The organism is Williamsia muralis (genome assembly GCF_051487485.1).
Taxonomy (GTDB): domain Bacteria; phylum Actinomycetota; class Actinomycetes; order Mycobacteriales; family Mycobacteriaceae; genus Williamsia; species Williamsia muralis_B.
In genome coordinates, this window is record NZ_JAHVCV010000007.1 from 1 (window position 1) to 56,034 (window position 56,034).

Below are 56,034 nucleotides of genomic sequence, written 5' to 3' on the forward strand. Positions count from 1 at the left end.
TGTCGTATCGCGACGCATTGCACCGAGGCTGATGTGTCGATTCAGCATTTCGGGTTGGCGCGTGAGTTGGGGCTCGAGACCGTGGGGTTCTTGATGATGTCGCACAGTCAGCCTCCCGAGGTGCTTGCGAAGCAGGCGCGGATCATGGCCGATGCGGGTTGTCAGTGTGTGTACGTGGTGGATTCGGCCGGCGCACTGGTGCTCGACGACGTCAGCGATCGGGTGTCTGCACTGGTATCAGAGCTGGGGGACGACGCTCAGGTCGGTTTCCACGGACACGAGAACCTCGGGCTGGGCGTTGCGAACTCCGTCCTTGCGGTCAAGGCCGGTGCGCTCCAGATCGATGGTTCCACCCGCCGGTTCGGGGCCGGGGCGGGCAACACCCCGGTGGAGGCATTCGCCGCGGTGACCGAGAAGCTCGGCATCCGAACGGGTATCGACACCCTCAAGATGTTCGACGCCGCCGAGGACGTTGTACGGCCGATCATGGACGGCGAGTGCCTCCTGGACCGGATGTCGCTGACGATGGGATATGCAGGCGTCTACTCGAGTTTCCTCAAGCACGCAGACAAGCAGGGTGAACGCTATGGGGTCTCCGGCGCGGAGATCCTCATCGAGGCCGGTCGCCGCAAGCTCGTCGGCGGGCAAGAAGACCAGCTGATCGAGATCGCGATCGGTCTCGCGGAAACAACCTCTGCCTAGGCGTTCGCCGGGTACCTATAGAAAGCCGAGAACATCATGGGCCAGGTTCTGGACAACATTCAGCAATTCGCCGAGGAGATCCGCGCCGAGGGTGTGGAAGGTGACAAGCTCATGCGGCTGTCGGACACCTCGGCAAAACGTTTGCGGGACTCCGGGGTCATCCGCATGCTGCAGCCGAAGGAATACGGCGGATTCGAGGCACATCCTCGCGAGTTCGCCGAGACTGCAATGGGTATCGGCGCCATCGACGGTGCGGCCGGCTGGGTGAGCGGCATCGTCGGTGTGCACCCGTGGGAGCTCGCCTTCTTCGATCGCAAGGCGCAGGACGAGATCTGGGGTGAAGACCCCGACATGTGGATGGCCTCCCCGTATGCACCCATGGGTGTGGCGAAGCCTGTCGAGGGCGGCTACATCCTCAACGGGCGCTGGTCGTTCTCCTCGGGCACCGACCATTGCGGGTGGATCATGATCGGTGCTGCTGTCGGAGACAATGACGGCAATCGAATGATGCCGCCGCAGAACCTACACGTGTTGCTGCCGCGCTCGGACTACGACATCGACCCGGACAGCTGGAATGTCGTGGGGCTGCGCGGTACCGGCAGCAAGGACCTGATCGTCAAGGACGCCTTCATCCCCACCTATCGGACCCTGGCGGCCGGCAAGGTGTTCGACGGAACCGCAGCCAAGGAGTTCGGCCGTACCCAGACTCTCTACAACTTTCCGTTCTCGTGCATCTTCCCGCTCGGGATCACGTCGTCACTGATCGGCATCGCCGAGGGCGCTCTAGCCTGTCACATCAACACCCAGCGCGATCGGGTCACGGTGTCGGGGACGGCGATCAAGGAAGACCCGTACGTGCTGTTCGCAATCGGTGAAGCCGCGGCGGAGATCGCCGCCTCACGGGCGGCGATCCTCGAGACGGTCGACCGATTCTGGGACATGACGGAGAAGGGCCAGGACGTCTCGTTCGAACTGCGTGCCATCGGTAGACGCACCCAAACTGCTGCCGCATGGCGGGTGGTGCGGGCGGTCGACGGGATCTTCGCGCGGTCCGGCGGCGGTGCGCTACAGCTGAAGACCCCCATGCAGCGTTTCTGGCGCGACGCCCACGCAGGTCTGGCGCACGCAATCCACGTGCCGGGGTCGATCTTCCACGCTTCGGCGCTCACTCAGATGGGCGGCGAGCCGCAAGGCCCGCATCGCTCGATGATCTAGATCTGACACGAAAGGTTCACCTATGACCGACATACGAGCACTTGGATATCTGCGGGTCCAAACCCGCGACGTCGATCGGTGGCGCCAATTGACCGTCGACGGATTGGGCATGGCGACGGGTTCGGGTCCAGAAGCCGACGGCCTCTATCTGCGGCTCGACGAGCGACGTTCCCGCATCGTTGTCCTTCCGGGCGAGTCGGACAAGGCGCTGGCCATCGGCTGGGAGGTGCGTGATCAGTTCGCTCTCGAGCGTGTTCGAAAGGCGATCGAGAAGGCCGGCATCGCAGTTGACGTGTTGTCCGAGGAAGAGTCGCTGTACCGAGATGCCGAACAGGTCATCGCGTTCGACGACCCGTCCGGAACGAGGACGGAGATCTTCTTCGGTCCGGTACTCGACCACAGCCCGGTGGTCACTCCTCATGGCGGCCGGTTCGTCACCGGCACAGAGGGACTCGGTCATGCCGTGCTCCCGACATCGGCCTTCGACGAGACGTACGCCTTCTACACCGAGGTGCTCGGCTTCCTCCCACGAGGCGCCATCCGCCTCGGCGGTCCCGACGCGCCCGCCCCGGCCCGGCGAGTGCGGTTCCTCGGCGTCAACCAGCGCCACCACAGCCTCGCGTTGTGCCCCGCGCCGGCGAGTCAGGACCCCGGAATGGTGCACCTGATGGTGGAGGTCGACACCCTCGACGCCGTCGGACAGGCACTCGACCGCGTGAACAAGTTGGGGTTCAGCCTCTCCTCGACACTGGGCCGCCACACCAACGACAAGATGGTGTCGTTCTATGTGCGCGCACCCGGCGGATGGGACCTCGAGTTCGGCACCGAGGGCATGCTCGTCGACGAAAGCCATTACACGGCTGAGGAAATCACCGCCGACAGCTACTGGGGTCACGATTGGTCGGGCTCCGAACCCCTTGCCGCTTTCGCACCACCGGTACGCATCTGACCGCCTGCTCACTTCTGGCCAGAACAAAGCCTCCCGCTTCGTCCACTCCCTCCGGCTGCAACCGGAGGATGTGAACGAAACGGGAGGCTCTGTTGGTTGTGGTCAGCGTCGGCCGAGTAGCTTGCGCATACTCTCGGCCGCACCTTTGACGAGTTTGTCGCGAGGAAACCCGTTGCGCTTCTGTGCTGCCTCGTAGTTGCCGCCGGCAATCCACACCGGACCATCGGTCAGGTGCTCGAGCCCCTCGCGGGCAACGTCTTCCGGCTCGGCGACGTTCATCCCGGGCACATCGAAGTTCAGCCCGGCCCGAACCATCGCCGGGGTACGGGTCACCCCGAGCACCAACTCGACCACGTGGACGCCGAACGGCTCGAGCTCCAGCCACAGACTCTCGGCGAAGATACGGCCGAACGCCTTGGATGCGGCGTAGATGCTCTGGTCTTCTGAACCCATGTAGCCGGCGAGGGATCCGAGCAACATGATGCCCCCACGCCCGCGGTCTTTCATCTTCGCACCGAAGTGGTGGGACAGGGTGAGTTGCGATGTGATGTTCAGGTCGATGACACCCTGGAATCCGGCGAGGTCGCCGGTGACGAACTCGTGCCCGTAGCTGTTGGCCCCGGCGTTGAAGATCAGCAGGCCCACCTCGATGTCGTCGGTGGTTTGCCGGATCTGCTCGAACGCGTCTGGTGAGAGAAGGTCGAGTGCCAGCGTCCGGACCTCGACCCCGTTGTTGCGCGCCCTCTCTGCCGTCTCATCGAGAGGCCCGGGCTTTCGGGCGATCAGCACCAGATTGAGGCCGGCAGCACTCAGAAGATCGGCGAACGATGCGCCGACGCCCTCAGATCCGCCGGCGATCACCGCCCAGGGTCCGTAGTGGTTCTTGTCGATCAAGGGCTTACTCCTTCGGGACGAAGCTGTTTGGGACGTGGTCAATGCGACTGCGCTGGAGAACGTACGGGGGTGTTGTCCAGAACCGAGACCGAACCCGTGCGGGCAGCCTTCTCGATCACGTCGGTCAGCGTCTGGCATCGCTCCATCGGCGCCCCGGAGCGACGTGCGGTACCGCCCGCCAGTTCACGGCATGCCGACCGCGCGCTGTCGTCCCACTGGACCGAGGTGTGTTCCCAGCTGTTCTTCTGGACGAGAACCGCTGCACCGCAGTCAGTGCACCGCAATGGCTGCATCGGAACCGATGGCCTTCCGGGCGACGTTGGCTTCCACTTCCTTCTTCCACGACTCCACCGGGCGGGTGGTGTCGAGCTCGAACTCGAAGCGTTCGGTCATCTCCGGTGTCACGTCCGCGACATCGACATAGAACTGCTCGTACCAGCGCCGTAGTTGGTAGACGGGACCGTCCTCCTCGCACAGCAGCGGGTTCTCGATCCGCGTCTTGTTCTTCCAGATCTCGATGTCCTGCTCGAAGCCCTTGGCGATGAACACACCGAAGTTCTTGGCCATCTCGTCAGCGGCGGCTCCTTCGAGCCGCTTGGATTTCTTGACGATCATGCCGTACTGCAACACGAACTGGTTGGCACTCACCGGGTAATGACAATTGATCAGGATGGACTCGACGTCATGGTCCTCGTACTGGTACACGAGGTCGTCGATCATGAAGGAGGGGCCGAAGTACGTGGCGTCCGAACGACTCCCGAGCATCTTCGGTTGCCCTGACGCGTGAGGACGCATGTCCTCACGGGCCTCACCACGCATGAACTGGCTTGCCACATGTCCTTCGAACACGTTCTTGAAGTAGGTGGGGAACGAGTAGTGGACGTAGAAGAAGTGGGCCATGTCGACGATGTTGTCGACCACCTCGCGGCAGTTGGTGTCGACGGTGACCTGGTACCAGACCCAATCCGACCACTCATCGCTGAGCGCTCCCTCGATACGGGGAATGGCCACATCTGCCGGCGGTGGTTTGCCTTCGGGATCGTTCCAGACGAACAGCATGCCGTCCTGGTCGAGCACCTTCCAGCTGCGCGTCTTCGCGACCGGGGGCACACGGCGCGCGTACGGGATCTTCTTGCACCGACCGCCCGCGCCCCATCGCCAGTCGTGGAACGGGCACGCCACCTCGTCGCCCTTGATGGTGCCCTGACTCAGGTCACCACCCATGTGGCGGCAGTACCCGTCGAGGACGGCCAGTTCCCCTGAGCTGTCGGCAAATACCACGAGTTTGGTGCCAAACGCCTGGACGGAGTGGGGTCGACCGTCCTTGAAGGACTCAGAGAGGCCGAGGCAGTGCCAGCCGCGGGCGAATCGTGTGGGTGGAGCTCCCGTGTCGATCTCACGGATCTCAGCGGTCTCGGACTGCGATGTTGTCACGATGCGTCCGTCCTTTCCTCGAGGAGTTGCGGCAGAACAGTTGTGACCCGAACGTTAGGTGACCACGGCCACATCCGAGGTGAAGGTCTCACTAACCGAGACCTGGAAGTGCCGGTTACCGAACCTGTCGGCCTACCATCGCGATACCCCCTCCGGCGCAGCATTTATGGAGTTAGACGATGACAAACGAGACACTGCACTCAGTCCGTGAACTGCTGCCCGGGATCGCCGAACGGGCGCAGGAGGTGGACGAGTCCCGCCGGATTACCGACGACGTGATCGAGGACCTACAGAACGCCGGTGTTCTGAGAATGTTGCAGCCCAAACGGTATGGAGGATCGGAGAGCGATCCTGTCGAGTTCTACGACGTGGTGCGCGACATCTCACGGGCGTGCGGCTCCACGGGCTGGGTCGTGTCGGTGTTGGGGGTACATCCGTGGCATCTGGCGTTGTTCGACCAACGCGCCCAAGAAGACGTGTGGGGGGACGATCCCGGCGCACTGGTGTCGTCGGCATACGCGCCCATGGGCCAATTGCTGCCGGTGGACGGCGGATACGAGCTATCGGGCACCTGGAAGTTCTCCTCGGGATGCGAACATGCGTCGTGGGCGCTGCTCGGTGCACTACAGTTCGGCGCCGAGGGCCGACCGGTCGACTTCATGACCGTGGTCGTCCCACGCGCCGACTACACCATCCACGACGTCTGGGACGTCGTGGGCATGCGAGGTACCGCGAGCAACGAGATCACGGTGACCAAAGCCTTTGTGCCCGAACATCGGACGATCCGCAACTACGAGACGGCCCAACTCCGGGGTCCTGGCCAGAAGATCAACTCGGGTCCGCTGTACCGGCTGCCGTTTGCCACGATCTTCACCTCCGCCATCGCGGCACCGATAGTGGGTGTGGTCGCGGGGTGTCACGAGTCCTACGTGAACGTGATGCGTGAGCGGGTGCGGCTCAGTCTCGGCGGCGGACGATTCGCCGAAGACCACGTCGCACAGGTGTCGGTAGCCCGCGCTGCATCCGAGATCGACGCCGCGACACTGCAGATGGATCGCAACGTCCGCGAGCTGTGGGACCTCGCGCGCGCCGGCGAGGACCTGCCGATGTGGATGCGACTGCGGGCCCGCCGGGATCAGGTGCGCGCCACCGAGCGGGCACTCGAAGCGATCGACCTGCTGTTCAAGACCGCCGGAGGCAATTCGTTGACGCGCGGCAACCCGATCGAGCGGGCGTGGCGAGACGCGCACGCGGGCAGCGTGCACGTCGCCAACGAACCCGAGCGGGCGCTGGCACTGTACGGCCGCGGTGCATTTGGACTGCCGGTCGAGGACAACCTCGTCTGACGCGGCCGGTCAGCCGACCATGTGTTGCACGGCCCGGTATGCAAAAGCCATCGCAGTGCCCAGGGGAACGCCCGGCCCCGGGTAGAACTCGCCGCTGAGTGAAGCGCTCGTGTTGCCGGCCGCGTAAAGACCGTCGATGGCAGTGCCGTCCTCGCGCAGCGCCCGGGCATCGACGTCGGTTCGGACACCGCCCTTGGTGCCGAGATCGCTGAGAACGATTCGGGCGGCATAGAAGGGGCCGGTGGCGATCGGTCGCAGTGCGGCGTTGGGTGCCTCTGCTGATGTCTTCCGCCGGCAGAAGAAGGTGTCGTATGGGTCGTCACCGCGCCGGAAGTCCTCGTCGACACCGGCTCTGGTGTAGCCGTTGAACTGATCGACCGTACGACGCAGATTGTCTGCGGGAACGCCGATCTTGTCCGCGAGCGCCTCGATCGTGTCCGCCTGCACCCAGGTGCCGGCGTCGAGATGTTCGGCGGCCGATGCCTGTGGGATGGAGATGGCCGGCAGCACCGGGCCGCCTTCGGCGGAGTCGAAGACAAAATACGAGGGGATGGCGGAGTCGGTGCCCCGGGCGATCATCGCCCGGCCGAATTGATCGTAGGGGAGCGACTCGTTCAGGTACCGCCCGCCGGATGTGTCGACGAGTATGCCGCCACGCACACAGACCATGAAAGCTGCCGAGCCATCGGGCATTTCGACGCCGGGGCACCACCACGCCTCATCGAGCAGTGCGGTATCGGCGCCCACCTCCACCGCCGCCCGGATGAGGTCTCCCGTATTCGCCCCGTTCGGGCCCATGGTCCACGCGGCGCGACCGGGGGTGCCGTTGGCGGCGCGCAACTCCGCGTTGCTCTCTATACCTCCGGCGGCGAGCAGCACGCCGCGATCAGCCCGGATGCGAAGAACCTCACCTGCAGTGGTGACCGCCTCCACCCCGACGACCCGTCCATCGTCGACGATGAGTCTGCGGGCCGCTGTGCCGGTGCGCAGATCGACGCGCCCGGTGCCCCGGCAGGCCAGCAACAGTCGACCGATGAGCGCACGCCCCCCGACAAGGGTTTCGTCGGGATGTGTACGCCCAGCTCGGTCGATGTCGGGCTCGGGCCGGATCAGCGCACGCAGCTCGCCGATCTCGGCGCTGGGCAGGTCGAGAGGGTTGATGGCGCGACCGGCGTCCATTCGGCCTGGAGCACGGTAATAGTCGGGAAACGCCCGCCATTCGAACTCGATGTTCGGGTCGCTCTCGAGGAAGTCGACAAGGGTCGAAGCGGTGGCCAGGTAGGCCTCCTGGCGATCAACGTCGTGGTCGCCGACAACGGCGCGCAGATACGTTCGTGCCTGCTCCGGACTATCGCCGATCCCGGCTCGTTCCTGAACGGCCGTCGCAGGCAGCCAGACCGCCGCGCCCGAATAGGCGGATGTGCCACCGAACAAGCTGGTCTTCTCCAGGACGACGGTGTCGAGTCCCTGAGCCGCGGCAGCGTATGCGCCGGTCAGGGCGCCACCGCCGGAACCGACGACCAGCACGTCGCATCGGATGGTCCAGTCCTGCATAGCCATTGCCTCCATCGGGTCCGTCGTTCGATTCACGGAATCGGAAACCGTCGAGCAGTGGTCCCCAGGTCCCACTCACCGGGAAAACTGCGCAATTTCCTACGGTGATGAGAGAGTCAGTCACCACATGATGTTGGTATCGCACGACGGGAGATGGACGTTGCCGAGAATTGGCGAGGCGAGGGACGCAGCGGAACCCAGTTCCGACGATCAGCGGGCCCGCCATGTCCGGATGCTGGAGGCCGCGGCCGAACTGGCGACGGAGAAGGAGCTGGCCCGTGTCCAGATGCACGAGGTCGCCAAACGGGCGGGTGTCGCCATCGGCACGCTCTACCGGTACTTCCCGTCCAAGACGCATCTGTTCGTGGCCGTCATGGTCGAGCAGATCGACCAGATCAGGGACAACCTCGACAGACGGCCACCTGCCGGGCGCGGCCCGGACGCCATCTATGAGGTGCTTGTCCGAGCGACTCGTGCGTTGCTTCGCCGCCCCGCGCTCTCCACTGCGATGATCCAGTCGAACAGCACGGCCAATGCCGCCACCGTGCCCGACGCAGGCAAGGTGGATCGGGTGTTCCACCAGATCCTGCTCGAGGCCGCAGGCATCGAGAATCCGACCGAGGACGATTCCACGGCCGTCCGGCTGATGATGCAGCTCTGGCTGGGTGTCATCCAGTCGTGCCTCAACGGTCGCATCTCCATTCCCGATGCCGAGTCGGATATCCGTACCGCTTGTGACCTGCTGCTGACGCGGTTGTCCAGCCAGTACTGACTGGAATACATTTCGACCTGCCGAGCGGTTCGCCGGCAGACGCACGCGCTCTGCACGACCATCGGGCACATTGCTGAAATGTCAGAACTAGAATACATTCTAGAAATCTGACGCCGCTCGTTCGGCTCAGGCCAGTCGAAGGAGCCAGAATGAGCAACGTTGTCATCGTGGAAGCTGCCCGCACGCCGATCGGCCGTCGCCGTGGAGCGTTGTCGGGGGTGCACCCGGCCGTCTTGCTGGGCGCAGCTCAGCAGGCGGTCCTCGATCGGACCGGCTTGCCTGCCGGCGATGTCGGTCAGCTGGTCGGTGGGTGCGTCACCCAGGCCGGTGAACAGTCCAACAACGTCACCCGGCAGGCATGGCTCCACGCCGGACTGCCGTATACGACGGCCGCGACCACGATCGACTGCGCGTGTAGTTCATCTCAGCAGGCCGTGCACATCGTCGCGGGTCTGATCGCGTCCGGCCAGATCGAGGCGGGCATTGCCTGTGGTGTGGAGGTGATGAGCCGGGTGTTCCTCGGGCAGGCCAACACTCCGGAGACGGGCAACCCGTACCCCGACGACTGGGCGATCGACATGCGGGATCAGTTCACCTCGGCCGAGCGCATCGCCGAACGACGCGGTATCACACGCGGGGATGTCGATGCACTAGGCCTCCTCTCGCAACAGCGCGCCGCTGCCGCCTGGGCCGAGAGCCGATTCGAACGGGAGATCGTGCCGGTCCAGGCGCCCGTCGTCGACAAGCAAGGCACGCCGAGCGGCGAGATCGCCACGGTCACCCACGATGGTGGCCTACGCGAGACCACCGCCGAAGGGCTTGCGGCTCTCAAGCCGGTCATCGAGAACGGTATGCACACCGCGGGCAACTCGTCGCAGGTCAGTGACGGCGCCGCAGCCGTGATGCTGATGAGCGAGGACAAGGCCGCACGGTCGGGTCTGCGTCCACGGGCCCGGATCGTCGCGTCCACCATGGTCGGCGCCGACCCCTACTACCACCTCGACGGGCCGGTCGATTCCACCCGGGCCGTACTCGAGAAGTCGGGAATGTCGTTGGGCGACATCGACATCATCGAGATCAACGAAGCGTTCGCCTCGGTGGTGCTCTCGTGGGCGCAGGTGCACGAGGCCGACATGGCGAAGGTCAACGTGAACGGCGGAGCCATCGCGCTGGGCCATCCGGTCGGATCCACCGGATCGCGGTTGATCACCACCGCTGTGCATGAACTCGAGCGTGCCGACAAGTCCACGGCGCTGATCACGATGTGTGCCGGCGGAGCGCTCTCGACCGCCACCATCATCGAACGTATCTGACCACCCACAGGCATTGCCGGGCGACATCGGGCACGACACCAGGAATTGAAGCGACATGGGAATTGAACTGACTGACGACGACCGCGACCTCCGCGACTCCGTGCGGGGGTGGGCGCAGCGGCACGCCACGCCAGCGGTGATCCGTGATTCGGTGGAGGCCAAGTCCGAAGTCCGACCGGACTTTTGGAGATCACTGGCAGAACTCGGCATGCTCGGGTTGCACCTGCCCGAAGAGTTCGGCGGCGCAGGTGCGGGATTCGTGGAGCTGGCCGTCGTCACCGAGGAGCTCGCCCGATCGATGGTGCCGGGCCCGTTCCTACCGACCGTCATCGTGTCGGCGGTTCTCCATGAGGCCGGGCGTATCGCCGAGCTGGCACCTCTTGCCGATGGCTCCATGATGGGTGCCGTTGCGCTGCAACCAGGCTCACTGCGGCTGATCCGCGACGGTGACACGGTGACCGTGGCCGGCAGGTCTGGCCACATCCTCGGGGGCCAGATTGCAGACCTGTACTTGTTGGCCACCGACGACAACGGCGACCGTGCGTTTGTGGTGGTCCGCCGCGACCAGGTGTCGGTGACAGAACTGCCCAGTCACGATCTCGTTCGACGAAACGCGCAGATCGATGCCGAGAACGTCGAACTGGCGCCCGGGGATGTCCTCGATCTCGATCCGCAGCGAGTATTCGACCTCGCGGCGACCCTGTTCTCTGCGGAAGCCGCAGGTCTGGCTGGTTGGGCCACCGACACCGCGGCCGAATATGCCCGGGTACGACAGCAATTCGGCCGGGTCATCGGTCAGTTCCAGGGTGTCAAGCACAAGGCCGCGCGGATGCTTGCCTCCACCGAACAGGCCCGGGTGACCGCATGGGACGCCGCCCGCGCGATGGCGCCGTCGACAAACCGATCCGAGGCGTCGTTGGCCGCCGCTGTCGCAGGGGCGGTGGCCCCGGAGGCGGCGTTCACCGTCACCAAGGACTGCATCCAGATCCTCGGCGGCATCGGGTACACGTGGGAGCACGATGCCCACCTGTATCTGCGCCGTGCCCAGTCACTGCGGATCCTGCTCGGATCCACCGCCGGCTGGCGCCGACGCGTGGCGAAACTGACGATCGATGGGGTCCGTCGGGTACTCGGCATAGAGCTCCCGCCGGAGGCGGAGCAGATCCGCACCGCTGTCCGTGCGGAGCTGGCCGGTGCCTCCACGTTGGATGCGGGTCGGCGGACGCGCTACTTGGCCGACAATGGGTATACGGCACCACATTTCGCCGCGCCCTGGGGCAAGGGGGCGGATGCGGTGACGCAATTGGTCATCGCCGAGGAATTGCGCGCAGCGGCTCTGGAGCCGCACGACATGATCATCGGCAACTGGGTGGTCCCGACGCTGATCGCCCACGGCAACCAACAGCAGCTGCAGCGTTTTGTGCCGCCGTCCCTGCGTGGCGACATCGTCTGGTGTCAATTGTTCTCCGAACCAGGAGCCGGGTCGGATCTCGCCGGGCTAAGCACCAAGGCGACCAAGGTCGACGGCGGATGGAGATTGCAGGGGCAAAAGGTGTGGACGTCCGGAGCGCGCGACGCCCACTGGGGCATCTGCCTGGCCCGCACGGATGGGAATGTTCCGAAACACAAGGGACTGTCGTACTTCCTGGTCGACATCCAGAACAGCCCGGGCCTCGACATTCGGCCGCTTCGCGAGATCACCGGCGAATCACTATTCAACGAGGTCTTCCTCGACGATGTGTTCGTTCCCGACGACTGCCTGGTCGGCGAAGCCGGTGACGGCTGGAAGCTCGCGCGCACCACGCTGGCGAACGAGCGGGTCTCCCTGTCGAACGACTCGTCGTTGGGGTCGGGTGGGGAGACGCTGCTGAACCTGGCCGCCTCGGTTCCAGGCGGCCTCGACGACGAGCAGCTGACCGTCCTGGGGAAAGTTTTGTGCGACGCACAATCCGGCGGATTGCTGGGACTGCGGACCACACTTCGCTCCCTTGCCGGAGGCCAACCCGGAGCGGAGTCGTCGATCGCCAAGCTGCTGGGCGTCGAGCACATCCAGCAGATCTGGGAGGTGGCGATGGAGTGGTCGGGTCCCGATGCGCTACTCGGAGAACAGGACCGGTGGTCGCCCACCCAACAGTTCCTGAACTCGCAGTGTCTGTCCATCGCCGGTGGCACCACCAACGTGCAGTTGAACATCATCGGTGAGCGGATCCTCGGACTACCTCGAGACCCCGAGCCCGCGCGGTGACGCGGCCGGTTCTCGCCACGAAAGGCTCCTGACATGGGTATCGATCGATCTGCCGCGCTTGCGGCTGCACCGTCGGTTCGCGAGGTGTCCTGGACCGAACGCGATGTGCTGCTCTACCACCTCGGAATCGGTGCGGGCGGCGATCCCATGGACCAGACCGAACTGACCTGGGTGTACGAGAAGAACCTCCGCGTGCTGCCGACGTTCGCCATGGTTGCGGGGCAGGGTGTTTCGGCGGGAACGATCCAGCCGCCCGGGATGAACCTTCCGGGAGTCGACATCGATCTCCGGAAGATCCTGCACGGCGGTCAGTCGCTCACCATGCACGGTCCCATCCCGGCTTCGGGGTCAGCGGTACTGTCCTCCCGCGTCGCGGATGTCTGGGACAAGGGCAAGGCAGCAGTCATCGTCCTGGAACAAGCGGCGGCCGATCCTGACGGAAACCCGTTGTGGACCAGCGAGATGCAGATCTGGGCAAGAGGCGCCGGCGGATTCGGAGGCCCGTCAGGTCCCGACGCCTCGGCATGCACGCCCGACCGCGAGCCCGACGAGGTCCTGACGTCGCGTACCACCCCATCGCAAGCCCTCGTCTACCGTCTCAGCGGCGACATGAACCCTCTCCATGCAGATCCCGATTTCGCCGCACGCGCGGGCTTCGATCGACCCATCCTGCACGGGCTGGCAACCTACGGCCTGGTCTGCAAGGCCGTCGTCGACAGCATCCTCGATGGTGATACCGATGCAGTACAGACTTTTTCGGCGAGATTCGCCGGGTCGATCTATCCCGGCGAGACCATCGAGACGTCGGTGTGGCGCGAGGACAACCGGCTCGTACTGCACGCTGTCTGCCCGGACCGCGAAGGTCAAGCGTTACTCACCCACGCCCACATGGAGATCCGATGACCCATCACCCCACCGTCGGACATGCGCCTGACGGCACCGTGCTCACCTCGGCGCCTCAGGACCGGCCCGTCGACCGTGCCACGACTGCCGCGCGTCGCGTTGTGGATGCCTTACTGCGCACAGACCGCACGAATGCGAACCTGCTACGCGTCGCCGAGGAGCTGGACAACATCGCCGAGCACCTCGAAGAACACTCGCCTGAGATTGCCGAGCGGCTGGTGGACATGTGGCACGGTGAGGGCGTCACCCGCCACGACCCGGTCACCGGGCCGGAGAACGCGATCGCGCCGCCGTTGACACTGGCCGGCCGCAACGACGGTTCAGTAGAAGGTGAAGTGACACTGACTTTTCCATACCAGGGGCCACCCGGACACCTTCATGGCGGCGTGGCAGCAATGCTTCTGGACCACACCCTCGGCGTGGCGAACGCCTGGGCGGGACGCAGTGGTGCGACAGCGCAACTCAACGTCCGCTACCACCGGCCGACGCCTCTGTTCGAACCGCTGACCGTGAGCGGTCGGATGGTGGCCGAAGACGGGATCAAGATCAACACCGTCGGGGACATCCGCACCGCCGACGGCACCGTATGTGTCTCGGTCGAGGCACTGTTCATCGACAAGACGGTGCCGCGCCCTCGCTAGGGGTCACCGATAGACAAGGTCGCGTGCCTCCCTGCACACAAGTCGGGGTCGTCGGGCGGCATGTGACGCTGCGGGGCATCTTGTGTGCACCTGGTCCCGCACAATCCGGCGCCGGCGGTTGATCGCCGGCGCCGGAGAACTCACAGTGCGATCTGCCTGCGCATCATCTTCCCGGTTGCGTTGCGCGGCAACGGTTGATCGGTGATTCGCCACTGCGTCGGGACCTTGTAATACGAGAGTCGTTCGGCGGCGAAGGCCCGCAGCTGGTCCTCTGTGGTGGTGGATCCAGGACGGGTCACGACCACTGCGGCCACCTCCTGGCCGAGGTCCGGATGCGGTACGCCGACCACGGCACACTCGGCGACATCCGGGTGTTCGTCGAGACACTGCTCGATCTCGGTCGGGTAGACATTCTCGCCGCCGCGCAGGATCAGGTCCGACCGGCGGCCGGTGAGGCGCAGTCTGCCGTTGTCGATCAAGCCGAAATCGCCTGTGCGAAGCCAGCGTCCGGGAGCGATGGCGGCGGCCGTGGCCTGCTCGTCCTCCCAGTAGCCGAGCATCACAAACGGACTGCGTACGCAGACCTCTCCCTCGGTTCCTTCGGGCACGGGGATTCCCGACGCATCGCGGATCTCCATGCTGACGGTGATGATCGGCTTTCCGAGTGTGCCGGGGAAGGCTTCGATGTCGGCAGGCGTGGCGACGGCGATGGCTGTACTGCACTCGGTGAGACCGTAGCTGTCGACCAGCGCGCCGCGGGCGAAGGGGAACTTCTCCTGCAAGCGTTCTTTGAACGCCACCGATGACGGCGCCGAAGCCAGTGCAAACGACGTCAGGGATGAGAGGTCGTACTTCTCGACGTTGTCGTGCTCGAGGAGCCGGGTGGCCATGGTCGGCACGGCACCCCAATTGGTGATCCGCTCGCGTTCGATGAGCCCGAGCACGGTGTCGGCGTCGAAGGCACCTTGATTCATCACCACCGCGCCGCCGGTCGCCAGGCGCGGGACCACAAGATTGTGCAGACTCGCGATGTGGAACAGCGGCGAGGTCAGCAGGTGGCGTGCAGAACTGGGCGCAGACGGGTCAGGAGTCTGTCCGCGTAGCTCGGCCGTGAACGCTTCGGCGAACCGTTGGTAGTCCACAACCGCCAGGAGGTTGCGCTGTGAGTGCAGAGCGCCCTTCGGGCGTCCACTGGTACCGCTGGTGTAGAGGATCACCGACGGGTCGTCTTCGTCGATGTCGACGCTCGGGAGGTCGGCGTCGCTGAACTCCGCGATCAGCGCGGGGAGGTCGTCTTCCATGGTCAGGACGGTGACGGTGTCCGGCAGTTTTGGCAGGGCGGCGGCCCTTTTCGCGTCGACCACCACCACCGTGGGGCGACTGTGCTCGATCCCGTAGGTGACCTCGCGGGGCACCCACCAGCCGTTGAGGCCGACGGTGACGGCGCCGAGTGCCTGCGTGGCCCAGAACGTCATGACCCACTCCGGGGTGTTCGCGGCGAGGATCGCCACCCGGTCGCCCTTACCTACCCCGTATCTGGCACGCAACGCGGCTGCCAAAGCGGCGACTGCCGCGAGATGGTCGGCATAAGAGATCCGCCGGTCGGTCGTGACGAGGTAATCGCTTGTCCCCCAGGTCGCCGACAGGGGAAGCAGTTCGGCCACAGCGCGCCTGCGGTGCTTCATCACCGACATGGTTGCGCCGAGGACATCTTCTTCGACCAGCTCGAACGGCCCGCCCGGGCCGATCAGGCGGGTCATCACCTGATCCAGATGTTGCTGTAGATCGGTGGAGGCAGTCATGCGGAGGCCTTTCGGTAGTACTGCTGTGCGCGCAACGCTCGGGCTGCTCATCGGAACTGGGATGCTGGTCACAAAATGTCATGGCGGCGTACATCCATGGTGACCGTTACCACTCAGCGAGACTCGCCTGTTGGGCATCGATGGGCGGCGATACGGTTCGGCCCAGTCTCGCAGCTGGAGGAATATCACCATGACAACAGAACTCGGGTTTCCCCCGGTGCAGAATGATCCGCTTGCACCGGCAAAATTGGGACCGCTCTCCCTACGTAACCGGGTCATCAAGGCCGCCACCTTCGAGGGCCTGACTCCCAAGGGGCTCGTCACCGACGAGTTGATCGACTTCCATCGCCGGCCCGCCGCGGGTGGCGTGGGAATGACCACCGTCGCGTATTGCGCGGTCTCGTACGAGGGCAGGACGTCGCCCGCCCAGATCTACTGGCGCGACGAGGCCATGCCAGGTCTGCGCAGGCTCACCGATGCGATCCACGACGAGGGCGCGGCGGTGTCGGCGCAGATCGGTCACGCCGGCCCGGTGGCGGGCTCGAAATACCTTGGTACTCCAGCTCTAGGGCCTTCCCGCGCCTTCCGGATGACCACACAGAACTTCTCCAAACCGGCCACCACGGCGGACATCAAACGAATCGTGGAGGCGCACGCGGACGCCGCCCGCCGCGCCATCGACACCGGGTTCGATGCCGTCGAACTCCACTTCGGTCACAACTACCTGGTGAGCTCGTTCCTCAGCCCCCGGGTGAACAAGCGTAAAGACGACTACGGCGGGTCGCTGGAGAACCGGGCTCGGTTCGCCCGCGAGGTCGGTCGCGCAGTGCGCGATGCCGTCGGCGACAGGATCGCGATCCTGGCCAAGCTCAACATGGACGACGGTGTGCCCGGGGGATTCTGGGTGGACGAAGCCATCCAGGTGGCGCAGTGGTTGGAGCAGGATGGCTCGCTTGATGCCCTCGAACTCACCGCAGGCAGTTCACTGCTCAACCCGATGTACCTGTTCAAGGGTGACGCGCCTCTGCGCGACTTCGCCGCAGTGATGCCACAGCCGACCAAGCTGGGAATTCAGTTGGTGGGCAAACACTTCCTGAAGGAGTATCCGTACAAGGACGCCTATCTCCTCGACGACGCCCGGCAGATTCGCGAAGCGGTGAAGATGCCACTGGTCCTGCTCGGTGGGATCACCGGCCGCGAAACCATGGACCTCGCGATGAGGGAGGGCTTCCAGTTCGTGGCGGTCGCCAGGGCGCTGCTCCGTGAGCCCGACCTCGTGAACCGAATTTCCGCTGACACCCACTCGCCGGGCCTGTGTAATCACAACAACAAGTGCATGACGGCGATCTACGGCGGTACGCACTGCGTGCTGCGTCCACGATGAGGACTGATGTCTTGAATCCGACCACCACCGATGCCGGTACGACGGCAGCCTCATCGACAACCCACCACCCAGACGTCGCCCGGATGCTGATGGAGCGGGTAGGCGACCAGCACCTCGGGCTGCGTACCCGCGCCCGGGACTGGACATGGGATGAGGTGGTGCGGGAGAGCGCGGCACGCGGCTCGCTGGCGCAGTCGCTGCGACGGCCCGGTCCCTTCCATATCGGTGTCCTGCTGGAGAACACTCCCGAGTTCGTGTTCTGGCTGGGCGCAGCGGCGTTGACCGGAGCCACGATCGTCGGCATCAACCCGACCCGCCGGGGCAAAGAACTCGAGGCAGAGGTCCGCTACGTCGACTGCCAGCTCATCGTCACCGATCACAAGGGGCGACAGAAGCTGGCCGGCCTCGACCTCGGTCTCACCGACGACAGATTTGTCATGGTCGACGCCGACTCGTACGTCAACACGGTGGCCGAGCACCACACCGAACCCTCCGTGGCAGAGGACGTCGACGCCGCCACGCTGTTCTTGCTGCTGTTCACGTCGGGCACCACCGGTATGTCGAAAGCCGTGCGGTGCAGCCAGGGTCGGATCACCCGACTGGCCTACTCGAACTGTGCCAAGTACAACATCGACCGGGACGACGTCTGCTACTGCTGCATGCCGCTGTTCCACGGCAACGCGTTGATGGGTCTGTGGGCGCCGGCCTTGTCGCAGGGCGCCACCATCTGCCTGGTACCGAAGTTCACGGCCTCCGGGTTCATGGCAGACGTCCGCTATTACGGGGCAACGTATTTCACGTATGTGGGCAAGGCGCTTGGTTACCTCATGTCCACCGAGGAAGCGTCCGATGATCACGTCAACACGCTGACCCATGGGTTCGGGACAGAGGCGTCGCCCGGGGACAAGGCCGAGTTCGTCCGCCGCTTCGGGGCGAAGTTGTACGAGGCGTATGGCTCGAGCGAGGGCGCGGGCTCGGTGACACTCGATCCCGACGCGCCCGCCGGAGCCCTGGGCCGACCCGCCAACGAGAACGTTGTCATCGTCGACCCGGAGACACTCCAGGAGTGTCCGCGCGCGGTACTGGACGAGCACGGCCACGTCGTCAACCCCGATGTGGCCATCGGAGAGATGATCGACAAAGCCGGTGCCGCACGATTCGAGGGTTACTACAAGAACGAATCGGCGGTCGCCGAGCGAATCCGCCACGGCTGGTACTGGACCGGCGACCTCGGGTACGTCGATGAAGCCGGATTCCTCTATTTCGCCGGTCGCAAGGGCGACTGGATTCGGGTGGACGGGGAGAACACCTCTGCCCTGATGATCGAGCACATCCTGCGGCGCCATCCGAAAGTGATCGCCACCGGTGTGTTCGCAGTCCCGGACCCCCGGTCCGGCGACCAGGTGATGGCCGCCGTCGAAGTGGCCGACGTGTCCGACTTCGACCCCGTTGAGTTTGCCGAATATCTCTCGGCGCAAGCAGATCTCGGAACCAAGGCGGCACCCCGGTTCGTCCGGGTGTCGACCGACCTCCCGGTCACCGGATCGAACAAGGTGCTCAAGCGTGCACTGCAGTCCGAGGGCTGGCGGTGCGATGAACCGGTGTTCCACTGGGTCGGTCGAGGAACTCCCCGGTACACGCTGATGACCGACGCCGATCGCCGCGCCCTCGAGCAGGACTTTCGCGACCACGGTCGTGCTCGCTTCCTGTGACGCCGCGCCTCACCTGATCTCGAAGGAGAATCACCATGGACCTGACCGAATCACCTGACCAGCAGCAACTCCGGAAGGAGCTGCGCGCCTACTTCTCCACACTGCTTCCCGAAGACGAACGCCGCGCAGCCGGGGAACAGGGCGTGGGCGGGCCGCGATTTCGGGAGATCGTCAAGATGCTCGGCCGGGACGGCTGGCTGGGGATCGGCTGGCCGACGGAGTTCGGCGGCCAGGGACGATCGATCGAGGATCAGTTCGTGTTCTTCGACGAGGTGCAGCGCGCGGGGTTACCGTTTCCTTTTGTCACCGTCAACACCGTCGGGCCGACGCTACAGAAGTACGGGACCGAGGAGCAGAAGGCTCGGTACCTCCCCGGGATCCTATCGGGGGACATCGTTTTCGCGATCGGATACACCGAACCCGAGGCGGGCACCGACCTGGCTTCGCTCAAGACCCGGGCAGTGCGCGACGGCGACGAGTGGGTGGTGGACGGCAACAAGATCTTCACCTCCGGTGCGAACACCGCGGACTACGTATGGCTGGCCTGCCGGACCGACCCGGACGCGCCCAAGCACAAAGGCATTTCGATTCTCATCATCCCCACCGAGAACCCCGGGTTCTCGTGGTCGCCGATCTCGACCGTAGGTGGACTGATGGTGACCTCGACGTATTACAGCGGAATCCGCGTAGGTCAGGACGCGCTGGTCGGCGAGGTGAACGGCGGCTGGCGCCTGATCACGGCCCAACTCAACCACGAGCGGATCGGACTGGCAGCGCTCGGTGGACGCACCGAGGGACTGTGGACACAGGTGATCGACTGGGCGCGGGAGTCCGGCGCCATCGAGATTCCCTGGGTACAGCAGGAATTCGCCCGGACACACGCCAAGCTCGTGGCGATGCGGTTGATGAACTGGAAGATGACGGCCGCGGTCGCCACCGACACTCTCTCCGGGGCAGACGCTGGATCGGCAAAGGTGTTCGGCACGGAAACCCACGTCGACGTGTACCGCACGCTGCTGGGCATCCTCGGCGCGGCAGGAAGAATCCGCCCCGACAACCCGGGCGCCATCCTGGCCGGCCAAATCGAGCAGATCTCCCGCCAAGGTGTTGTCAACACGTTCGGCGGAGGCGTGAACGAGGTGCTCCGCGACATGGTTGCGACCATCGGCCTGGGGACCGCGAAATTCGGACGGGCGACATGATCGAATCCCGAGTGCTCGACGAGTTCGTCGGGCGCGAACTCGTGCCGACCACGTGGGCACAGGACCCGGTGAACGTACCCATGATCCGTCATTGGGTAGAGGCAATGGGAGACACCAACCCGATCTACCTCGACGACACCGCCGCCCGCGACACCGGTCGCGCCGGAATCATCGCCCCGCCCAGCATGATCCAGGCGTGGACGATGCGGGGTTACGCGGCAACGATTGCCGGAGGCGCGGCCTCGGATACTGCCACTCAACTTCTCGACGTCCTCGCCGCTGCGGGCTTCACCTCCGTGGTGGCAACAGATTCCGAACAGGAGTACTTCACCGAACTCCGCCCCGGCAGCCGGATCAATGTCACCGAGGTGATCGAATCGATCTCCCCGGAGAAGAAAACCGGGCTGGGCGTCGGACATTTTGTGACCACACTCAAGACCTACCGCGACGAGCGCGGCGAGGTTGTCGCCACGCAGCGATGGCGCACGTTGCGGTTCCGGCCCGCAGACAAGCAAGAACCGCGACCGCCACGTCCTCGACCGGCGCTCAACCAGGACAACGCTTTCTGGTTCGAAGCTGCCAGAGCGCACCGACTGGTGATCCAGCGCTGTTCGAACTGCCTCACGCTGCGTCACCCGACCGGACCGATGTGCGGGCAGTGCAGGTCTCTCGAGTGGAACACCGTCGATGCGTCCGGCAGAGGCACCGTCTACAGCTTTGTGGTCAATCACCACCCGAAGATCGGAGCCTTCGACTATCCGCTGATCGTCGCCGTGATCGAGCTGGAAGAGGGCACCCGGCTGATTGCCAACATGGTCGGAGTGGCCCCAGACGAAGTGACCATCGACATGCCGGTGGAGCTGGAGTGGATCGACGCCGATCCGGACCTGACGCTCCCCGCCTTCCGGCCGTCTGTACCCGAGGAGAACTGATGGATTTCACCTTCAACGAAGAGCAAACCGCGATCGGTGACCTGGCTGCGAACATCTTCTCGCAGAGGTCGGGCATCAACCGTGTCAAGGCTGTTGAGACCTCCGGTGAGCGGATCGACCGTGACCTCTGGCGGGAGCTGGCGCAGGCAGGACTGGTGGGAATCGCCCTGCCGGACGAGTTCGGCGGCGGTGCCATGGGTTTCAGTGAACTCTGCGTAGTGCTCGAACAGCAGGGACGATGCGTGGCACCGGTTCCGCTCTGGGAAACTGCGCTCGCCGCTGCCGCCATCGCACAGTTCGGTACTACGGAGCAGAAACGGATGTTCGTGGCCCCGGCCGCCGCCGGTGAACTCTTCCTCACCGTCGGGATCGAGGAGTTCGGACCCCACGATCCCACCGAGCCGACGATGACCGCCCACCAAGATGCAGCCGGGTCATGGACGTTGACCGGCGCCAAAGCCGTTGTGCCGTCGGCGCACATCGCCGCCGCCGTTGTGGTCTCGGCCGTGACCCCGCAGGGAACCGGGCTCTTCGTGGTCGACCCGGCCGACTCCGCCGTGTCCGTGCAGAACAACGAGACGACCACGCGCGCGATCGCGGCCAACATGACCTTCGACGCCGCGCCGGCACAGCTACTCGCAGAAGGCGATGCGGTGAACTGGCTCGTCGACCGGGTCGAGATCGCCCTGGCCGCTGTGCAGCTCGGAGTAGGCACGGGCGCGGTCGAACAGGCGGTGACCTATCTGAACGGCCGCGAACAGTTCGGCCGTCCGCTGGCGACGTTCCAGGCGGTGACCCACCAGTTGGCGGACTGCTACATCGATCTGGAGGCGATGCGCGTCACGTTGTGGCAGGCAGCCTGGATGCTCACGAACGGAGCTGCCCCCGGTACCGCCGTTCTGGTCGCCAAGTGGTGGGCAACCGACGCCGGTCAACGCGTGGTGCACCGAACCCAGCACGTCCATGGCGGGATCGGGGTCGACACCGACTACCCGGTGCATCGGCACCTGCTGTGGGGCAAACAGATTGCTGCGTCACTCGGTGGATCGAGTGCCGACCTTGCGCGGCTCGGAGCCCAACTCGCAAGGGGTGTCGCATCATGAGCGCCGGTGCACTGCTGGGTCGGGAACTGCCCGAGCTTGTTGTCCCCATCACGCGCACGATGATCGTGGCGACGGCCATCGCGAGCCGCGACTACCAAGATGTTCACCATGATCCGGCGCTGGCGGTCGAACGTGGATCTCGAGATGTGTTCATGAACATCCTCACCACCAACGGGCTGGTGGGCCGGTACATCACCGATTGGGCCGGGCCGGCCGCATCACTGCGCAAAGTGGCTATCCGGCTGGGCGCTCCGAACTATCCCGGCGACACGATGACCCTGACCGGCAACGTGATCGACGACGAGGACGGTGTGGTGTCCGTCCGCGTTCGCGGTGTCAACGGTATCGGTGTCCACGTCACCGGCACCGTGACGGTGACTTCAGTCAAGGGAGTCGAGTGATGCCGGCGGGACCACTGTCCGGATCGGCGGCCATCGTCGGAATCGGGGCGACAGACTTCTCGAAGAATTCGGGCCGGAGTGAACTGCAGCTGGCTTGTGAGGCGATCGTGGCCGCTCTGGCCGACGCGGGTATCGATGCAGCCGACGTCGACGGTCTCTCGACGTACACCGCCGAGACGAACGGCGAGGTGCTCGTGGCCCGCAACTGCGGACTGGGTGAGTTGAAGTTCTTCTCCCGCATCGGATACGGCGGCGGCGCAGCATGCGCAACCGTGCAGCAGGCCGCGATGGCGGTGGCGACAGGGGTCGCGGAGGTGGTGGTCTGTTACCGCGCTTTCAATGAGCGATCAGGAGTCCGATATGGGCTGGGCCAACACGATCGCCCGATGGACAGCACAGCAGATCGCGCTGCCTACGCGTGGATGACGCCGCAAGGACTGTCGACACCGGCACAGTGGGTCGCGATGTTCGCGCGGCGGTACATGCATGAACATGGCGCCACCAGCGAGGATTTCGGGCGGGTTGCGGTGGTTGCCCGCAAGCACGCGGCGAACAACCCCGAAGCATGGTTCTACCGGCGACCGATCACCCTCGACGACCATCAGAACTCGCGATGGATCGCCGAGCCGCTACATCTATTGGATTGCTGTCAGGAAACCGATGGGGGCCAGGCACTGGTCATCGTCTCGGCCGAGCGGGCCGCGACCCTCGACAACAAGCCGGCGCTCATCAAAGGCGCGGCACAGGGCAGCGGCAGGGACCAGCACATGATGACCAGCTACTACCGTCCCGACATCACCGGCATTCCGGAGATGGGTCTGGTGGGCCGTCAGCTCTACGCCCAGAGTGGGCTGGGACCCGAAGACATCGACGCTGCAATCCTCTACGACCACTTCACGCCTCTGGTGCTACCTCAGCTCGAAGAGCTCGGGTTCTGTGCCCGCGGCGAAGCGAAGGACTTCATCGCCGACGGCAACCTGGAGGTCGGTGGACTGTTGCCCGCCAACACCCATGGCGGACAGATCGGAGAGGCGTACCTGCACGGTGTCAACGGCATTGCCGAAGCGGTTCGGCTCATCCGGGGCACCTCGACCAATCAGCCCGACACAGCCGAGAACATCATCGTCACCGCCGGCACCGCGGTTCCGACCAGTGGTCTCGTTCTCGGGGTGGCGTAGTGCAGAGCTGGACGAACGCGGGCCAGTGGCGAGGCGTTGACCTCGGTACGCGCACCGTGTCCTACGACGAACGCGATGCGATCATCTACGCGTTGGCTGTGGGCGCGAAAGCGACCGAGTTGGACCTGGTGTTCGAGGACCGGCTGAGGGTTCTGCCGACGTTCGCCCTCACCCTCGCACAGTGGGCACCCGACGAACTGGGGTCGCGCGGCGCGTTCGACACGCGGACCGCGCTGCACGGATCGCAACACCTGACCGTCCTCGCGCCGCTTCCCCGATGCGGCGACGTGACACTGTCGGCGTCGGTCGGCAATGTGTGGGACAAGGGTGCGGCAGCGGTCTTCGAGGTCGAGGTCCGCAGTGAGTACTTCATTGCGACATGGTCGCTGTTCGCGCCAGGCGCAGGTGGATTCGGTGGCGAGCGCGGACCTGCGAGACCAGTTGATGCGCAGAAGCATCCGACGATCGAGCAGGTCGTGCACACAACCGAGAATCAGGCGGCACTGTATCGCCTCACCGGAGACCGTCACCACATCCACATCGACCCCGCCGCAGCGGCACGAATCGGTCAGCCCCGGCCGATCATGCACGGACTGTGCTCCCTTGCCGCCGCTGCACTGGAGTGTGCTCGGCGTACTGGTGCGCACCCGGCAGACCTGGTGTCGCTGGACGGCAGGTTTGCAGCGGCGATTCATCCTGGTGACTCTCCGGTGTTGCGAGCCTGGGGCGATGCCTCGGATCTCACGTTCGAACTCGTCAAGGACGGCGGGCCGGCGATCTCGGGAGGCAGGGTGTCGTTTGCCGCCGCGCCTGGTGGTGTCGAGGACTTCCCGTTGAGTGGGAGTGGTGGCGCGGCCGACTGCACCTTGATCTAGTTTCGGCGAGTCGTGTCCACGCAGCGAGAGGCTACACCGGCGATGACAACTGCTGTAACCGAACACAATTCGCGGTCGGTGATGGTGACCGTGGCGGCCGTCGTCGAGGAGACGGCCGAAGCGCGGTCGCTGGTGTTCGACGTGCCCGCCGACCGTAGCGACGACTTCAGATACAAGCCGGGGCAATTCCTCACCCTCCGAATCCCCAGCGACCGGACGGGGTCAGTCGCCCGATGCTATTCGCTGGCCAGTTCGCCGTTGACCGACGACCGGCCGAAGGTCACCGTCAAGCGCACCGAGGGCGGATATGGATCGCATTGGCTGTGCGACAACGTCGATGTAGGTGATGTCATCGAGGTGCTGCCCCCGTCCGGGGTGTTCACCCCGGCCAGTCTGGATGACGATCTCCTGCTGTTCGCCGCGGGTAGTGGGGTGACGCCGGTGATCTCCATCCTCAAGACCGCGTTGACCGGTGGCACCGGCAAGGCTGTTCTGCTATATGCCAATCGGGACGAGAGCTCGATCATCTTCCGGCAAGAACTGCACGACCTCGCGACCCGGTTCGCCGACAGGTTGCTGGTGCTGCACTGGCTGGCAAGTGTGCAGGGCCGCCCGACCGTCGACCAGCTCGTGCCCCTCTGCTCGGCATTCGGGAATCACCGGGTGTTCATGTGTGGTCCCAAACCGTTCATGGACATGGTGCACAAGGCAACCGCGCGATCGGGCATCCCCCGTGGCCGGGTGCATGCCGAGGTCTTCACGTCCCTGTCCGGCGATCCCTTTGCCGAAGTGGAGGTGCCGCAGCTGTCCGAGGGTGACCAGGCCGATGCGCCGACGGTCTCGGTGAGTCTCGACGGTGAAGCGCATGAGCTGAGCTGGCCGCGGTCCGCCACGCTGGTCGACGTTTTACTGTCCAAGGGCCTGGATGTGCCGTACTCGTGCCGCGAAGGCGAATGTGGCTCCTGCGCATGCACTCTCGTCGACGGCGAGGTCGACATGGGCGAAACGTCGATTCTCGATGATGAGGACATTGCGGACGGCTACATCCTGGCCTGTCAGGCCCGCCCAGTCAGTGAGCACCTGACCATCGAGTTCTGATACCGCTGTGCCTCAACCGGTGACGCGTGCGGCATTCCCGGCGTCGACCGGGATGACGGTACCGCTGATGTGCGCACTGGCCTTGTCGGTGAGGAACAGCACCACCCTGGTGATCTCGTCGGCATCGAGCCAGGGCACCGGCTGGGCGTGCAGTGATGCGAAGACGGGTTCGACGTCCTTGTCGGTCGGATGGTCGAGATCGGGCCGCATCATCGCGTACAGGGCATCGTTGTGAATCATCGGTGTCGAGATGTTGCCGGGGGCAATCGCATTCACGGTGATGCCATGCGATGCGAGGTCGAGGGCAGCGCTCTTCGTCAGACCGATGACACCCCACTTCGATGCGGCGTAGCCGACCATGCTGACGTTTCCAGCCCGGCCGAGCATGGACGAGATCGTCACGATACGACCGTAGCCGCGCTTGATCATCCCCGGTGAGACCGCGCCGACGGTGTTGAAGACGCCGGTGAGGTTGGACGAGATGACTTCTGACCATTGCTGCTCGGTCATCGACTGGACGGACGCGGCGACCGAGACGCCGGCGTTGGCCACCGCGATGTCGATTCGTCCCAGTTCCGCTTCGGCTCTGCCGACCAGCGCGTCCATCGCCGAGCGATCGGCGGTGTCGGCCTTGACCGCAATGCACTGCCGCCCGGTCGCTTTCACAAGACGCACGGTCTCTTCCAGATCGGCTTCGGTGGCCAGCGGGTACGCGACCGAAGGGCTGTCTTCGCATCTGTCACACACCACGATGTCGGCGCCGCGTTCGGCGAACGCGATTGCGTGGCTCCGGCCCTGGCCGCGGGCGCCTCCGGTGATCAAGGCGACCTGTCCGTCGAAACGTTCTGTCATCGTGGATAACTCCTTTGTTGTTGGCGACCTGACACAGTGTTCGACAGCTATCGCAGCTTGATGATGCCGCCGTCTGCCATCAGAGTCTGCCCGGTCATGTATTTGGAATCCTCGGAAGCGAGAAAGACGACGATGGGGGCGATGTCGGTCTCGGGGTCCCCGATGCGTCCGAGAGGTACTTTGGCGACCGACTCGGCCGCCCGATCGGGGAAGGCCTTCTGCCAGGCGACGACGCCCTCGGTGGCAGCGAACGGGCAGATCACGTTCACGCGGATGCCGTCTGCGGCCCACTCGTTCGCGGCGACGCGGCTCATACCGCGGATGGCCTCTTTGGCTGCAGCGTAGGACGTCTGGGTGGGCATCCCTTCCAGACCCGAGCCGGAGGCGAAGTTGATCACCGAACCCGATGCAGCCTTCAGTTGTTCGTGGCAGGCCTGCATGAGATGCACCGTCGGGTAGAACCCGGTGTTGAAGGACAGCTCGAACATCTCGGCGGTGTGGTCGACCAGCAACGCCTGACGAGACGCGTGTGCGTTGTTGACCAGGATGTCGACCGAACCGAAATGCGACACGGCGGTGTCGCGGAGGGTCACCGCGGACCCGGGTTCGGAGATGTCGATGTTGACAAAACGAGCGCCCGACCCGAGTTCTGCCTCCAACTCTCGGCCTCGTCGGTCGTCGATGTCGGCGAACAATACGCGTGCGCCCTGCTGCACGAACGCCCGGGTAATCGCACCGCCGATTCCGCCCGCGCCGCCGGTGACGATCGCTGTCTTTCCCTGCAGCTTCATGGTTTGTCCTCCGATGTGAAGTCGATACCGAACTCGATACCGGTCTCGTGCAATGCCTCGAGCTGGTCGCAGTAATGGGACGCGCTGGTGGCCGAGATGCTGACGCCCACGATGGTGGCTCCCATGTCCCTTCGCCGCTCCAGTGATGTGACGAGACCTGCCCGGTTGCCCAGCGGGTCAATCTGATTCGCGGCCACGACCACCGTGAAGTCGTCGGGCAATTCGACGGCCCCGAGAAGCCGCTCGAGGTCCACCAGTGGCAGGCCGAACGGAACCCACCCGTCGCCGAGCGTGATGGCACGGCGCAGCGAGCGAGGCGTGCGTCCGCCGATCCACATCGGGACACGTGGCTGCACCGCGTGGGGTTCGACGACAACATTGCCGAAGTCGTAGTGAGGGCCGTGGTAGACGGGATCCGGACGGGAGAGGGAAGCACGTAACGCGGCGAGAGCGTCGTCGGCGATACGGCCCCGGCCGGCGAAGTCGGCACCGAGTGTGTCGAACTCTTCTCGCAGGCTGCCCACGCCGAGTCCCAGTACGAGCCTGCCGCCGCTCACCAGATCGAGCGTGCCGTAGCGCTTGGCGATCTCGAGGGGATGGTGATAGCCGAGGACAAGGACCTGGGTGGCGAGTTTGATCTGATGTGTCTGCGCCGCAATGAATCCGAGGGTGGCCAGCGGATCCCAGTAGGTACCTCCGCGTTCGGTGGCAACGTCGACCGGGACGGCGACATGCTCACTGCAGGTGAGGTGGTGGTAGCCGAGTCGGTCGGCCGTCTGGGCGATACGGCTCAACTCCGCCGGTCCGGCCTCACGTTCCCACGCAGACGCGGCGGCCGGGTGCTGAACGACGATGGGTGACGTGATCCCGATACGCATGGCGGTCAGTACACACCTTCCACTGCCGCCGAGCGGGGGAGATCGCCGCTGTGGGTGGCCACATACCGAGCGGGGTACTCACCACCGCCGTGGACGGCGAGGTCGGCACCGTTGACGTAGGACGCCGATCGGCTGGCCAGGAAGAGGCAGGCATCGGCGATGTCGTCGGGGACGGCCATCCGGCCCATCGGGAGTGTGCTGATGACCGCTGCGCCGCCGTCGGCGCCGTACACGGAGGCCGCGCTGTCGGTGCGAATGAGACCCGTGGTGATGTGGTTGATGCGCACCGCCGGCGCCCACTCCAAAGCGAGGGCTTTGGTGAGGACAAGCAGGCCCGCCTTGGCGGCGCTGTACGCGGCAGTGCCCGGCTGGGGGTGGTGGGCGGAGACACTGCCGATGTTGATGATGGAGCCGCCTTCGGGGTTGTTCTGCATCACCGAGTTCGCCGCTTGGGCGAGGTTGAACGGCCCCAGCAGATTGAGTGCGACGATCTTCTCGACAAATCTGGGCGAGACGGTTGCGGCGTCGGCATCGGGGGAGCCTCCCGCGTTGTTCACCAGCACGTCCAGCCCGCCGTGTCCGGCGACGGTGTCGTCGATCAGACCTGCTGCGTCCGCGGGATCCCGGACATCGGTGGCGCGAAACGAAGCCGTACGGCCGGCGTGATGCGGCAGCGTTGCTGGGGTGTGCCGACCACAGACCATCACGTCGGCGCCGGCCCGCAGGAACGCCGTTGCCACGACGAATCCGATGCCCTTGGTGCCGCCTGTCACCACAACACTTCTGCCTGAGAAGTCCCAGTCGGTACGCGGATCCATGGTGCATCCCTTCCCAGTCGATGCGCTACGCGGCGCCTGACACGGACGCTAGATGTTGTGGTGGTCGCGGTTGAGTCGCAGTCCCGCCCACCGGGATCTGAGCAGGGTCTCGGTGAACGGGAGTGCAGCACCGCCGGCAGAGCTCCGCCACTACCGTCCTGGCCCGTGAGATCCCGCGCCCGCGCAGCACGTGAAACACATCTGACAGAACAGTGAAAGGAAGTGCAGCATGGGAACGCTCGACGGCAAGGTGGCACTGATCACCGGAGCAGGTCAAGGGATCGGACAGGGCATCGCGCTCGCTTTGGCCAAGGACGGCGCTTCGATCGCTGTGGCCGGCCGAACGGAGTCCAAGCTGCTCGACACCTGTGCGATGCTCACCGATCTGGGCGCGCGTGCTGAACCGATCGTCTGCGACGTGAGCGATCGCGAGGACATCGCACGCGCGGTCGAGGGCACGGTGGCCGCTCTGGGGTCGGTCGACATCCTGGTGAACAACGCCAACGACTGCAAGCCGGGCCCGATCCTGTCGATCGTCGACGAGGACTACGAACGGTCGTTCGCCACCGGGCCGCTCGCGACGCTGCGGATGATGCAGCTGTGCCATCCACATATGAAGGCACGCGGCGGCGGCGTTGTCATCAATCTCGTGACCTCAGCGGCAGTTCGCTGGGACGCAGGCAATTACGGCGCCTACGGGTCGATCAAAGAAGGCATGCGGTCGCTCACGCGGGCGGCAGCGTGCGAGTGGGGTCGTGACGGTATTCGGGTCTTGTCGGTCGCCCCGCACGCCGCATCACCCGCCCTTGATCGATGGATGGAGAAGAACCCCGCAGAAGCGGCAGCGTTTGTGGCAGGTATTCCGCTCGGCCGTGTAGGTGACCCCGAGAGCGACATCGGCCGGGCAATCGTCTTCCTGGTGGGGCCAGATGCCGGGTATCTCACCGGAGCGACCATTCCACTCGACGGTGGTCAATCACGTTGGGGATGAACCATATCGGCCGGCGACGATGACAGGGCTCCGCATCTGCAGCAGAGTACCGACAGTATCCGCCGACAACCGCAGCTCGGTGACCTCTGTCCAAGGGGAAGAAGTGAACCACCGTCCGGTGTCCTGACCGTCGCTGACGTAGGTGACCGCCACGGTGGACATCACCCAATCACCGACGGTCCGCGAGACGTGGGAGCTGAGCCGAGAGCGCATACCGCAATGATGCAGTGACCCAGCGCACAGGTGCTGCGAGGTCTCACTGAGCGGAAGTCGCTGCGAGTGAGGGTGATTGGAGTGCTCACGACGAGCTGTGGAACCGGGTGCCCGTCACGTCGTACAAGTGGTGAATCGGGTCGTGCATGAAGTAGAGCGCGAGTGAGTCCACGGTGAACTCGCTGCCGTCACTGCGGCGGCCGCGTCGGCTGAGTGCTTCATCGGGAACGGCGGCGAACCCGTCCGCGAGCCGGGCAGCCCGGGTGGTCAATTCGCGCGACACCGCGACCGGATCCTGGTCGTTGTAGCGTTCGGCAACTGCGGTGGCGTCCTGATCCCAATTGTCGAACGCCGGATTGTCCTGCGAGAGCATCGCCTCAAGACGCTCGTCGAACTTGATGAACACATCTCGGACGTGGGCGGCGTACTCGAGCGGCGACCAGGTGGAGTCGTCGGGTCTGCGGTGGGGATCAGACGTGGCCAGGGCCGGAGGCCATTGGGCTGCGTTGGCTCTGATCAGGTCCGGGATGTCCCGGAAAGCTATTCCGGAGGGGTCGAATCCGCAGTCGGGACAGGGCCGTTCGAGCACCCACGTCCAGTTCTTGGTGTCGGGCACGATGGCCATGGAGTCTCCCGTCGTCAGGTGGTCGCCAGCCTATCGTCCTCCAGTGGGGTGTGGTCCGATTGCTCGCGATCGTCTGGTCAGGACGGTATGTCGAACACGAGCAGTGCACTCGACGCGGTAGCGACAATCTTGCCGCTTTCATCGGTGATCGCGGCCTCGGCAAACGCCACCCGTCGCCCTGGCTTCTTCACCCAGCCGCGTGCAGTGAGTCGGCCCGAGTCGAGGGTGACTCCTCGCATGAAATTGACCTTGATCTCGATGGATGTGTAGCCGGTGCCGCGCGGCAACGTGGAGTGCACAGCGCATCCCGCGGCCGAATCGAGCAGCGTGCAGATGATGCCACCGTGAACCGCGCCGATCGGGTTGAAGTGAGACTCGTTGGGCTCGAGGGTGAATACGGCCGTGCCCGAGTCCACCGACGCCAACTGGGCGTCGATCAGACCGACGATGGGCGGTGCTGGGATCGTCCCGGCCGCCATGGCCTGCAGATAGTCCAGGCCGGACATCTTCTGCGATGCGGCAGCGGGTTTCGACGGGTCGTGCCATGTGACGGTCCGTGATCGGGGCTCACCCCACTCCGAGGATGCGAGTGCGTCACCCATGTGAGGGCCTGCTTCGGACGAACACAGCGGTCGGGATGGCCACCACGGCGAACACTGCCGCGGCCACCAGTGCGCAGACGTGGAATGCCGACTCAAAGGCTTCGTCCGCGGGGCGGGTCAGCAACCCGGAGGCAAGCTGCGAGGTGAGTATCGACCCGAGAACGCTGGTGCCGAGTACACCACCCAACTGGCGGAACATGTTGACCGTGCCGCTGGCCATCCCTGCCTGGGCAGGCGCCACACTGTTCATGGCAGCAGCGGTGGCCGGTGCGATCAGTGAACCGAAGCCGACTCCCAAGACCACCAGTGCCACGGTCAGGTTTGTCCAACCCTCGTGCGGATGAACTCGCAACAGCAGTAGTGATCCGAGCGCTGTGATGATCAACCCCGTGGTGAGCATGACCTTGAAACCGATGCGCGGCAACAACCGTGGCGCGATCGCGCTGACGACAACGTACGTGCCCATCAGAGCCAACAAACGCAGCCCGGTGCTCCAGGCGCTCAGGTTCCCTATCCGTTCGAGAAACAACACGGAGATCAGGGACAGTCCGGTGAAACCGAAGAGCACCGTCGCGCTGACCACCATGACGGTGGAGAAGGACGCTGACCGAAACAGGCGCAGATCAAGCATCGGTGCGTTCGCCGACCGCTCATAGACGATGAAAAACGCCAAGGCACAAGCGAATAGGATGATCGCGACGATCGCGTGGGTGGACGTGAAGCCACTGCGTGATCCGTCGATGACCCAGTAGGTGAGCGCGGCGATGGCTGTGGTGGCGGACAGGAGGCCGGGAACGTCGAGTCTGGCTCCCTGAACCTTGCTGCGGGGCACAACAATCGGTGCGATGACCACGACCACGAGGGCAGCGATGGCGTTGACGAGGTAGACGGCATTCCAGGAGAATGCGCCGAGCACCGCTCCTGCTGACAGGGGTCCGATCGCGAGGCCCAGACCAGAGCAAGCAGCCCAGATGCTGATCGCCTCGGTCCGCTCCTTCGGGTCGGGGAAGCCGTTGCTGATGATGGCCAGACTGTTGGGCAGTACCAGCGCGGCACCCACGCCGGTGATCGCCTGAGCGGCAAGGATCATGCCGCTGCTGTGTGAGAAGAACGATGAGAGGCTGCCGATCGACATGATCGCAGAGCCGGCGATGAACGCGGTTCGCCTGCCGATGACATCACCGACGGTGCCCGCAGAGAGCACCAGGCTGGCAACCACCAACGCGAAGATGCTCGGGATCCACACCATCGTGGCACTGTCGGCATCGAGATCGGATTGAATCGCCGGCACGGCCGAAATGGTGGCCGTGATGTTCAGGAACGTCAGCATCATGCCGAAGCACACCGCTGCCAGCGCAAACCACCGGGTGTTGTCCCTGCCGGTCGCCGGCGCGGCGGACTGACTACTAGTAAGCATAGTCAGAAGGTACGGGCCTGACTATGGTCAGCGCAAGACAGTGGGACCTACGGCGGCGAGGAGATCGAACTCGGCTACACCCATGCGCCGGCCGTTCACCTGCACGGCCAGCTCATGGCGGCCGGGGTGATACCGGCGGGTGGTGATCAGGGCAAACGAATGTGACTTGCTCAGACGGAGGTGTTCACCCGGTCTCAACGTCTTCGTGGCCAACTTGAACACCTTGTGGGCGATGGCGCCGTTGGCCTTGCGGAAACCGATGCTGTAATCGACGACCACGTTCACCGGCGACTCGCCGGAATGCGTCAGAGTTACCGCAAACGCGAGCTTGTCCCCGGTGTCAACGGTTGGGTCGACGTTCAGCTCGGAGAGGTCGAGGCCGGTCGGCGCATCGAAGCCCAACAGCGCCAGCGCGTCAGGGTCGCCCTTCTTCACCAGCGTCCGCAACGCGTGCCGCACCAGCCTGTCGGTGTTGGCGTCGGGTGCGCTCTGCCAGCGTGCCGCAGTGGCGACCACCAGGTCGGGGTGGTGCCGGCTGAGGTCGTTGACGTGATTGGCCACGGAGCGTCGAACGTACTCACTGGGGTCGCGGTAGAGCGCATCGACGATCGGGAGCGTTGCCTCTGGATGCCGAAGCAATTCGGGTATCCGGCGTGCCCACGGCAGGTAATGCCGGGTTCCTTCGCTTGCGAGCCGCCGCACGTGGTGGTCCGGTGATTCCGCCCATGTGTGCGCCGCGGCAAGCGTGCGGTCGAGATCGGCCAGAAGCATGGTGCGCAAGGCGAACTCGGAGGTGAGTCGAGGAGTGAGCTCGGCGAGCAATGCCAGGCCGACGTCGAATGCTCTGGTTGTCCGCTGTGAGGTGGCACGTAAGGCCACTGCTTCGGTGATCGGCCAGACCATCCACCCGGTGCAGCCAGGCTGGTCGATGAGTTTGTTCACCGCGCCGACGAACTCGGTGAACGGTTCGGGCAGGTCACCGATCAGCGCGTCGCGGACGAGGTCTGATCGGTTCTTGAGCGCCATGCCGTCGAACTCGGTGACGGTTGCCGACGTACGGGCCGAGCTGTAGCCGGCGAGCCTCAGGCACGTCGCCAAGCCCACGACCGCGGAGGCGCCCAGGAGTTCGTCGGCGAATGGCATGGTGCAAATTTACGGGTGGCCACCGACAGGTCTCGTGACCACGATCATTCGAGCTGGCTCTTCAGCGCCTCGAGAACCGCCGGGTCCTCGATTGTCGATGGCACCGTGAAGGATTCGTGGTCGGCGATCTGACGCATCGTCTTGCGCAGGATCTTGCCCGACCTCGTCTTGGGGAGCGCGTTGACGACGGTGACATCGCGGAAGGTCGCGACTGCACCGATCTGGTCGCGCACCATGGCAACCAATTCGGAGCGGAGACTCTCCGGATCGATGTCGACCCCTTCTTTCAGAACCACATATCCGCTGGGCCGCTGACCCTTGAGTTCGTCCTGTATGCCGATCACCGCGCATTCGGCGACCGCCGGATGCGCTGCGACCACGGCCTCGATACTCCCCGTGGAGAGCCGGTGTCCGGCGACGTTGATGACGTCATCGGAACGTCCGAGGACAAACACGTAGCCGTCGGAGTCGATGTATCCCGAGTCGCCGGTGAGGTAAAAACCGGGGAATGCCTTGAGATATGAATCGTGGTAGCGCGCTTCGTCATTCCACAGACCGGTGAGAGTTCCTGGCGGAAGCGGGAGTTCGATGACGATGTTGCCTTCACTGCCCGCCGGAACGGTTTGGCCCTCGGCGTCGACAACCTGCACCCGGAAGCCCGGCACCGGCACGGTGGGCGACCCGGCCTTGAGTGGCATGGGTTCGAGGCCGCGGAGATTGGCCGCGATCGCCCAGCCCGTCTCGGTCTGCCACCAGTGGTCGACTACCGGGACACCGAGCACCTTCGTCGACCACTCGTATGTGTCCGGATCGAGTCGTTCGCCGGCGGCGAAGAGCGTCCGAAGCGATGAGATATCGTACTGCGCAACCAGTTTCGCTTCCGGATCCTGCTTTCGAACGGCGCGGATGGCGGTGGGTGCGGTGAACAGCGCCCGTATGCCGTAGTCGTCGATGACCCGCCAAAAAGCGCCCGCGTCCGGCGTGCCCACCGGTTTGCCCTCGTACATCACGGATGTGGCGCCCGCGAGGAGCGGGCCGTACACGATGTACGAATGGCCCACCACCCAGCCGACATCGGATGCCGTCCACCACACGTCGCCTGGGGCGATGTCGTAGATGTTGCGCATCGACCACGTCAACGCCACGGCGTGCCCGCCGTTGTCGCGTACGACGCCTTTGGGTTTGCCGGTGGTCCCGGAGGTGTAGAGGATGTAGAGCGGGTCGGTGGCTGCGACCGGAACAGGTTCTGCGGCAGGCGCTTCGGCGGTCAGCTCGTCCCAGTCGAACCAGCCGTCGTGGTCTGCCGCGCTCCCGGCGATCTGCTCGCGATTCTTGACGATCACCGTGCTGGGTGGGTGATCGGACAGTTCGAGTGCTGTGGTCACCATCGGTAGGTATTCCACGGTGCGCCCCGGCTCGAGTCCACCCGAAGCGGTGATGAGCGCAACCGGGCGCGCGTCGTCGATGCGGGTCGCGAGCTCCTTTCCGGCGAACCCGCCGAACACCACCGAGTGCACGGCGCCGATCCGTGCGCAGGCCAGCATGGCGATGGCGGCCTCCGGGATCATCGGCATGTAGATGATGACGCGGTCGCCGGCGGTGACGCCGCGCTCACGCAGGGCGCCTGCGAATTTGGAGACCTCGGCCAGCAGGTCGGAGTAGGAGAAGGTGCGTGAGACGCCGGTCATCGCCGAATCCCAGATCAGGGCCGGCCGATCGCCGTGGCCGGCGTCCACATGCCGATCCAGCGCGTTGAAACTCGTGTTGAGGGTCGCTCCGGGAAACCACTGATACTGCGTCTCGCTCCGTCGGCCGAGAGCGACGGTTGGTGCGGTGTACCAATCAACAGCTTTGGCCGCGTGAAGCCAGAACTCGTCCGGGTCGTCCACACTCTGTGCAAAAGCCTCCGCGTACAGCCCCATCACTCGCCATCCTCTCGCCGATCAGGACGGCCCTGAGGGGCCGGCCCTGCGTCAGGACGCCGCGAGAGCCGTGGAGCGTCGTCGCTGCGCCCGGTTGATCGCCTTGATCAACACGCCCTGGCGAGGTGCGAACAGATAGATGACCGCAAACGCCAGTCCCTGGGCGAGTACCACCATCGCGCCGGGTGCCACGTCCAGGTAGTACGCATAGTAGATCCCCAGGACTGCACAGGAACAGGCCAAGATCGGAGCGATGATCAGCATCCGGTTGAAGCGATCGGTGAGCAGGTAAGCGGACGCACCCGGGATGATCAGCATCGCGACCACCAGGACAACGCCGACGATCTGCAGTGCCACAACACATGTGAGAGCCAGCAGTCCGAGCAACAGTGCGCCGAGGCGACGAGGTGACAAACCGATCGCGTGAGCGTGGGTGGGGTCGAAGGCGAACAGGGTGAGGTCTCGTCGTTTGAGGGTCAGGACCACCACGGCGAGCACGGCCAGTCCGAGGATCTGCCACAGGTCCGATTGCGAGACCCCGAGAACGTTGCCGAAAAGGATGTGGTTGAGGTCGGTCTGACTCGGCGTGATCGAGATGAGTACCAGGCCCAGGGCGAACAGCGTGCTGAAGACGATGCCGATCGCGGCGTCTTCCTTGACCCGGCTGGTGTCGCGGACCACGCCGATCAGCAGGACGGCGCCGAGGCCGAAGATCAACGCACCCACCGCAAACGGCGCGCCGAAGATGTACGCGAGCACCACACCGGGCAGAACCGCGTGGGACACGGCATCACCCATCAGCGACCAGCCGATCAAAACGATCCAGCAACTGATCATGGCGCACACCGCGGCCGCAACCGTGGTCGCGAGGAGCATGTTCACCATGAAGTCCTCGGCAAGAGGATCAAGCCACCAGTCGATGATCATGACCGCACCCCCCGTCCCAGCACATCCATACCGAAGGCCAGGGCAAGGCTCTCCGGCCGTAGTACGACGTCGGGCTCGTCGTGCATCAGGACCGTGCGCATCAGCAGTACCGCCTCGTCGCAGAAGGTCTCGAGCGAGCCGAGGTCGTGGGTGGAGATCAGGATCGTCTTTCCCTGTGAGGCCAGGGACGTCAGGAGAGCGATGATCGTGGCTTCCGACTTCTTGTCGACGCCTGCGAAGGGTTCGTCGAGCAGCAGGACGTCCGCCTCTTGGGCGATCCCACGGGCGACGAATGCCCGCTTGCGTTGTCCACCGGAGAGTCGCCCGATCTGGCGGCCGGCCAACTCGGTCAGCTCGACCTGGGCGAGGGCGTGGTCGACGGCTTCCTTGTCGGCGCGACGTGGTCTACGGGTGAATCCCTGGCGGCCGTACCGACCGGTCATCGCGACTTCGCGGACTGAGATGGGGAACGTCCAGTCGACGTCTTCGGACTGCGGGACGTAGGAGATGAGACCGTTGCTGCGCGCCTCGGCCGGTGTACCTCCGGCGATCTCCACCGATCCGGAGTCGGGTTTCACCAGCCCCATGATGGTCTTGAACAGTGTCGACTTGCCCGATCCGTTCATCCCGATCAGTCCGCAGATGCGCCCCGGCGCGATGTTGATGGAGACGTTGTCGAGGGCGTGCACGTCGCCGTAGAACACGCTGACCCCGTTGATCGCGATGGCGGAGGGCCCGTCATGGGGAGTACGGCCCGGTTGAGGCTGGGCAGGAAGTGTGGTCATTGGGATCCACCTCGGGTCAGTGCGTTGACGATCGTGTCGGAATCGTGGCGGATGAGGTCGAGATACGTCGGCACCGGTCCATCGGACTCGGACAGCGAGTCGACGTAGAGGATGCCCCCGAAGTCGGCGTCGGTGGCACGTTCGACCTGGCGCATCACCGAGTCACTCACGGTGGACTCGCAGAACACCGCGCGGATGTTGTTCGCGCGGACGAAGTCGATCGTGGACTGCAGTTGCTTCGATGTGCCCTGCTGTTCGGCGTTCACGGGCCATACGTATTTCTCCTGCATACCGGTATCACGGGCGAGGTAGGAGAAGGCGCCTTCGCAGCTGACCAGCGCTCTGCTCTGCGGCGGCAGCTCTGCCAATTCGGTGACCATCCGGTCGTGGACCTCCTGCAGCTGCGCCTTGTAGATGGCGGCGTTCTGGCGGTACTCGGAAGCGTGGTCGGGATCGAGTTCGGCGAGTGCCGCTGCGATGTTGTCGGCGTACTTCTGGACGTTCAACGGCGACATCCAGGCGTGGGGGTTCGCGGTACCGGCCCCGGCGTCGTCGCTGATGGGGATGGGCTCGACACCCTTGCTGGCGACCACGTGCTCCACGTCGAGCCGGTCGACGAATTGCTCGAACCAGGCTTCCAGGTGCAGGCCGTTGTCGATGATGAGGTCGGCTTCCGCAGCCCGGCGCAGATCGCCCGGTGTCGGTTCGTAGCCGTGGATCTCCGCGCCGGCCTTGGTCACCGACTCGACCCGGACATCTGGCCCCGCGATGTTGGCGACGATGTCTTGGAGCACCGTGAACGTGGTCAGCACCGTGAGTCGGCCGTCGTTGCGCTCGCGTTTGCCGACGCACGCACTGAGGGCCAAGACGCTCAGGGCGATGACGAACACCGAGGTCACCCGCAATACCCTGGACCGAGTTCGCATCCTCTCACCTTAGAGTTCGGGTGCCCGAACTTTCAACTTCAACGGAGCGGCAGACTCACCCCGCCAGGAAGTCTGCGACCCCTTGCGGCCAGTCGCGGAGCTGACCCGGGGTGTCGGCAATGCACAATTGCGCGCCCGGGATGACGGTTGCCAACCGACGTGCGGTGGACAGCGGATGGCCCGGGTCTCCTGACCACGCGAGCACCAGGGTGGGTACACGCAGTGCACGCAGCTCCACGTCCGCCGGCAGATCCGAGCGCGCGGCGCCCCGCAGGACCGATGGCAGCAGGGATTCGGGCACAGCAATCGGAGTTCGGGTGTCGGCAAGACCCGACAGCACCGCCGGCGGTGGCCCCGCGGAAGCTGCTTCGTAGGCGGCCAGCCCGCTGCGTTCGATGAGGTCGGCGCCTGCCCGGTAGGCGACAACGTGTGCGGCCCGGACCTCTCCGGCGGTCGGTGGCGTGGTCAACACGAGGTGGTGGAACCGATGGGGTTCGGCAACCGCCGCCCACAGCAGCGTGGCTGTCCCCATGGACGAGCCGATCCCGGCGGCCGGCTCGTCGGGGCTCACCGCGTCGAGCAGGCCGAGCAGGTCACGGCCGAGGTTTGGCCAGGTGTACTGCTCCGGATCGGCAACGCCCGTCGATCGGCCGTGGCCGCGGGCGTCGTACCGGATCAGCCGGTGGTCGCGGGTGACCGGCGACCAATCGAACATGCCGACGGCCTCCTGTGCGGTGGCACTCGACGTCAGCCCATGCGCCCAGATGGCGGTCCGGCCGGGCCGCGAGGCGTGACCCGACTCTGTCCAGGCGAGTTCGGCGTCCCTGATCGCGGTGGTGTGGATGGATGCAGGCAGACCGCTCATCGGCAGGCCGTCGCTATTTCGACCGCACCTTCTCGCCGAGAGCGTCAACCATCAGGCCCACACCGATGCCCAGCATCCAGACATCCTTGGCCAGCGCGGTGCCCTGCTGGGTGGGGGCCAGAGTGCCTGGTTCCCGCATGCCGGGGGTGTTCAGGTAGAGGCCGAGGAGACTCGCCGAGAAGGCGGTCAGGCCCGCGCCGGCAACGGCGGTGGGGACGATGGGTAGCAACAACGCGGCGCCGAGTGCGATCTCGCCGGTCGAGACAAACCGGATGAACGCAGGTGGGCTGAGCTTGGTTGCCAGTGGGTATGTCCCGGCGGTGAGGCCGTGGAGCTGTGTGGCGGTCTCCTCGTCGGCCTGTCGTTTGGCCAGACCCGAACTGAGGATGAACGCGCCGGTGGCGACCCGGGTGGGGATGTGGCGAACTTTGAACTTCATGATGACTCCTTTCGGCAGCATCCACTGCCTCACCCGATGGTATTGCCCGACAGCACTCCAGTCAGGGCGAAGCAGAAGACCGGGTGATCGCGAGGTCGACCAAATCCCTTGCTGGCCCGCGTAACCCACGATTTCGATCCCATACTGCGCGCAACACCCGAGGCATTGCGACGCCGGACACCTCGATGCGGACCAATTTGCCGTCCGCCAGTTCGGGCGCGACGGACAGACTGGACAGCACGGCAGGTGCGTCGGAACTGAGGACCGCGGCCTTGACGGCAGCTACTGACGTCAGCTCGAGCAGCGGATCCGCGGCCTCACCGAGTGCCGCCTCGAAGGTGACCCGAGTGCCCGAGCCGAGTTCGCGTTGAACCAGCGGCGTGCGCATCAATTCCGCAGGAGAGATGGCGCGGCCGGCTTGTGCCCAGGGATGATCCGGCCGGGTGACCACCACCAGCTCGTCGTGCGCAACAGCACGGTGATCCAGACGCGAATCGGTATGTGGCCCTTCGACAAATCCCACGTCGACGGTTCCTGCCAACACATCCCGGATGACATCGGCGGAATTCATCGGCTGCACCCGTATCCGTGTTTCGGGGTGAAGGCGCCGGAGGGCCAGCGCCCAGGACGGAATCAGATACTCGGCAACCGTCATCGAGGCCGCGACGGTGACCGTGGCGCGTTTGCTGCCCAGCAACGAGTCGATCCCGGCCGAGAACCGTTCCGCCGCGTCGAGCAAACCCGATGCCCACTCCAGCACTGCGACGCCTTCGGGCGTCAGTTCTGTGCCCGACGGCGAACGGCGAAAGAGCACCACACCCAGTTCGCGTTCCACGGCATGGACGCGTGCGCTGATGGCCTGCTGGCTGAGGTTCTGCTCGCGGGCGGCGGCGCTCATACTGCCTCGCCGTGCCACGGAGACGACAACGTCGAGGGCAGACAGGTCAGGGACTCGAGCGGGCAACACCATCTGTCGAGGCTACAAGCCTGACTTGTACCCGGACAACAACAAGCCCTCTACCTGTGTCGACGAGACGAGGCGAACATGAATCCATGACGCCGAATTGGTTCTCTGCAGTGATGGGCACGGGCATCGTGGCCACGTCGGGAGTGGCGTTGCACTCGGCTTGGCCGGCTATGGGGGTTCTCACGACCTCCTTCTGGGTGATCGCGCTGGCCGGCCTTGTGCTCGCGGCGTGTCTATTCCTCGGCAACGGGCCTGCCGATCACGCCGCGGACCCCGGCATGGCTCACTTCTACGGCGCCCCAGCCATGGCTTTGGTGACGGTCGGCGCCGGGACGCTCGAGCTCGGACCGCAGTTCTTCGGTAACTCAGCCGCAGTGTGGGTGGGCGGTGCGTTGTGGGCGGTGGGCACCGCCGCGGGTGTGTTCACAACGGTGTGGGTTCCATTCCGGATGATCACCGGTACGCAGAGTTCGGCGGACGGTGCCATGCCGAGTTGGTTGATGCCGGTGGTTCCGCCGATGGTGTCAGCAGCCACCGGGCCGTTGCTCCTCCCGCACCTGCCGCCCGGTGAGATCCGATCAGGACTTCTCGCAACGTGTTACGCGCTGTTCGGGCTGACCTTGATTGTCGGGTTCTTGACCTTGACGATGATCTACTCCCGTCTAATCCATCGCGGACTGCCTTCGGTGCAGGTGGCGCCGACGATATGGATCATGCTCGGGATGATCGGTCAATCAGTCGCGGCCGCAGTGTTGCTGGGCTCGAGCGCACACCTCGTGTTCGACGGCGAGCGGGCCTCGCTCGCCCACGGGCTGCGCGTCTTCGGTATCGGCTACGGATTGGTCATGTCGGGGTTTGCAGGGTTCGTCTTTGTCCTCGCGGCGCTGATCACCGTGCACAATGCCCGACGGGGAATGACCTTCACGCCCACCTGGTGGAGCTTCACCTTTCCGATCGGAACGTGCGTGGCCGGTTCGGCAGCACTCGCCGTTGCCGTGGGGTCAGCACCCTTGCACGTCATTGCTGCAGCGTTGTTCGCCCTACTGCTGATCACGTGGATTGTGGTGGCAGGGTGGAGTTCGGTATATCTGCGCAGAACAACCATTCAGCGACAGCACTTTTCACGTCTCGAACTCGCCAACGCCGGTGGCCCTGATCTTGCACCTGAGCCGGCCCCTGTTGGTAGGGCTGTCGCCTGACCTGTGGCAGTCGGGCAGGCGACAGCCCCAGAACGCGGCTTCACACTATGGAGTTGTCAGGGTGCGTCCGCGGTCCCGTCGTTGTGGCGGGTGCGGTGTTTCGCGGTGCGGTGCTGGTTCGCGTGAGTCAGGCAGCCTGAGTCAGGCTGCGAGGGTGAGGGTTCGGCGGTTGTAGGCTGGTAGTGGTTGTCGGGTGGGGTCGATGTCGGCGGGCGGGATCAGTCAGGGGTGTCCGTCGGTGCCCATGACGATGTCCCAGTCGGTGTGGTGCACGGCCCGATGACAGGTCCGGCACAGCAGGCACCCGTTGCCCAGGGTGGTGGGTCCTCCGTCGGCCCAGTGCACGATGTGGTGGCAGTCTGACCAGGTCGCTGGTGCTCCGCATTTGATGCAGCAGGTATCGCGGATCAGGATCGCTTTACGCACTGGTCCGGTGAACAGGCGTTTGGGTGGACTCAGGTCGATCGGCACTTGCTGCCCGTCGAGGGTGATCGAGGTGATGACTGCATCACACGCTGCTGCTGCGGCGGTTGCTTCGGTGACCGGACCCATCCACCGCAACACCGCCCGATCGGGGTGATCAGCCGGAACCGTCACCGCCACCTCCGTTCTCGGCGCCGATATCAGCGCTTGCCCACCGCCGCCACAGTCGAGGAGTTGGTGCAGGGCATCAGCGCGTCGTTGCGTCGGTGTGCGAGCATCGGCGCTCCCGTCCGGTTCGGGACGGGGTCGGGACCACACATCGAGCGCGGACATCATCTTTTCTCCGGTCACCGCATCAACATCAAATCTCCCCGACAACCGGCCATCACTGGTGACGACGTAGTCCAGGCTGTTCAACGAAGTGTCTTCGGCGGCCGGCAACCCACCGGACACCTCCGCAACCTCGTTGCCCATCGCTCGGGCGATCCGGTCGAGCTCGGCGGGTGGTGCACCAGAGATCACATGGCCGAGTAGCTTTCGTTCGACCTCATACCGAAAGTCCTCGCTCCTCACATCCCTTGAGCGGCTGCGAACATGACTGATACCTCGAATGACTGCATCGACGTGCTCGGCGGAGAGGAACCCGTCCCGAAAGTATCCGGCTGTCCGATCCAACCCCACCAAGCCGGTCCCGATCCGTAGCCATCGTGCCGCCGTCGCCGGCGCGGCCCCGTTGGCCTGCAACACCTTCGACGTTGTCGACCCCATACGCTTGGCCACACCCAGGCGGTCGATGATCGCCGCACCGGCCGCCAACCGCGCCTCAACAGCATTACGCAGCGTGATCAGATCTCTCACCACCGCCACCACCCCGGCCGAATCGTCCGGAAACCCCACACCGATGACCTCATCAACCAGATCAACAACAGCCACCACCACACCCCCTCCAAGACAACAATATTGAGCACATCAACATTGGGCAGCCGATCACAATGGTGGCGTAATCACACGTATCTCAGAGTCAGGTCTTGCGGACGATCAGCGTGGTATCAGTCTAGCTATTCGAACACGCATTCGATAGTCATCTGTTTGGACGAACCCGGCCGGGAACCCTCGGACAAGCGAGAACGTCAAAGGCGGGATGACGATCGGTATCCACGAAAACTGAAGTAGGAGGGCCTTTATGAACGGACTGGGGAGCCGAAGCGCTATACGCCCACCTGGCAATCGGCGGGTCGCGTGCGTCAACCCGCGATGGGCGCAGAGGCCTCGGGGTAGTCCACCCGATGATGGCAACCCCGCGACTCCTTCCGGGCCAGAGCGCCGGCGACCACCAGCCGTGCGGTGGCGGTCAGCGCAGCATCTTCGTGGTCGGCACCATCCAGCAGTGGCCGACGTGGCACCGCGTCGAGGTGGTCGGCGAGAGCCATCAGCCCCGAATGGTCGCGAGATAGGGCCGCGCTCGCAGACATTCGATCCTGGAGTTCTCGACGTGGGGCGACGGGTGCGACGAGCTCGGGCGCGACGTCCGGTAGCAAAGCGTCTGGGTGTCCGGCTCGGCCGGCGGCTGCCCGCGCGACCCGCAGTCCCATCACCAGTCCTTCCAGCAAACTGTTGGACGCCAACCGATTTGCACCATGCAGGCCTGTCCGGGCGACTTCGCCTGCGGCAAACAACCCGGGAACGGTGGTGGCGCCCTCGGTATCGGTGACAACACCTCCACAGAGATAGTGTGCGCCGGGGACCACCGGGATGAGGTCGGAGGTGGGGTCGATGCCGATTGCTGCGACACCGGCGGTGACCGTGGGGAAGCGGCTGCCGAAGTCCGCGATGTGGCGGGCGTCGAGGTAGACGCAGCGGTGGCCGGTGCGCGCCATGGCGGCACCGACCGCGTTGGCGACCACGTCGCGCGGAGCGAGATCGCCGAGGGGGTGTACGCCTTCGGTGACCGGATTTCCTTCGCTGTCAACGAGTCTGGCGCCTTCGCCGCGTAGTGCCTCGGTGATCAGTGTGCGCCTGCCGCGCTGACCGGGGCGGTACAGCATCGTCGGATGGAACTGGATGAACTCCATGTCCGAGACCGTCGCGCCAGCCCGGTGCGCCAGGGCGATGCCGTCACCCGTCGAACCGAGCGGGTTGGTGGTGGCCGCATAGAGATGCCCGACGCCGCCGGTCGCGAGAATCACCGTGGGCGCCAGGATGTCTCGGAATGAGCCGCCGGAGAGTCCGACGCGCACCCCGACTGCTGTGCCGTGCTGGTCCTGCAGGATTTGCTGGGCATACGATTCGTCGAGCACGGTGATGGTGGGTTGGGCGAGCGCGCGCACCGCCAGAGACCGTTGCACCTGCGCTCCGGTGGCGTCACCGCCGGCGTGAATGATCCGACGAACGCTGTGTCCACCTTCTCGTGTCCGCAGGAAGCGCCCGTCGTCCCCGATGTCGAAGCGCGCGCCCCAGCTGACCAAGGCCGAGACCGCGGCGTAGCCCTCCGAAAGGATGGACTCGGTGGCTGCAGGGTCGGTGAGACCGGCACCCGCGACCACGGTGTCGCGGGTGTGCAGCGCCACCGAGTCCTCGGTGTTGCTGGGCTCCACAACGGCGATGCCGCCTTGCGCGAAGTAGGTGGCGGTGTTGGGTGCCGGATCGTCGGGACGCCAGCCGCTGCCCTTGTTGAGAACAGTCACGGCGAGCCCGGATTCGGCGGCTCGAACCGCCGCGGTGAGGCCTGCGACACCAGCACCGACCACCACGAGATCAGCACGCAGCGCAGCGTCGGCAACCATGGCTGAGGAGTCTATCCGTCAGCGTTTGACCAGCGATATCCGCAAGTCGTCGAGGGGGACCTCGGTGCCGTCAGGCGTGGTCAGTCCCACGTGCACGGGCTCACCCGTCACGTTGGATTGCAGCTGCAGCGGCTTGCCCTTGGGCTGGAAATACTTGTCTCCCCACTGCATGAGCCCGAACAGCACGGGGACCAGGTCGGTGCCCATCTCGGTGAGCCGGTACTCGTAGCGGGTGCGTTGACCAGGTTCCTGATAGGGCGACTTCTCCAGGAGACCTGCTTCGACAAGCGCTTTGAGTCGCGCGGATGCGACCGCGTCGCTGACTCCGACCCGCCGCGCGAATCCGTCGAAACGAGTCGTGCCGTACATGGCCTCGCGCATGATCAGCAATGCAGTCCTGGTTCCGACCACCTCGAGGGCGCGGACTATCGAGCACCGGTCGCCCGGCGTCCACCGATCGAGGTCGGCCAATTTCTCGTCGAGAACTGCAACCATGGCAGCAACTATACGCGGCCTGACTTCGCCAGACAGCAGTCAGAAGGAAGCTCCGGCTACTCGAGGACAAGGCAGAACGGGTGACCCGCCGGGTCGAGGTACACCCGGAAACCGGGATGTTCCTGACCCTCGACCTTGCGCGCTCCGAGGTCGAGTATCTGTGGTTCGGCCGTCTCGAAGTCGTCGACCTGGATGTCCAGATGGAACTGCTGACTGCCGTTGGGGTCGGGGAACTTCGGGGGTACATAGCTGGTTGATGGTTGAAATGTCAGTTTCGCTTTACCCAAACCGCAATCCAGCGTGACCCATTCGGGATCGCTTGTATCCAGCTCGCCGCCGAGAACTTGCTGGTAGAACCGCGCGAGCCCGACCGGATCCGGTCCGTCGAGGGCAATGGCATTAACGAAACCGATCATCAAAACTCCCAACTCGTGTGTCGGACTCGCCACCGCATCGCGATGAGGCCAAGATGTAGCGGTGGCGACCGAATTCGACCTGTGTTGGTCCACGGTAATCGCTGCCTCCGACACGTATGAAGCGTTTGTGCACGCGCCGGAGAACGGCTGGGTTCAACGATGCCGCCTTGGGCTCGGTCACGACGGAACGCACGGTAGTGACGCGGGAGCCGAGCCGCCCGAGGCGCGGCGGACCTGGGTGCTGTGGCTCGACGGCCAGTCCGGTCAGCGTCTGGCGGAGCTCGACAGCTGTGTGGCATCCGACGGAGTTCAGGGAGGCAATTGTGTTCTGTTCGCCGACCACGGTGGACCCCACCGATTCGCCCCGCCCTCGACGATGCGTGGCTTCGGGGCGCCATATCGGCCGGAGGTAAAGGTCAGCCGGAACGGCTCTCGCAACGGCACCCTCGTCACCGTCAGTGATGAGGCGTCTCGCGAGATGACACCAGAGGCCCCACCTCGTCGACACCGCGAACCAGAACCAGAGCACGTGCCGACTGAGTCGCCCCGAGGCCCCGCGTCGAGTGCAGTGAGTCCGGCCGATGATCAAGAGAAGTCGAGCCGGGCGGCCGGCCACTCGCGTACGCCCACGGTCGACGAAGCGCTACTCGCTGTTGCGGATGCGCTGACCGATCTGGCGCGGGCGTTGCGTCATCGCCCTGCTGAACCCAAAGAGTGACAGTCGTGACCCTTACTCACCCGGGTCATCGAGCCTCGACCGCGCCATGTCTGACGCGCTTTCGCCGAGCGACAACCAGATTGCGGCGATGTCGTCGATCAACTGATCGCGCTCGACCGGAAGGTCGCCGTTGACCCACGACAAGATCGTCTGTGCGGTACCGCCGATGACAAACGCCGGCGCCGTGAAGGCCAGAGAGTCCTGTTCCAGTTCGACGTCGTGGATGCGTCGTGCATGGTCGACGAGGATGGCCGTCAAACCCCCGATGGCAGCCCGTCGCGTGTCCTCCTGACCTGCGGAGGTCGGTACGCCGCCGAGTAGGACAAGCGCCTTGCGCCGATCGGTGCCCAGTACGTCGACCAATGCGCCCACCGTGTTCTTGGCCTGCACCTCCAGAGGCGAGTCGAGTGTCGCGAGATACGCGGCAACGGCCGCACCACCGACGTCGGCGGCGACGCTGTCGATGACAGCGTCGGCGAGCCGGTCGAGGTCGTCGAAACTCTCGTAGAAGTACCGTTTGTTCAGGCGGGCCTGAACACACAGGCTGGCGACGGTGGCAGATCGCCAGCGATTCTCGGCCATCTCTGTCAGAGCCGCATCGATGAGACCGGACCGGCGTTTCTCAACACGTGCAGATGCGGAAGCGCCTCCGTAGTTCCGCGTGCTGCCGCTAGTCACGCCCACAGTTTTGCATCTTCGTCCGCCAAAGGTCTTGATTGCCCTCGCCTATCTGGTACCGTCCTGTTCCAGATAGAAACTGGAACAGAGTTGTACCAAAATTGGGAGGCCATGGATGTCGGTGCAAGAGCAAGAGGTCGGCTCGTCGACGAGGGATGGGGAGCCGGCTTCTGCCGTGTGCTCCATGGTCTCGGAGTTGCGCGAATTGGCAGCCGCGCGTCCGACTGTCGCCAGGGGAGCGGCGTGGCAATACATCAGAGAACTCGGTGAGCGGAACGACCGAGAAGCTCTGGCGGAGTTGTTCGGTGAAGCCGCGGCCCCCGACGGACCGGACGGCAAGATGGAGGGACTGATCGTCGGCAAGCTGTTCGGGATACCCGAGGCCCACCTGGCCAACCCCTTGATGCGCATCAACCCGACATGGCGGGGAAAGACCTTCGACCTGAGCGCCGGAACGGGATTCAACAGATTGGCACTGATCGCTCGGCTGGCCATGCCGGTTGTCGCATTCGGGTACCGCGGGCTAAGGCGTGGACGCGGCGAGGTGGAGGGTTTCGACTTCGACCATGCGATCGACAAAGGCCTGATCGAGCCACGAGTCATGGTGCGCGCGCTCGATTACGTTGTGCCGCAGTACAAGAACCCCAGCGTCCGCACGTTCCCCATCAAGCGGACACGCGACGAGATCGTCGAACTGGTTCCGGGCGTGTATCTGGGGCGCGCACTCCTCACCATGCCCGACGGGGAGGTCCGACTCATCGCCTACTTCGCGCTTCGTGAGCCGATCGGAAGCCCCCTGTGATCGACCTCGATGGTGCCCGCGTCTGTGTCACGGGCGGTGCACGCGGAATCGGCCGGGCCACTGCAGCAGCCTTGGCCCAGCGGGGTGCCATCGTGACGATCGGCGACATCGATCTTGATGCCGCTTCGGCCACGGCCGACGAGCTCGGAATCCGGGCGGAGGCTCTTGATGTCACGGATGAGAAGAGCTTTCGGGAGTTCTTACTGGCCGCCGCGGACGGCCACGACATCGACATGCTCGTGAACAATGCCGGCATCCAGCTGATGGGCCGCTTCGTCGATTCCGAACTCCAGGCGCTGCACCGCGAACTGGCCATCAATCTCGGCGCAGTGGTGACCGGGACGCATCTGGTGCTGCCCCACATGATCGCCCGCGGCCGCGGTCACATCGTGAATGTCTCATCGATGGCAGGCAAGGTCTCGACACCAGGCATGGCGACCTACTGCGCTTCCAAGTTCGGAGTGGTCGCGCTCTCGAGGGCCATCCGCGCCGAGATCGTCGGCACCGGGGTGAGTGTGACGACTGTGATGCCCGCTGCCACCCGGACCGACCTGACCTCAGGGGTGACTCTGCGCCTGCAACCGACACTGGAGGCAGACGACGTCGCGGCGGCGATTGTCGCCAGCGCAGGCCACGGTAGGTCCGAGGTCACGGTCCCTCGTTGGCTGGCTCCGATGGGCGTGGTCGAACAGGCTGTCCCGGAACGGCTTCTGCTCCAGGCCAAGAGACTTGTGGGTGGCAAGGAACCTGGTGAGTTCGATGCGAGCGGTCGCCGGGCATACCTCGACAGGACCCAGATCCGATGAAGCCGACGCGGGCCGCGGTCACCGACACTCTGCAGCGGGGTTCGGCCCGCTTGGCCTCGCTGTACCCATCTCCGGCGGAGCCACTTGCCGTACCTCCCGAAGGCAGTGGACTCGAACCCGTCATGGGCAGCTACGGCATACCCGGTCTGGGGCACGTCCTGGAGAGCATCGCCCATCCTCTCGACTTCGGGCGTGAGCGATACCGCCGATTCGGGCCGGTGTCGTGGACCGGCGCCGTCGGCTTCCGAGTTGTCACGGTGACGGGTCCGGAAGCGCTGCAAGAGGTCTGGCTCGACAAGAACAAAGTGTTCTCGAGCGAGAGGGGATGGCACCCGGTGATCGGCCCCTTCTTCCACCGAGGACTCATGCTGCTCGATTTCGACGAGCACATGTTCCATCGACGAATCATGCAGCAGGCGTTCACGCGTCCCCGTCTCGACGGCTACCTCACGTTGTCGCGGCCGCTCGTCTCCGGGATCCTCGATACGTGGGCACCTGGTGAGCAGCTCCTGCTGTTCGACCACACCAAGGAGTTGCTGCTCGCGATGGCAAGTCAGGTGTTCGTCGGCGAATCCCCCGACAGCTCGACCGCAACCGAACTGTCGCGCGCGTTCGACGATGCGGTCCGGGGCGCGCAAGCGGTTGTCCGGCAGCCGATTCCCGGCGGGCTGTGGGCTCGCGGCCTACGGGGGCGTCGGCATCTCGAGCGGTACTTCCGGACGGCAGTACCGAGTCGTCGTAATCGAAATGCCGACGATCTGTTCACCGTGTTGTGTCAGTCGCGCACCGACGAAGGCAACGTCTTCACCGACGAGGACGTCACCAACCACATGATCTTCCTGCTGATGGCGGCGCACGACACCAGCACCATCGCGCTGTCCATGTTGCTCTATCACCTCGGCAAAGACCCTGAACTGCAGAAGGATCTGCGAGAAGAGGTCGCAGCCCTGCCTGCCGATGCATCGATGGACGAGCTCAACTCCGCACATCTGCTGGACTGCGCTTTCAAAGAGTCACTGCGGATGTATGCGCCTGCCGGGACGCTGTTCCGTCAGGCCATGTCCGACACCAGCATCCTGGGCCATCACGTACCCGCAGGCGCCGAGATCGCCCTGAACGTGCACCTGTCGATGCGATTGGACACGTGGTGGTCGCGGCCCGACGTCTTCGATCCAGGTCGCTTCGATGACCCTGCAGTGTTGAAGGAGATGCATCGCTACGCCTGGTCGCCCTTCGGCGCCGGCGCGCACAAGTGCATCGGGATGCATTTCGCGGCGATGACGGTCAAAGCGGTGATGCATCGTCTTCTCCTCGACTTCTCCTGGACGGTGCCCCGCGACTATGTCCCTCTGATGACCTGGGGAACCGGTCCGATGCCCGCTGACGGACTGCCGGTTCGGCTCCGCCGGATTCGATGACCACGCCGTTACTCCGCGGCCCGGCTTCGCGTCCTCTCGCCTGAGGGACGGTTTGTTCGTTCGCCGGCCTGGGCCGTTCTGCCCGCTCCTCGACTTAGGTACGGTAGGGGGGTATGGTAAAACGGTACGAACAACGGGCGAAAGAGGGCACATGGCCGACGAGCACCAACACCACGGTTACATCAACCGCAAGGACGACTACCTCAAGCGGCTGCGTCGTATCGAGGGTCAAGCCCGCGGGTTGCAGCGGATGGTCGAAGACGAGAAGTACTGCATCGACATCCTCACCCAGGTGGCGGCGATGACCAAGGCTTTGCAAGCGGTGAGCCTGGGACTGCTCGAGGAGCACATGTCGCACTGCGTCGTCGACGCGGCCCGCCAGAGCGAAGAGCAGGGCCAGGAAAAAGTCAAAGAGGCCACCGAGGCGATCGCCCGGCTGGTCCGGTCGTAGGAGGAGAACAAACATGAGCGCGCAGACCTACACGGTGGTGGGAATGACATGCCAGCACTGCGTCGCATCGGTCACCGAAGAAGTGTCCGAGGTGCCCGGTGTGGACACGGTGGACGTGGACCTGGACAGCGGCGGGCTCACCGTCCACAGTGAGCAGCCGGTAGGCCGGGACAAGATCGAGGCCGCGGTGCACGAGGCCGGATACCGGCTGGGCTGAGCAATGAGTTCGACCACGCCGACGAGTTCTACCGGTGACCCGAAAGCGGCTGTCCCACAGGCGCATATCGACCTCGAGATCGCTGGGATGACGTGTGCCTCATGTGCCAACCGCATCGAACGCAAGCTCAACAAGCTCGACGGCGTGCAGGCGACGGTGAACTACGCGACCGAAAAGGCGAACGTCGCCTATTCCGATCCGGTTGCCACCGGCGACTTGATCGCTGCGGTAGAGGCGGCCGGCTATCGGGCGAAAGCGATCGAGGAGCATCCAGATGCCGCCGCCGACGACCACGATGACGACGGTCATGATCAGGAACTGAACCGCCTGCGTCATCGCACGCTGGTCAGCGCTGTTCTCTCCGTTCCCGTGATCGCCATGGCGATGATTCCGCCTCTGCAGTTCGACAACTGGCAGTGGCTCTCGTTGACACTCGCAGCGCCTGTGGTGGTGTGGGGCGGCTGGCAATTCCACCGGGCGGCTGCGATCAACCTGCGTCACGGCGCTGCGACGATGGACACGCTCGTGTCGGTGGGAACCATTGCCGCACTGGGCTGGTCGCTGTACGCGCTGTTCTTCGGAGCCGCAGGCGATCCCCAGACCGCACACGGCGGCATGGAGATGAGCTCCTCGGACGGATCGGCCAACATCTACCTGGAGGCGGCGGCAGGAGTCACCACCTTCATCTTGGCCGGCCGGTTCTTCGAGATGCGATCCAAACGTCGTGCGGGAGCGGCCTTGCGAACGCTCCTCGGTCTCGGCGCCAAAGACGTGACGGTGCTCAGGGGTGACACCGAAGTGCTGGTGCCCATCGGAGACCTCGCCGTCGGTGACCTGTTCGTGGTGCGGCCGGGCGAGCGGATCGCAACCGACGGTGTGGTGGAAAGCGGCTCGTCGGCAGTGGACGCATCGATGCTGACCGGTGAATCGGTGCCGGTCGAGGTGAACGAAGGCGATGCGGTGGTCGGCGCAACGGTCAACGCCGGAGGGCGGATCACCGTACGTGCCACAAAGATCGGGAACGACACACAGCTCGCCCAGATGGCGAGGCTTGTGGAACAGGCGCAGAACGGCAAGGCGCAGGTACAGCGTTTGGCCGACCGTATCTCCGGTGTCTTCGTGCCCGTGGTCATCGTGCTCGCGCTGGGCACCCTGGCTGTGTGGCTGCTGCTCGGATATGACGCTGCCGATGCCTTCACCGCGGCGGTCGCCGTGTTGATCATCGCGTGCCCCTGCGCACTCGGGCTGGCGACGCCGACCGCGTTGATGGTCGGGACCGGCCGTGGGGCCACGATGGGAATCCTGATCAAGGGACCCGAGGTACTCGAATCCACCAGGCAGGTCGACACCGTGGTCCTCGACAAGACCGGCACTGTGACAACCGGTCAGATGACCTTGACGGAGGTTGCCGTCGCCGACGGTGAAGAGCCCGATCATGTTGTGCGCGTGGCCGGAGCGATCGAGAACGCGTCCGAACATCCGATCGCGCGTGCCATCGCCGACGGCGCACGCGAGCGCACCGGGCCGCTGCCCGCAGTTCGTGACTTCGTCAATTCCGCGGGCCTCGGGGTCCAGGGTGTCGTCGATGACGTGGAGGTGCTTCTCGGTCGACCACAACTGCTGACCGAGCGAGGCAATGAGATACCCGGTGAGCTGGTCGCCGCGCTGGAGCGGGCGGGTTCGGAAGGCCAGACCGCTGTCGCGGTGGCCTGGGGCGGACGCGCCCGCGGCGTGCTCGTGGTCTCCGACGTGGTGAAGGCGACGTCGCGGCAGGCCGTTGCGGAGTTGGTGAACCTCGGTCTCGAGCCGGTGTTGCTCACCGGTGATCACGAGACTGTCGCCAAAACGGTTGCCGCACAGGTGGGTATCAACACAGTGATCGCTGGGGTGCTGCCGTCCGCGAAGGTCGATACCATCAAAGACCTGCAGGCACAGGGAAAGACCGTGGCGATGGTCGGCGACGGTGTCAACGACGCCGCCGCTCTGGCTCAGGCCGACCTGGGACTCGCGATGGGCACGGGTACCGACGCCGCGATCGAGGCCGGGGACATCACCCTGGTCCGGGGTGATCTGCGGGCCGCAGGTGATGCGATTCGCCTGTCTCGCGCAACACTTCGCACCATCAAGGGAAACCTGTTCTGGGCGTTCGGATACAACGTGGCCGCCCTGCCACTGGCTGCACTCGGATTGCTCAGCCCCATGATCGCCGGCGGGGCGATGGCGTTGTCATCGGTGTTTGTCGTCGGGAACAGCCTGCGCCTGAGGCGGTTCCGCTGACGGCGTGACACCGGCCTACTGGTTGTCGAGGGCGGTGATCAGGGTGCGGACGATGGTGCGCGCGCTCTCGAGTTCGTCCACCGTGATGTGTGTGCGGGTGAGGAGCCGGGACCTCTCGACGTCCGACTCCCGCACCAGTTCGGCCAGGATCGCCCTGCCGGCGCTGGTGAGCCGGAGTAGGGGTGAGGTCTGATGGTCGGGGTTGTCCTGGCTCTCCAGAAGCCCTTCACGTAAGAGGTCGCCGCAGACGCGATGCACGCTCTGTCGTGACAGGCCAAGGCGTCGTGCAGTTCCGGCCACCGTCGACGGTTCCGACAGGACGCTGAGCACGTGCCAGCGGGCAACGGTCTGTCCGGCCCGCCGAGCCACGCCCTCGCTCGTCCGGCGTGATGCGCCGGCGAGTTCGTAGACGTCGGCGATGAGCAATCGGTAAGCCTCGGCCTTGTTCACCTACCCAGCCTGGCATATTTGTCAGCAATATGACAATGTGTCAGCATGCTGACGAATTACGGAGGCTACAACGCTTTGGCCGCCCACCTGCATTCCCCGGCGCCGACTCGAGGCGTAGCTGAGCACTTGTGGGCTTTCGGCAGATTCGTGGGGTCGTGGCACATTCGCTGGATACCGGCGGCCTCGGACTCTCCCGAACTCGACGGAGAACTCCACTTCGGGTGGGTTCTGGGCGGTCGGGCGATCCAGGACGTGTGGATGGTGCCCGGAGCTGGTCTTGCGCCGCCGGAACGGGGGTTTCGAGCATTCCATGGCTCGACCATCCGGTTCTACGACCCGTCGATCGCAGCCTGGAGATCAACGTGGGTGGAGCCGATCAATGCACGTGTGCGGAAGTTCATCGGCGAGGTAGGCGACGGGGATATCACGTTGACCAGCACAGATGACACACCGGCGCTTCGGTGGCGCTTCACCGACATCACCGACAACACCTTCACATGGACCGGGGAGTTCTCGGACGACGGCGAGAGCACCTGGACTCTCGACGAGACAATGCTCGCCACCCGGATTGCGTGACGGCCGGAGCCGTCGACCAAGCAAGTTCAGGCCGTAACCGGTGGATTGGGGATCTGATCGAGTTCGGGTTCGTTGGCACCCTTGTCGAAGACAAGTGGGTAGAGAATGCCGGCCAACAGTGCGCCCACGAGCGGCGCGACCCAGAACAACCAGAGCTGACCGGGCGCACCATTGCCGTTGAAGAACGCCACCGCCGTCGATCGAGCGGGGTTCACCGAGGTGTTGGTGATCGGGATGCTGATCAGGTGAATGAGGGTGAGGGCCAGACCGATTGCGATGCCCGCGATGCCTTGTGGCGCCCGGGTGTCGGTGGCGCCCAGGATGACGATGACAAAGATGGCGGTCAGCACGATCTCGGCCACCAGTGCGGCCCACATGGTGTACCCGCCCGGCGAGTGGTCGCCGTAGCCGTTGGCGGCCATCGAACCCTCGGGCTCGAACCCTTCTTTGCCATTGGCGATGAGAAGGATGATCGCGCCGCCGATGAGGCCACCGATCACCTGCACGACGACGTAGCCCGGTACGTCTTTCCATTGAAAACGTCTGGCCAGAGCGGCGCCCACCGTGACGGCCGGGTTGAAATGTCCACCCGAGATGTGACCGAGGGCGTACACGCCGGTCAGAACGGTGAGGCCGAAAGCGATGGATACGCCGAGGAACCCGATACCGAGCTGGGTTCCGTCGTCGTCCGCGATCACCTTCGCTGCGAAAACGGCGCTGCCGCAACCCCCGAGAACGAGCCAGAACGTTCCCAGTGCTTCGGCAGCTAACTTTTGAACTGTCGTCGGAGCAGACATTTTCGGATTACCTCCACTGGTGGTCTAGCTGTGGCACACGATTTAGACTCGGTGGAACGACGCGGTCACCTGACGATCTTCAGTTGAATCGGCTGGTTGCTCATCGAAAGTATTACCACCGTCACCCAATTCGTGAGCCCAGGATTGCGGATTGAAATGTCACGAAATGAAATGCCCACCGACAAGGTGAGGAATGAGGCGCCAGTATGAGCAACGTGGTCAACGGTCCGGAAATCGATTGCTCACCGGCCCCCGGAGATCGGCATCACGTGCAGATCCTGACGTCGCGCGACGTTCCGCTGGGCGGTCCGCGTGCCATGACCGTCCACCGCACATTGCCGCAGCGTGCCAGGTCCCTGATCGGAGCCTGGTGCTTCGCCGACCACTACGGTCCGGCGGATGTCAGGACCACTGGTGGAATGGACGTGCCACCGCACCCGCATACCGGGTTGCAGACGGTGAGCTGGCTTTTCACCGGCGAGATCGAGCACCGCGACAGTCTGGGTGTGCACGCCTTCGTCCGCCCTGGCGAGGTGAATCTGATGACGGCGGGTCATGGGATCGCCCATTCGGAGGTCTCGACGCCCGACACCACCACGTTGCACGGCGTGCAACTGTGGGTGGCCCTTCCTGACGAATCGCGCGACACGGCGCGGAACTTCGAGCACTTCGTTCCCGAACCGATCGCGATCGACGGCGGCCGGGTGAGTGT

The 56,034-nt window shown here is 64.8% G+C and carries 57 protein-coding genes (1 of these 57 only partly in view); 29 read left to right on the forward strand and 28 right to left on the reverse strand.

Annotated features, from left to right (window positions below; all coding sequences use genetic code 11):
- From dmpG to bphC, 3 genes are all read left to right on the forward strand, one after another.
- On the forward strand, window positions 1-702 hold a 702-nt coding region (gene dmpG / locus KXR83_RS18890; protein ID WP_437426127.1), incomplete at its 5' end, for a 4-hydroxy-2-oxovalerate aldolase.
- Between the two features lie 36 nt (window positions 703-738).
- Window positions 739-1,917, forward strand: coding sequence for a hydroxylase (locus KXR83_RS18895; protein ID WP_437426128.1), 1,179 nt, complete (start codon window positions 739-741; stop codon window positions 1,915-1,917).
- Window positions 1,918-1,939: 22 nt separating this feature from the next.
- A complete protein-coding gene (gene bphC, locus KXR83_RS18900; protein WP_437426129.1) occupies window positions 1,940-2,866 on the forward strand; it encodes a biphenyl-2,3-diol 1,2-dioxygenase in 927 nt (308 codons plus the stop codon).
- Between the two features lie 102 nt (window positions 2,867-2,968).
- Here bphC and KXR83_RS18905 read toward each other — a convergent pair whose 3' ends face one another.
- Genes KXR83_RS18905 through KXR83_RS18915 form a run of 3 tightly spaced genes read right to left on the reverse strand, consistent with a single transcriptional unit; the run spans window position 2,969 to window position 5,194 of the window.
- Window positions 2,969-3,760: an SDR family NAD(P)-dependent oxidoreductase gene (locus tag KXR83_RS18905; protein WP_437426130.1), complete on the reverse strand. Its 792-nt coding sequence runs from the start codon at window positions 3,758-3,760 to the stop codon at window positions 2,969-2,971.
- Between the two features lie 38 nt (window positions 3,761-3,798).
- On the reverse strand, window positions 3,799-4,053 hold the full coding sequence (locus KXR83_RS18910) for a hypothetical protein (RefSeq protein ID WP_437426131.1): 255 nt from the start codon (window positions 4,051-4,053) through the stop codon (window positions 3,799-3,801).
- Window positions 4,031-5,194, reverse strand: a complete 1,164-nt coding sequence (locus KXR83_RS18915) for a Rieske 2Fe-2S domain-containing protein (RefSeq protein WP_437426132.1) — start codon at window positions 5,192-5,194, stop codon at window positions 4,031-4,033. Before KXR83_RS18915 ends, KXR83_RS18910 begins: the two co-directional genes overlap by 23 nt.
- A gap of 179 nt (window positions 5,195-5,373) precedes the next feature.
- Here KXR83_RS18915 and hsaA point away from each other — a divergent pair, with 179 nt between their 5' ends.
- Window positions 5,374-6,540, forward strand: a complete 1,167-nt coding sequence (hsaA, locus tag KXR83_RS18920) for a 3-hydroxy-9,10-secoandrosta-1,3,5(10)-triene-9,17-dione monooxygenase oxygenase subunit (protein WP_437426133.1) — start codon at window positions 5,374-5,376, stop codon at window positions 6,538-6,540.
- Between the two features lie 9 nt (window positions 6,541-6,549).
- On the opposite strand, the gene KXR83_RS18925 is transcribed toward hsaA, so the two are convergent.
- Window positions 6,550-8,094: an FAD-dependent oxidoreductase gene (locus KXR83_RS18925; protein WP_437426378.1), complete on the reverse strand. Its 1,545-nt coding sequence runs from the start codon at window positions 8,092-8,094 to the stop codon at window positions 6,550-6,552.
- 160 nt (window positions 8,095-8,254) lie between these two features.
- On the opposite strand from KXR83_RS18925, the gene KXR83_RS18930 reads away from it, so the two are divergent.
- The 5 genes from KXR83_RS18930 to KXR83_RS18950 all read left to right on the forward strand — a co-directional run bounded on the left by KXR83_RS18930 (window position 8,255) and on the right by KXR83_RS18950 (window position 13,968).
- The gene (locus KXR83_RS18930; protein ID WP_437426379.1) at window positions 8,255-8,866 is read left to right on the forward strand and encodes a TetR family transcriptional regulator; all 612 of its coding nucleotides are present in this window, start codon (window positions 8,255-8,257) and stop codon (window positions 8,864-8,866) included.
- Window positions 8,867-9,015: 149 nt separating this feature from the next.
- The gene (locus KXR83_RS18935; protein WP_437426134.1) at window positions 9,016-10,179 is read left to right on the forward strand and encodes a steroid 3-ketoacyl-CoA thiolase; all 1,164 of its coding nucleotides are present in this window, start codon (window positions 9,016-9,018) and stop codon (window positions 10,177-10,179) included.
- Between the two features lie 55 nt (window positions 10,180-10,234).
- Window positions 10,235-12,424 (forward strand): acyl-CoA dehydrogenase, encoded by a 2,190-nt coding sequence (locus tag KXR83_RS18940; RefSeq protein ID WP_437426135.1) that lies wholly within the window; start codon window positions 10,235-10,237, stop codon window positions 12,422-12,424.
- Window positions 12,425-12,457: 33 nt separating this feature from the next.
- Window positions 12,458-13,327 carry a MaoC/PaaZ C-terminal domain-containing protein gene (locus KXR83_RS18945; RefSeq protein WP_437426136.1) on the forward strand — a complete coding sequence of 290 codons (870 nt, stop codon included), beginning with the start codon at window positions 12,458-12,460 and terminating at the stop codon, window positions 13,325-13,327.
- Complete coding sequence (locus KXR83_RS18950) at window positions 13,324-13,968, forward strand: PaaI family thioesterase (protein ID WP_437426137.1); 645 nt, start codon at window positions 13,324-13,326, stop codon at window positions 13,966-13,968. The genes KXR83_RS18945 and KXR83_RS18950 overlap by 4 nt, the downstream gene beginning before the upstream one ends.
- 140 nt (window positions 13,969-14,108) lie before the next feature.
- Here the strand turns inward: KXR83_RS18950 and KXR83_RS18955 are convergent, their stop codons facing one another.
- On the reverse strand, window positions 14,109-15,770 hold the full coding sequence (locus KXR83_RS18955; protein ID WP_437426138.1) for a class I adenylate-forming enzyme family protein: 1,662 nt from the start codon (window positions 15,768-15,770) through the stop codon (window positions 14,109-14,111).
- A 190-nt stretch (window positions 15,771-15,960) separates the two neighbouring features.
- On the opposite strand from KXR83_RS18955, the gene KXR83_RS18960 reads away from it, so the two are divergent.
- The 9 genes from KXR83_RS18960 to KXR83_RS19000 all read left to right on the forward strand — a co-directional run bounded on the left by KXR83_RS18960 (window position 15,961) and on the right by KXR83_RS19000 (window position 25,655).
- On the forward strand, window positions 15,961-17,154 hold the full coding sequence (locus KXR83_RS18960) for an NADH:flavin oxidoreductase (protein WP_437426139.1): 1,194 nt from the start codon (window positions 15,961-15,963) through the stop codon (window positions 17,152-17,154).
- Between the two features lie 83 nt (window positions 17,155-17,237).
- The gene (locus KXR83_RS18965; protein WP_437426380.1) at window positions 17,238-18,866 is read left to right on the forward strand and encodes an AMP-binding protein; all 1,629 of its coding nucleotides are present in this window, start codon (window positions 17,238-17,240) and stop codon (window positions 18,864-18,866) included.
- 35 nt (window positions 18,867-18,901) lie between these two features.
- The gene (locus KXR83_RS18970; RefSeq protein WP_437426140.1) at window positions 18,902-20,068 is read left to right on the forward strand and encodes an acyl-CoA dehydrogenase family protein; all 1,167 of its coding nucleotides are present in this window, start codon (window positions 18,902-18,904) and stop codon (window positions 20,066-20,068) included.
- Complete coding sequence (locus KXR83_RS18975) at window positions 20,065-21,000, forward strand: bifunctional MaoC family dehydratase N-terminal/OB-fold nucleic acid binding domain-containing protein (RefSeq protein WP_437426141.1); 936 nt, start codon at window positions 20,065-20,067, stop codon at window positions 20,998-21,000. Before KXR83_RS18970 ends, KXR83_RS18975 begins: the two co-directional genes overlap by 4 nt.
- On the forward strand, window positions 21,000-22,103 hold the full coding sequence (locus KXR83_RS18980; protein ID WP_437426142.1) for an acyl-CoA dehydrogenase family protein: 1,104 nt from the start codon (window positions 21,000-21,002) through the stop codon (window positions 22,101-22,103). Before KXR83_RS18975 ends, KXR83_RS18980 begins: the two co-directional genes overlap by 1 nt.
- Window positions 22,100-22,504 carry a MaoC/PaaZ C-terminal domain-containing protein gene (locus tag KXR83_RS18985; protein WP_437426143.1) on the forward strand — a complete coding sequence of 135 codons (405 nt, stop codon included), beginning with the start codon at window positions 22,100-22,102 and terminating at the stop codon, window positions 22,502-22,504. Before KXR83_RS18980 ends, KXR83_RS18985 begins: the two co-directional genes overlap by 4 nt.
- On the forward strand, window positions 22,504-23,682 hold the full coding sequence (locus KXR83_RS18990) for a lipid-transfer protein (RefSeq protein WP_437426144.1): 1,179 nt from the start codon (window positions 22,504-22,506) through the stop codon (window positions 23,680-23,682). Before KXR83_RS18985 ends, KXR83_RS18990 begins: the two co-directional genes overlap by 1 nt.
- On the forward strand, window positions 23,682-24,557 hold the full coding sequence (locus tag KXR83_RS18995; RefSeq protein ID WP_437426145.1) for a MaoC/PaaZ C-terminal domain-containing protein: 876 nt from the start codon (window positions 23,682-23,684) through the stop codon (window positions 24,555-24,557). Before KXR83_RS18990 ends, KXR83_RS18995 begins: the two co-directional genes overlap by 1 nt.
- 42 nt (window positions 24,558-24,599) lie before the next feature.
- Window positions 24,600-25,655, forward strand: a complete 1,056-nt coding sequence (locus KXR83_RS19000; protein ID WP_437426146.1) for a 2Fe-2S iron-sulfur cluster-binding protein — start codon at window positions 24,600-24,602, stop codon at window positions 25,653-25,655.
- Window positions 25,656-25,667: 12 nt separating this feature from the next.
- On the opposite strand, the gene KXR83_RS19005 is transcribed toward KXR83_RS19000, so the two are convergent.
- The 4 genes from KXR83_RS19005 to KXR83_RS19020 are packed head-to-tail and all read right to left on the reverse strand — an operon-like array spanning window position 25,668 to window position 28,994.
- Window positions 25,668-26,507 (reverse strand): mycofactocin-coupled SDR family oxidoreductase, encoded by an 840-nt coding sequence (locus tag KXR83_RS19005; RefSeq protein ID WP_437426147.1) that lies wholly within the window; start codon window positions 26,505-26,507, stop codon window positions 25,668-25,670.
- 47 nt (window positions 26,508-26,554) lie between these two features.
- Window positions 26,555-27,298 carry an SDR family NAD(P)-dependent oxidoreductase gene (locus tag KXR83_RS19010; RefSeq protein ID WP_437426148.1) on the reverse strand — a complete coding sequence of 248 codons (744 nt, stop codon included), beginning with the start codon at window positions 27,296-27,298 and terminating at the stop codon, window positions 26,555-26,557.
- Window positions 27,295-28,176, reverse strand: coding sequence for a TIGR03619 family F420-dependent LLM class oxidoreductase (locus tag KXR83_RS19015; protein WP_437426149.1), 882 nt, complete (start codon window positions 28,174-28,176; stop codon window positions 27,295-27,297). Before KXR83_RS19015 ends, KXR83_RS19010 begins: the two co-directional genes overlap by 4 nt.
- 5 nt (window positions 28,177-28,181) lie before the next feature.
- Window positions 28,182-28,994: an SDR family oxidoreductase gene (locus KXR83_RS19020; RefSeq protein WP_437426150.1), complete on the reverse strand. Its 813-nt coding sequence runs from the start codon at window positions 28,992-28,994 to the stop codon at window positions 28,182-28,184.
- 229 nt (window positions 28,995-29,223) lie between these two features.
- On the opposite strand from KXR83_RS19020, the gene KXR83_RS19025 reads away from it, so the two are divergent.
- Window positions 29,224-29,985, forward strand: a complete 762-nt coding sequence (locus KXR83_RS19025) for an SDR family NAD(P)-dependent oxidoreductase (protein ID WP_437426151.1) — start codon at window positions 29,224-29,226, stop codon at window positions 29,983-29,985.
- Here the strand turns inward: KXR83_RS19025 and KXR83_RS19030 are convergent.
- From KXR83_RS19030 to KXR83_RS19085, 12 genes are all read right to left on the reverse strand, one after another.
- On the reverse strand, window positions 29,971-30,198 hold the full coding sequence (locus KXR83_RS19030) for a hypothetical protein (RefSeq protein WP_437426152.1): 228 nt from the start codon (window positions 30,196-30,198) through the stop codon (window positions 29,971-29,973). The two genes, KXR83_RS19025 and KXR83_RS19030, sit on opposite strands and share 15 nt — an antisense overlap.
- An 85-nt stretch (window positions 30,199-30,283) precedes the next feature.
- Window positions 30,284-30,823: a DinB family protein gene (locus KXR83_RS19035; RefSeq protein WP_437426153.1), complete on the reverse strand. Its 540-nt coding sequence runs from the start codon at window positions 30,821-30,823 to the stop codon at window positions 30,284-30,286.
- Window positions 30,824-30,900: 77 nt separating this feature from the next.
- Entirely contained in the window at window positions 30,901-31,425 is a 525-nt protein-coding gene (locus KXR83_RS19040; RefSeq protein ID WP_437426154.1) for a PaaI family thioesterase, read from the reverse strand.
- Window positions 31,418-32,842, reverse strand: a complete 1,425-nt coding sequence (locus KXR83_RS19045; RefSeq protein ID WP_437426155.1) for an MFS transporter — start codon at window positions 32,840-32,842, stop codon at window positions 31,418-31,420. Before KXR83_RS19045 ends, KXR83_RS19040 begins: the two co-directional genes overlap by 8 nt.
- Window positions 32,843-32,869: 27 nt before the next feature.
- On the reverse strand, window positions 32,870-33,985 hold the full coding sequence (locus tag KXR83_RS19050) for a DNA alkylation repair protein (RefSeq protein ID WP_437426156.1): 1,116 nt from the start codon (window positions 33,983-33,985) through the stop codon (window positions 32,870-32,872).
- A 44-nt stretch (window positions 33,986-34,029) separates the two neighbouring features.
- On the reverse strand, window positions 34,030-35,907 hold the full coding sequence (locus KXR83_RS19055; RefSeq protein ID WP_437426157.1) for a propionyl-CoA synthetase: 1,878 nt from the start codon (window positions 35,905-35,907) through the stop codon (window positions 34,030-34,032).
- Between the two features lie 51 nt (window positions 35,908-35,958).
- Window positions 35,959-36,834: a metal ABC transporter permease gene (locus KXR83_RS19060; RefSeq protein ID WP_030165698.1), complete on the reverse strand. Its 876-nt coding sequence runs from the start codon at window positions 36,832-36,834 to the stop codon at window positions 35,959-35,961.
- Window positions 36,831-37,619, reverse strand: a complete 789-nt coding sequence (locus KXR83_RS19065) for a metal ABC transporter ATP-binding protein (RefSeq protein ID WP_437426158.1) — start codon at window positions 37,617-37,619, stop codon at window positions 36,831-36,833. Before KXR83_RS19065 ends, KXR83_RS19060 begins: the two co-directional genes overlap by 4 nt.
- Window positions 37,616-38,545 carry a metal ABC transporter substrate-binding protein gene (locus tag KXR83_RS19070; RefSeq protein WP_437426159.1) on the reverse strand — a complete coding sequence of 310 codons (930 nt, stop codon included), beginning with the start codon at window positions 38,543-38,545 and terminating at the stop codon, window positions 37,616-37,618. The genes KXR83_RS19065 and KXR83_RS19070 overlap by 4 nt, the downstream gene beginning before the upstream one ends.
- Window positions 38,546-38,600: 55 nt before the next feature.
- On the reverse strand, window positions 38,601-39,410 hold the full coding sequence (locus KXR83_RS19075; protein WP_437426160.1) for an alpha/beta fold hydrolase: 810 nt from the start codon (window positions 39,408-39,410) through the stop codon (window positions 38,601-38,603).
- A 13-nt stretch (window positions 39,411-39,423) separates the two neighbouring features.
- Entirely contained in the window at window positions 39,424-39,849 is a 426-nt protein-coding gene (locus KXR83_RS19080) for a hypothetical protein (RefSeq protein ID WP_030165686.1), read from the reverse strand.
- Window positions 39,850-39,910: 61 nt separating this feature from the next.
- A complete protein-coding gene (locus KXR83_RS19085; protein WP_437426161.1) occupies window positions 39,911-40,819 on the reverse strand; it encodes a LysR substrate-binding domain-containing protein in 909 nt (302 codons plus the stop codon).
- Window positions 40,820-40,902: 83 nt separating this feature from the next.
- Here KXR83_RS19085 and KXR83_RS19090 point away from each other — a divergent pair, with 83 nt between their 5' ends.
- Window positions 40,903-42,015, forward strand: a complete 1,113-nt coding sequence (locus tag KXR83_RS19090; RefSeq protein ID WP_437426162.1) for a TDT family transporter — start codon at window positions 40,903-40,905, stop codon at window positions 42,013-42,015.
- 222 nt (window positions 42,016-42,237) lie between these two features.
- Here KXR83_RS19090 and KXR83_RS19095 read toward each other — a convergent pair whose 3' ends face one another.
- From KXR83_RS19095 to KXR83_RS19110, 4 genes are all read right to left on the reverse strand, one after another.
- Entirely contained in the window at window positions 42,238-43,371 is a 1,134-nt protein-coding gene (locus KXR83_RS19095) for a DUF222 domain-containing protein (protein ID WP_437426163.1), read from the reverse strand.
- A gap of 311 nt (window positions 43,372-43,682) precedes the next feature.
- Entirely contained in the window at window positions 43,683-45,221 is a 1,539-nt protein-coding gene (nadB, locus tag KXR83_RS19100) for an L-aspartate oxidase (RefSeq protein WP_437426164.1), read from the reverse strand.
- Window positions 45,222-45,239: 18 nt separating this feature from the next.
- A complete protein-coding gene (locus KXR83_RS19105) occupies window positions 45,240-45,716 on the reverse strand; it encodes a winged helix-turn-helix transcriptional regulator (RefSeq protein WP_062796611.1) in 477 nt (158 codons plus the stop codon).
- 56 nt (window positions 45,717-45,772) lie between these two features.
- A complete protein-coding gene (locus tag KXR83_RS19110; protein WP_437426165.1) occupies window positions 45,773-46,132 on the reverse strand; it encodes a VOC family protein in 360 nt (119 codons plus the stop codon).
- 61 nt (window positions 46,133-46,193) lie between these two features.
- Here KXR83_RS19110 and KXR83_RS19115 point away from each other — a divergent pair, with 61 nt between their 5' ends.
- Window positions 46,194-46,850 (forward strand): hypothetical protein, encoded by a 657-nt coding sequence (locus tag KXR83_RS19115; protein WP_437426166.1) that lies wholly within the window; start codon window positions 46,194-46,196, stop codon window positions 46,848-46,850.
- 12 nt (window positions 46,851-46,862) lie between these two features.
- Here KXR83_RS19115 and KXR83_RS19120 read toward each other — a convergent pair whose 3' ends face one another.
- On the reverse strand, window positions 46,863-47,528 hold the full coding sequence (locus KXR83_RS19120) for a TetR/AcrR family transcriptional regulator (RefSeq protein ID WP_437426167.1): 666 nt from the start codon (window positions 47,526-47,528) through the stop codon (window positions 46,863-46,865).
- Window positions 47,529-47,643: 115 nt separating this feature from the next.
- On the opposite strand from KXR83_RS19120, the gene KXR83_RS19125 reads away from it, so the two are divergent.
- The 6 genes from KXR83_RS19125 (at window position 47,644) to KXR83_RS19150 (ending at window position 53,499) form a co-directional block, all read left to right on the forward strand.
- A complete protein-coding gene (locus tag KXR83_RS19125; RefSeq protein ID WP_437426168.1) occupies window positions 47,644-48,330 on the forward strand; it encodes a hypothetical protein in 687 nt (228 codons plus the stop codon).
- Window positions 48,327-49,136 (forward strand): SDR family oxidoreductase, encoded by an 810-nt coding sequence (locus tag KXR83_RS19130; protein WP_437426169.1) that lies wholly within the window; start codon window positions 48,327-48,329, stop codon window positions 49,134-49,136. The genes KXR83_RS19125 and KXR83_RS19130 overlap by 4 nt, the downstream gene beginning before the upstream one ends.
- Complete coding sequence (locus tag KXR83_RS19135; RefSeq protein WP_437426170.1) at window positions 49,133-50,554, forward strand: cytochrome P450; 1,422 nt, start codon at window positions 49,133-49,135, stop codon at window positions 50,552-50,554. The genes KXR83_RS19130 and KXR83_RS19135 overlap by 4 nt, the downstream gene beginning before the upstream one ends.
- Window positions 50,555-50,705: 151 nt before the next feature.
- Window positions 50,706-51,005, forward strand: coding sequence for a metal-sensitive transcriptional regulator (locus KXR83_RS19140; RefSeq protein WP_030176527.1), 300 nt, complete (start codon window positions 50,706-50,708; stop codon window positions 51,003-51,005).
- A gap of 13 nt (window positions 51,006-51,018) precedes the next feature.
- Window positions 51,019-51,222, forward strand: coding sequence for a heavy-metal-associated domain-containing protein (locus KXR83_RS19145; RefSeq protein ID WP_437426171.1), 204 nt, complete (start codon window positions 51,019-51,021; stop codon window positions 51,220-51,222).
- Window positions 51,223-51,225: 3 nt separating this feature from the next.
- Entirely contained in the window at window positions 51,226-53,499 is a 2,274-nt protein-coding gene (locus KXR83_RS19150; RefSeq protein WP_437426172.1) for a heavy metal translocating P-type ATPase, read from the forward strand.
- A gap of 15 nt (window positions 53,500-53,514) precedes the next feature.
- Here the strand turns inward: KXR83_RS19150 and KXR83_RS19155 are convergent, their stop codons facing one another.
- Window positions 53,515-53,949 carry a MarR family winged helix-turn-helix transcriptional regulator gene (locus KXR83_RS19155; RefSeq protein ID WP_437426173.1) on the reverse strand — a complete coding sequence of 145 codons (435 nt, stop codon included), beginning with the start codon at window positions 53,947-53,949 and terminating at the stop codon, window positions 53,515-53,517.
- Window positions 53,950-53,994: 45 nt separating this feature from the next.
- Between KXR83_RS19155 and KXR83_RS19160 the strand changes: the two genes are divergently transcribed.
- A complete protein-coding gene (locus tag KXR83_RS19160; protein ID WP_437426174.1) occupies window positions 53,995-54,525 on the forward strand; it encodes a hypothetical protein in 531 nt (176 codons plus the stop codon).
- 26 nt (window positions 54,526-54,551) lie between these two features.
- On the opposite strand, the gene aqpZ is transcribed toward KXR83_RS19160, so the two are convergent.
- Window positions 54,552-55,322, reverse strand: a complete 771-nt coding sequence (gene aqpZ, locus KXR83_RS19165) for an aquaporin Z (RefSeq protein ID WP_437426175.1) — start codon at window positions 55,320-55,322, stop codon at window positions 54,552-54,554.
- Between the two features lie 206 nt (window positions 55,323-55,528).
- Here aqpZ and KXR83_RS19170 point away from each other — a divergent pair, with 206 nt between their 5' ends.
- Window positions 55,529-56,034, forward strand: partial view of a pirin family protein gene (locus KXR83_RS19170; RefSeq protein ID WP_437426176.1) — the 5' portion only. The gene runs 469 nt beyond the window's last position; the window shows 506 of its 975 coding nt (coding positions 1-506); the start codon lies at window positions 55,529-55,531; its stop codon lies off the right edge, out of view.

Coding starts and splice junctions, on each gene's coding strand:
- KXR83_RS18895 (WP_437426128.1), top strand. CDS start 739: ATGGGCCAGGTTCTGGACAACATTCAGCAATTCGCCGAGGAGATCCGC.
- bphC (WP_437426129.1), top strand. CDS start 1,940: ATGACCGACATACGAGCACTTGGATATCTGCGGGTCCAAACCCGCGAC.
- KXR83_RS18910 (WP_437426131.1), bottom strand. CDS start 4,053: ATGCAGCCATTGCGGTGCACTGACTGCGGTGCAGCGGTTCTCGTCCAG.
- hsaA (WP_437426133.1), top strand. CDS start 5,374: ATGACAAACGAGACACTGCACTCAGTCCGTGAACTGCTGCCCGGGATC.
- KXR83_RS18925 (WP_437426378.1), bottom strand. CDS start 8,094: ATGCAGGACTGGACCATCCGATGCGACGTGCTGGTCGTCGGTTCCGGC.
- KXR83_RS18935 (WP_437426134.1), top strand. CDS start 9,016: ATGAGCAACGTTGTCATCGTGGAAGCTGCCCGCACGCCGATCGGCCGT.
- KXR83_RS18940 (WP_437426135.1), top strand. CDS start 10,235: ATGGGAATTGAACTGACTGACGACGACCGCGACCTCCGCGACTCCGTG.
- KXR83_RS18945 (WP_437426136.1), top strand. CDS start 12,458: ATGGGTATCGATCGATCTGCCGCGCTTGCGGCTGCACCGTCGGTTCGC.
- KXR83_RS18950 (WP_437426137.1), top strand. CDS start 13,324: ATGACCCATCACCCCACCGTCGGACATGCGCCTGACGGCACCGTGCTC.
- KXR83_RS18955 (WP_437426138.1), bottom strand. CDS start 15,770: ATGACTGCCTCCACCGATCTACAGCAACATCTGGATCAGGTGATGACC.
- KXR83_RS18960 (WP_437426139.1), top strand. CDS start 15,961: ATGACAACAGAACTCGGGTTTCCCCCGGTGCAGAATGATCCGCTTGCA.
- KXR83_RS18965 (WP_437426380.1), top strand. CDS start 17,238: ATGCTGATGGAGCGGGTAGGCGACCAGCACCTCGGGCTGCGTACCCGC.
- KXR83_RS18970 (WP_437426140.1), top strand. CDS start 18,902: ATGGACCTGACCGAATCACCTGACCAGCAGCAACTCCGGAAGGAGCTG.
- KXR83_RS18975 (WP_437426141.1), top strand. CDS start 20,065: ATGATCGAATCCCGAGTGCTCGACGAGTTCGTCGGGCGCGAACTCGTG.
- KXR83_RS18980 (WP_437426142.1), top strand. CDS start 21,000: ATGGATTTCACCTTCAACGAAGAGCAAACCGCGATCGGTGACCTGGCT.
- KXR83_RS18985 (WP_437426143.1), top strand. CDS start 22,100: ATGAGCGCCGGTGCACTGCTGGGTCGGGAACTGCCCGAGCTTGTTGTC.
- KXR83_RS18990 (WP_437426144.1), top strand. CDS start 22,504: ATGCCGGCGGGACCACTGTCCGGATCGGCGGCCATCGTCGGAATCGGG.
- KXR83_RS19000 (WP_437426146.1), top strand. CDS start 24,600: ATGACAACTGCTGTAACCGAACACAATTCGCGGTCGGTGATGGTGACC.
- KXR83_RS19005 (WP_437426147.1), bottom strand. CDS start 26,507: ATGACAGAACGTTTCGACGGACAGGTCGCCTTGATCACCGGAGGCGCC.
- KXR83_RS19010 (WP_437426148.1), bottom strand. CDS start 27,298: ATGAAGCTGCAGGGAAAGACAGCGATCGTCACCGGCGGCGCGGGCGGA.
- KXR83_RS19015 (WP_437426149.1), bottom strand. CDS start 28,176: ATGCGTATCGGGATCACGTCACCCATCGTCGTTCAGCACCCGGCCGCC.
- KXR83_RS19020 (WP_437426150.1), bottom strand. CDS start 28,994: ATGGATCCGCGTACCGACTGGGACTTCTCAGGCAGAAGTGTTGTGGTG.
- KXR83_RS19025 (WP_437426151.1), top strand. CDS start 29,224: ATGGGAACGCTCGACGGCAAGGTGGCACTGATCACCGGAGCAGGTCAA.
- KXR83_RS19030 (WP_437426152.1), bottom strand. CDS start 30,198: ATGCGCTCTCGGCTCAGCTCCCACGTCTCGCGGACCGTCGGTGATTGG.
- KXR83_RS19035 (WP_437426153.1), bottom strand. CDS start 30,823: ATGGCCATCGTGCCCGACACCAAGAACTGGACGTGGGTGCTCGAACGG.
- KXR83_RS19040 (WP_437426154.1), bottom strand. CDS start 31,425: ATGGGTGACGCACTCGCATCCTCGGAGTGGGGTGAGCCCCGATCACGG.
- KXR83_RS19045 (WP_437426155.1), bottom strand. CDS start 32,842: ATGCTTACTAGTAGTCAGTCCGCCGCGCCGGCGACCGGCAGGGACAAC.
- KXR83_RS19050 (WP_437426156.1), bottom strand. CDS start 33,985: ATGCCATTCGCCGACGAACTCCTGGGCGCCTCCGCGGTCGTGGGCTTG.
- KXR83_RS19055 (WP_437426157.1), bottom strand. CDS start 35,907: ATGGGGCTGTACGCGGAGGCTTTTGCACAGAGTGTGGACGACCCGGAC.
- KXR83_RS19060 (WP_030165698.1), bottom strand. CDS start 36,834: ATGATCATCGACTGGTGGCTTGATCCTCTTGCCGAGGACTTCATGGTG.
- KXR83_RS19065 (WP_437426158.1), bottom strand. CDS start 37,619: ATGACCACACTTCCTGCCCAGCCTCAACCGGGCCGTACTCCCCATGAC.
- KXR83_RS19070 (WP_437426159.1), bottom strand. CDS start 38,545: ATGCGAACTCGGTCCAGGGTATTGCGGGTGACCTCGGTGTTCGTCATC.
- KXR83_RS19075 (WP_437426160.1), bottom strand. CDS start 39,410: ATGAGCGGTCTGCCTGCATCCATCCACACCACCGCGATCAGGGACGCC.
- KXR83_RS19080 (WP_030165686.1), bottom strand. CDS start 39,849: ATGAAGTTCAAAGTTCGCCACATCCCCACCCGGGTCGCCACCGGCGCG.
- KXR83_RS19085 (WP_437426161.1), bottom strand. CDS start 40,819: ATGGTGTTGCCCGCTCGAGTCCCTGACCTGTCTGCCCTCGACGTTGTC.
- KXR83_RS19090 (WP_437426162.1), top strand. CDS start 40,903: ATGACGCCGAATTGGTTCTCTGCAGTGATGGGCACGGGCATCGTGGCC.
- nadB (WP_437426164.1), bottom strand. CDS start 45,221: ATGGTTGCCGACGCTGCGCTGCGTGCTGATCTCGTGGTGGTCGGTGCT.
- KXR83_RS19105 (WP_062796611.1), bottom strand. CDS start 45,716: ATGGTTGCAGTTCTCGACGAGAAATTGGCCGACCTCGATCGGTGGACG.
- KXR83_RS19110 (WP_437426165.1), bottom strand. CDS start 46,132: ATGATCGGTTTCGTTAATGCCATTGCCCTCGACGGACCGGATCCGGTC.
- KXR83_RS19125 (WP_437426168.1), top strand. CDS start 47,644: ATGTCGGTGCAAGAGCAAGAGGTCGGCTCGTCGACGAGGGATGGGGAG.
- KXR83_RS19135 (WP_437426170.1), top strand. CDS start 49,133: ATGAAGCCGACGCGGGCCGCGGTCACCGACACTCTGCAGCGGGGTTCG.
- KXR83_RS19140 (WP_030176527.1), top strand. CDS start 50,706: ATGGCCGACGAGCACCAACACCACGGTTACATCAACCGCAAGGACGAC.
- KXR83_RS19145 (WP_437426171.1), top strand. CDS start 51,019: ATGAGCGCGCAGACCTACACGGTGGTGGGAATGACATGCCAGCACTGC.
- KXR83_RS19150 (WP_437426172.1), top strand. CDS start 51,226: ATGAGTTCGACCACGCCGACGAGTTCTACCGGTGACCCGAAAGCGGCT.
- KXR83_RS19160 (WP_437426174.1), top strand. CDS start 53,995: ATGCTGACGAATTACGGAGGCTACAACGCTTTGGCCGCCCACCTGCAT.
- aqpZ (WP_437426175.1), bottom strand. CDS start 55,322: ATGTCTGCTCCGACGACAGTTCAAAAGTTAGCTGCCGAAGCACTGGGA.